60 protein-coding genes (1 of these 60 only partly in view) are annotated in these 54,401 nt (G+C 68.2%); 19 read left to right on the top strand and 41 right to left on the bottom strand.

All coding sequences use genetic code 11. The features are described 5' to 3' along the window. Window positions 1–621 precede the first annotated feature (621 nt). The 4 genes from AC07PF_RS28550 to AC07PF_RS28565 all read right to left on the bottom strand — a co-directional run bounded on the left by AC07PF_RS28550 (window position 622) and on the right by AC07PF_RS28565 (window position 2,342). The gene (locus tag AC07PF_RS28550) at window positions 622–882 is read right to left on the bottom strand and encodes a helix-turn-helix domain-containing protein (RefSeq protein WP_494614211.1); all 261 of its coding nucleotides are present in this window, start codon (window positions 880–882) and stop codon (window positions 622–624) included. 12 nt (window positions 883–894) lie between these two features. After that, complete coding sequence (locus AC07PF_RS28555; protein ID WP_494614148.1) at window positions 895–1,236, bottom strand: hypothetical protein; 342 nt, start codon at window positions 1,234–1,236, stop codon at window positions 895–897. Beyond that, a complete protein-coding gene (locus AC07PF_RS28560; protein WP_007852419.1) occupies window positions 1,214–1,618 on the bottom strand; it encodes a VOC family protein in 405 nt (134 codons plus the stop codon). Before AC07PF_RS28560 ends, AC07PF_RS28555 begins: the two co-directional genes overlap by 23 nt. A 73-nt stretch (window positions 1,619–1,691) precedes the next feature. Further along, complete coding sequence (locus AC07PF_RS28565) at window positions 1,692–2,342, bottom strand: glutathione S-transferase family protein (protein WP_494614149.1); 651 nt, start codon at window positions 2,340–2,342, stop codon at window positions 1,692–1,694. 498 nt (window positions 2,343–2,840) lie between these two features. On the opposite strand from AC07PF_RS28565, the gene AC07PF_RS28570 reads away from it, so the two are divergent. From AC07PF_RS28570 to AC07PF_RS28585, 4 genes are all read left to right on the top strand, one after another. Further along, complete coding sequence (locus tag AC07PF_RS28570; RefSeq protein WP_494606418.1) at window positions 2,841–3,434, top strand: NMCC_0638 family (lipo)protein; 594 nt, start codon at window positions 2,841–2,843, stop codon at window positions 3,432–3,434. After that, on the top strand, window positions 3,434–3,589 hold the full coding sequence (locus tag AC07PF_RS28575; RefSeq protein ID WP_494614150.1) for a hypothetical protein: 156 nt from the start codon (window positions 3,434–3,436) through the stop codon (window positions 3,587–3,589). Before AC07PF_RS28570 ends, AC07PF_RS28575 begins: the two co-directional genes overlap by 1 nt. Next, complete coding sequence (locus AC07PF_RS28580; protein ID WP_494606420.1) at window positions 3,586–4,263, top strand: hypothetical protein; 678 nt, start codon at window positions 3,586–3,588, stop codon at window positions 4,261–4,263. The genes AC07PF_RS28575 and AC07PF_RS28580 overlap by 4 nt, the downstream gene beginning before the upstream one ends. A 94-nt stretch (window positions 4,264–4,357) precedes the next feature. Then, window positions 4,358–4,984: a hypothetical protein gene (locus AC07PF_RS28585; protein WP_494614151.1), complete on the top strand. Its 627-nt coding sequence runs from the start codon at window positions 4,358–4,360 to the stop codon at window positions 4,982–4,984. A 51-nt stretch (window positions 4,985–5,035) separates the two neighbouring features. Here AC07PF_RS28585 and AC07PF_RS28590 read toward each other — a convergent pair whose 3' ends face one another. Next, window positions 5,036–5,953, bottom strand: coding sequence for a LysR family transcriptional regulator (locus AC07PF_RS28590; protein ID WP_494614152.1), 918 nt, complete (start codon window positions 5,951–5,953; stop codon window positions 5,036–5,038). 101 nt (window positions 5,954–6,054) lie between these two features. Between AC07PF_RS28590 and AC07PF_RS28595 the strand changes: the two genes are divergently transcribed. The 3 genes from AC07PF_RS28595 to AC07PF_RS28605 are packed head-to-tail and all read left to right on the top strand — an operon-like array spanning window position 6,055 to window position 8,045. Next, window positions 6,055–6,387: a nuclear transport factor 2 family protein gene (locus AC07PF_RS28595; protein WP_494614153.1), complete on the top strand. Its 333-nt coding sequence runs from the start codon at window positions 6,055–6,057 to the stop codon at window positions 6,385–6,387. Then, complete coding sequence (locus AC07PF_RS28600) at window positions 6,384–7,169, top strand: SDR family oxidoreductase (RefSeq protein WP_494614154.1); 786 nt, start codon at window positions 6,384–6,386, stop codon at window positions 7,167–7,169. The genes AC07PF_RS28595 and AC07PF_RS28600 overlap by 4 nt, the downstream gene beginning before the upstream one ends. A gap of 12 nt (window positions 7,170–7,181) precedes the next feature. Continuing rightward, window positions 7,182–8,045, top strand: coding sequence for a DUF3626 domain-containing protein (locus tag AC07PF_RS28605; RefSeq protein WP_494614155.1), 864 nt, complete (start codon window positions 7,182–7,184; stop codon window positions 8,043–8,045). A 17-nt stretch (window positions 8,046–8,062) separates the two neighbouring features. On the opposite strand, the gene AC07PF_RS28610 is transcribed toward AC07PF_RS28605, so the two are convergent. The 5 genes from AC07PF_RS28610 to AC07PF_RS28630 all read right to left on the bottom strand — a co-directional run bounded on the left by AC07PF_RS28610 (window position 8,063) and on the right by AC07PF_RS28630 (window position 12,948). Next, window positions 8,063–8,473 (bottom strand): DUF2845 domain-containing protein, encoded by a 411-nt coding sequence (locus AC07PF_RS28610; RefSeq protein WP_494614156.1) that lies wholly within the window; start codon window positions 8,471–8,473, stop codon window positions 8,063–8,065. Window positions 8,474–8,618: 145 nt separating this feature from the next. Continuing rightward, window positions 8,619–9,602, bottom strand: a complete 984-nt coding sequence (locus AC07PF_RS28615; RefSeq protein ID WP_494614157.1) for a Bug family tripartite tricarboxylate transporter substrate binding protein — start codon at window positions 9,600–9,602, stop codon at window positions 8,619–8,621. A gap of 67 nt (window positions 9,603–9,669) precedes the next feature. Further along, window positions 9,670–10,665, bottom strand: coding sequence for a Bug family tripartite tricarboxylate transporter substrate binding protein (locus tag AC07PF_RS28620; RefSeq protein ID WP_494614158.1), 996 nt, complete (start codon window positions 10,663–10,665; stop codon window positions 9,670–9,672). Between the two features lie 58 nt (window positions 10,666–10,723). Further along, window positions 10,724–11,746, bottom strand: coding sequence for a hydroxymethylglutaryl-CoA lyase (locus AC07PF_RS28625; protein WP_494614159.1), 1,023 nt, complete (start codon window positions 11,744–11,746; stop codon window positions 10,724–10,726). Next, entirely contained in the window at window positions 11,743–12,948 is a 1,206-nt protein-coding gene (locus AC07PF_RS28630; protein WP_494614160.1) for a CaiB/BaiF CoA transferase family protein, read from the bottom strand. The genes AC07PF_RS28625 and AC07PF_RS28630 overlap by 4 nt, the downstream gene beginning before the upstream one ends. A 142-nt stretch (window positions 12,949–13,090) precedes the next feature. Here AC07PF_RS28630 and AC07PF_RS28635 point away from each other — a divergent pair, with 142 nt between their 5' ends. The 5 genes from AC07PF_RS28635 (at window position 13,091) to AC07PF_RS28655 (ending at window position 22,362) form a co-directional block, all read left to right on the top strand. Beyond that, entirely contained in the window at window positions 13,091–13,996 is a 906-nt protein-coding gene (locus tag AC07PF_RS28635) for a LysR family transcriptional regulator (RefSeq protein WP_494614212.1), read from the top strand. After that, a complete protein-coding gene (gene earP, locus AC07PF_RS28640) occupies window positions 13,993–15,096 on the top strand; it encodes an elongation factor P maturation arginine rhamnosyltransferase EarP (protein ID WP_494614161.1) in 1,104 nt (367 codons plus the stop codon). The genes AC07PF_RS28635 and earP overlap by 4 nt, the downstream gene beginning before the upstream one ends. A 139-nt stretch (window positions 15,097–15,235) precedes the next feature. Beyond that, window positions 15,236–15,790, top strand: coding sequence for an elongation factor P (gene efp, locus AC07PF_RS28645; protein WP_007852467.1), 555 nt, complete (start codon window positions 15,236–15,238; stop codon window positions 15,788–15,790). A gap of 150 nt (window positions 15,791–15,940) precedes the next feature. Continuing rightward, window positions 15,941–16,375 carry a hypothetical protein gene (locus AC07PF_RS28650; protein ID WP_494614162.1) on the top strand — a complete coding sequence of 145 codons (435 nt, stop codon included), beginning with the start codon at window positions 15,941–15,943 and terminating at the stop codon, window positions 16,373–16,375. Between the two features lie 335 nt (window positions 16,376–16,710). Beyond that, window positions 16,711–22,362 carry a DUF4347 domain-containing protein gene (locus AC07PF_RS28655; protein ID WP_494614163.1) on the top strand — a complete coding sequence of 1,884 codons (5,652 nt, stop codon included), beginning with the start codon at window positions 16,711–16,713 and terminating at the stop codon, window positions 22,360–22,362. Window positions 22,363–22,397: 35 nt separating this feature from the next. Here AC07PF_RS28655 and AC07PF_RS28660 read toward each other — a convergent pair whose 3' ends face one another. The 9 genes from AC07PF_RS28660 to AC07PF_RS28700 form a co-directional block, all read right to left on the bottom strand. Then, a complete protein-coding gene (locus AC07PF_RS28660) occupies window positions 22,398–22,889 on the bottom strand; it encodes a hypothetical protein (protein ID WP_494614164.1) in 492 nt (163 codons plus the stop codon). Window positions 22,890–22,999: 110 nt separating this feature from the next. After that, window positions 23,000–24,931 (bottom strand): YhgE/Pip family protein, encoded by a 1,932-nt coding sequence (locus tag AC07PF_RS28665; RefSeq protein ID WP_494614165.1) that lies wholly within the window; start codon window positions 24,929–24,931, stop codon window positions 23,000–23,002. A gap of 177 nt (window positions 24,932–25,108) precedes the next feature. Next, window positions 25,109–26,056: a MerR family transcriptional regulator gene (locus AC07PF_RS28670; protein ID WP_494614213.1), complete on the bottom strand. Its 948-nt coding sequence runs from the start codon at window positions 26,054–26,056 to the stop codon at window positions 25,109–25,111. 446 nt (window positions 26,057–26,502) lie between these two features. Then, window positions 26,503–26,904: a DUF5329 family protein gene (locus AC07PF_RS28675; RefSeq protein ID WP_494614166.1), complete on the bottom strand. Its 402-nt coding sequence runs from the start codon at window positions 26,902–26,904 to the stop codon at window positions 26,503–26,505. Between the two features lie 32 nt (window positions 26,905–26,936). Continuing rightward, a complete protein-coding gene (locus tag AC07PF_RS28680) occupies window positions 26,937–27,230 on the bottom strand; it encodes a hypothetical protein (protein ID WP_494614167.1) in 294 nt (97 codons plus the stop codon). Window positions 27,231–27,391: 161 nt separating this feature from the next. Then, window positions 27,392–28,783: a 30S ribosomal protein S12 methylthiotransferase RimO gene (gene rimO, locus AC07PF_RS28685; RefSeq protein WP_007858220.1), complete on the bottom strand. Its 1,392-nt coding sequence runs from the start codon at window positions 28,781–28,783 to the stop codon at window positions 27,392–27,394. Window positions 28,784–28,912: 129 nt separating this feature from the next. After that, on the bottom strand, window positions 28,913–29,371 hold the full coding sequence (locus AC07PF_RS28690; RefSeq protein ID WP_494614168.1) for a hypothetical protein: 459 nt from the start codon (window positions 29,369–29,371) through the stop codon (window positions 28,913–28,915). 22 nt (window positions 29,372–29,393) lie between these two features. Beyond that, entirely contained in the window at window positions 29,394–29,969 is a 576-nt protein-coding gene (phaR, locus tag AC07PF_RS28695) for a polyhydroxyalkanoate synthesis repressor PhaR (RefSeq protein WP_007858222.1), read from the bottom strand. A gap of 247 nt (window positions 29,970–30,216) precedes the next feature. Further along, window positions 30,217–30,864, bottom strand: a complete 648-nt coding sequence (locus AC07PF_RS28700) for a hypothetical protein (protein ID WP_007858224.1) — start codon at window positions 30,862–30,864, stop codon at window positions 30,217–30,219. 393 nt (window positions 30,865–31,257) lie between these two features. On the opposite strand from AC07PF_RS28700, the gene AC07PF_RS28705 reads away from it, so the two are divergent. Then, on the top strand, window positions 31,258–31,410 hold the full coding sequence (locus AC07PF_RS28705; RefSeq protein WP_007858225.1) for a hypothetical protein: 153 nt from the start codon (window positions 31,258–31,260) through the stop codon (window positions 31,408–31,410). Window positions 31,411–31,537: 127 nt separating this feature from the next. Here AC07PF_RS28705 and AC07PF_RS28710 read toward each other — a convergent pair whose 3' ends face one another. Next, a complete protein-coding gene (locus tag AC07PF_RS28710) occupies window positions 31,538–31,741 on the bottom strand; it encodes a hypothetical protein (protein WP_494614169.1) in 204 nt (67 codons plus the stop codon). 265 nt (window positions 31,742–32,006) lie between these two features. Here AC07PF_RS28710 and AC07PF_RS28715 point away from each other — a divergent pair, with 265 nt between their 5' ends. Beyond that, window positions 32,007–34,268 carry a sensor domain-containing diguanylate cyclase gene (locus tag AC07PF_RS28715; RefSeq protein ID WP_494614214.1) on the top strand — a complete coding sequence of 754 codons (2,262 nt, stop codon included), beginning with the start codon at window positions 32,007–32,009 and terminating at the stop codon, window positions 34,266–34,268. 99 nt (window positions 34,269–34,367) lie between these two features. Here AC07PF_RS28715 and AC07PF_RS28720 read toward each other — a convergent pair whose 3' ends face one another. From AC07PF_RS28720 to AC07PF_RS28730, 3 genes are all read right to left on the bottom strand, one after another. After that, complete coding sequence (locus tag AC07PF_RS28720) at window positions 34,368–35,279, bottom strand: glutaminase (RefSeq protein WP_494614170.1); 912 nt, start codon at window positions 35,277–35,279, stop codon at window positions 34,368–34,370. A 42-nt stretch (window positions 35,280–35,321) separates the two neighbouring features. Next, complete coding sequence (locus AC07PF_RS28725; protein WP_494614171.1) at window positions 35,322–37,526, bottom strand: response regulator; 2,205 nt, start codon at window positions 37,524–37,526, stop codon at window positions 35,322–35,324. 151 nt (window positions 37,527–37,677) lie between these two features. Then, window positions 37,678–38,061 carry a response regulator gene (locus AC07PF_RS28730; RefSeq protein WP_494614172.1) on the bottom strand — a complete coding sequence of 128 codons (384 nt, stop codon included), beginning with the start codon at window positions 38,059–38,061 and terminating at the stop codon, window positions 37,678–37,680. Between the two features lie 141 nt (window positions 38,062–38,202). On the opposite strand from AC07PF_RS28730, the gene AC07PF_RS28735 reads away from it, so the two are divergent. Beyond that, on the top strand, window positions 38,203–38,496 hold the full coding sequence (locus AC07PF_RS28735; protein WP_007858235.1) for a hypothetical protein: 294 nt from the start codon (window positions 38,203–38,205) through the stop codon (window positions 38,494–38,496). Window positions 38,497–38,866: 370 nt separating this feature from the next. Here AC07PF_RS28735 and AC07PF_RS28740 read toward each other — a convergent pair whose 3' ends face one another. From AC07PF_RS28740 to AC07PF_RS28815, 16 genes are all read right to left on the bottom strand, one after another. Continuing rightward, window positions 38,867–39,013, bottom strand: coding sequence for a hypothetical protein (locus AC07PF_RS28740; protein WP_186457873.1), 147 nt, complete (start codon window positions 39,011–39,013; stop codon window positions 38,867–38,869). A gap of 191 nt (window positions 39,014–39,204) precedes the next feature. Then, the gene (locus tag AC07PF_RS28745; protein ID WP_494614173.1) at window positions 39,205–39,465 is read right to left on the bottom strand and encodes a hypothetical protein; all 261 of its coding nucleotides are present in this window, start codon (window positions 39,463–39,465) and stop codon (window positions 39,205–39,207) included. Window positions 39,466–39,653: 188 nt separating this feature from the next. After that, on the bottom strand, window positions 39,654–40,238 hold the full coding sequence (locus AC07PF_RS28750) for a hypothetical protein (protein ID WP_007858245.1): 585 nt from the start codon (window positions 40,236–40,238) through the stop codon (window positions 39,654–39,656). Window positions 40,239–40,382: 144 nt separating this feature from the next. Then, the gene (locus tag AC07PF_RS28755) at window positions 40,383–40,544 is read right to left on the bottom strand and encodes a hypothetical protein (RefSeq protein WP_007858247.1); all 162 of its coding nucleotides are present in this window, start codon (window positions 40,542–40,544) and stop codon (window positions 40,383–40,385) included. Window positions 40,545–40,742: 198 nt separating this feature from the next. Then, window positions 40,743–40,961 carry a hypothetical protein gene (locus tag AC07PF_RS28760; protein ID WP_007858249.1) on the bottom strand — a complete coding sequence of 73 codons (219 nt, stop codon included), beginning with the start codon at window positions 40,959–40,961 and terminating at the stop codon, window positions 40,743–40,745. A gap of 143 nt (window positions 40,962–41,104) precedes the next feature. Continuing rightward, window positions 41,105–41,575, bottom strand: a complete 471-nt coding sequence (locus AC07PF_RS28765) for a hypothetical protein (RefSeq protein ID WP_494614174.1) — start codon at window positions 41,573–41,575, stop codon at window positions 41,105–41,107. Window positions 41,576–41,700: 125 nt separating this feature from the next. Beyond that, window positions 41,701–41,916, bottom strand: a complete 216-nt coding sequence (locus AC07PF_RS28770) for a hypothetical protein (protein ID WP_494614175.1) — start codon at window positions 41,914–41,916, stop codon at window positions 41,701–41,703. An 82-nt stretch (window positions 41,917–41,998) separates the two neighbouring features. Beyond that, complete coding sequence (locus AC07PF_RS28775) at window positions 41,999–42,235, bottom strand: hypothetical protein (protein ID WP_494614176.1); 237 nt, start codon at window positions 42,233–42,235, stop codon at window positions 41,999–42,001. A 148-nt stretch (window positions 42,236–42,383) separates the two neighbouring features. Then, window positions 42,384–42,923, bottom strand: coding sequence for a hypothetical protein (locus tag AC07PF_RS28780; RefSeq protein ID WP_494614177.1), 540 nt, complete (start codon window positions 42,921–42,923; stop codon window positions 42,384–42,386). Window positions 42,924–43,013: 90 nt separating this feature from the next. Further along, on the bottom strand, window positions 43,014–44,213 hold the full coding sequence (locus AC07PF_RS28785) for a TCR/Tet family MFS transporter (RefSeq protein WP_494614178.1): 1,200 nt from the start codon (window positions 44,211–44,213) through the stop codon (window positions 43,014–43,016). Between the two features lie 288 nt (window positions 44,214–44,501). After that, window positions 44,502–45,617, bottom strand: coding sequence for a porin (locus AC07PF_RS28790; RefSeq protein WP_494614179.1), 1,116 nt, complete (start codon window positions 45,615–45,617; stop codon window positions 44,502–44,504). A 233-nt stretch (window positions 45,618–45,850) separates the two neighbouring features. After that, window positions 45,851–46,312, bottom strand: coding sequence for a nuclear transport factor 2 family protein (locus tag AC07PF_RS28795; protein ID WP_494614180.1), 462 nt, complete (start codon window positions 46,310–46,312; stop codon window positions 45,851–45,853). 25 nt (window positions 46,313–46,337) lie between these two features. Next, window positions 46,338–47,360 (bottom strand): fumarylacetoacetate hydrolase family protein, encoded by a 1,023-nt coding sequence (locus tag AC07PF_RS28800; protein WP_494614181.1) that lies wholly within the window; start codon window positions 47,358–47,360, stop codon window positions 46,338–46,340. Beyond that, a complete protein-coding gene (locus AC07PF_RS28805; RefSeq protein WP_494614182.1) occupies window positions 47,357–47,716 on the bottom strand; it encodes a NifU family protein in 360 nt (119 codons plus the stop codon). Before AC07PF_RS28805 ends, AC07PF_RS28800 begins: the two co-directional genes overlap by 4 nt. Window position 47,717: 1 nt before the next feature. After that, complete coding sequence (locus AC07PF_RS28810) at window positions 47,718–48,740, bottom strand: amidohydrolase family protein (protein WP_494614183.1); 1,023 nt, start codon at window positions 48,738–48,740, stop codon at window positions 47,718–47,720. Window positions 48,741–48,767: 27 nt separating this feature from the next. Next, a complete protein-coding gene (locus tag AC07PF_RS28815; protein ID WP_494614184.1) occupies window positions 48,768–49,754 on the bottom strand; it encodes a Bug family tripartite tricarboxylate transporter substrate binding protein in 987 nt (328 codons plus the stop codon). Window positions 49,755–49,912: 158 nt separating this feature from the next. On the opposite strand from AC07PF_RS28815, the gene AC07PF_RS28820 reads away from it, so the two are divergent. Both AC07PF_RS28820 and AC07PF_RS28825 read left to right on the top strand, forming a co-directional pair. Beyond that, a complete protein-coding gene (locus AC07PF_RS28820; RefSeq protein WP_494614185.1) occupies window positions 49,913–50,401 on the top strand; it encodes a MarR family winged helix-turn-helix transcriptional regulator in 489 nt (162 codons plus the stop codon). Between the two features lie 86 nt (window positions 50,402–50,487). Next, window positions 50,488–50,829, top strand: coding sequence for a hypothetical protein (locus tag AC07PF_RS28825; RefSeq protein ID WP_494614186.1), 342 nt, complete (start codon window positions 50,488–50,490; stop codon window positions 50,827–50,829). 24 nt (window positions 50,830–50,853) lie between these two features. Here the strand turns inward: AC07PF_RS28825 and AC07PF_RS28830 are convergent, their stop codons facing one another. After that, window positions 50,854–51,873, bottom strand: a complete 1,020-nt coding sequence (locus tag AC07PF_RS28830) for an NADP-dependent oxidoreductase (protein WP_494614187.1) — start codon at window positions 51,871–51,873, stop codon at window positions 50,854–50,856. An 88-nt stretch (window positions 51,874–51,961) separates the two neighbouring features. On the opposite strand from AC07PF_RS28830, the gene AC07PF_RS28835 reads away from it, so the two are divergent. Then, window positions 51,962–52,921, top strand: coding sequence for a LysR family transcriptional regulator (locus tag AC07PF_RS28835; protein ID WP_494614188.1), 960 nt, complete (start codon window positions 51,962–51,964; stop codon window positions 52,919–52,921). An 18-nt stretch (window positions 52,922–52,939) separates the two neighbouring features. Here AC07PF_RS28835 and AC07PF_RS28840 read toward each other — a convergent pair whose 3' ends face one another. Continuing rightward, window positions 52,940–53,809 carry a LysR family transcriptional regulator gene (locus AC07PF_RS28840; RefSeq protein ID WP_494614189.1) on the bottom strand — a complete coding sequence of 290 codons (870 nt, stop codon included), beginning with the start codon at window positions 53,807–53,809 and terminating at the stop codon, window positions 52,940–52,942. Between the two features lie 106 nt (window positions 53,810–53,915). Between AC07PF_RS28840 and AC07PF_RS28845 the strand changes: the two genes are divergently transcribed. Then, window positions 53,916–54,401 carry the start of an NAD(P)H-quinone oxidoreductase gene (locus AC07PF_RS28845; RefSeq protein WP_494614190.1) on the top strand. 516 nt of this gene lie beyond the right edge of the window, so 486 of the gene's 1,002 nt are visible here — the first part of the coding sequence; its start codon is at window positions 53,916–53,918; its stop codon lies beyond the right edge, outside the window.

The raw sequence follows: 54,401 nt of genomic DNA on the forward strand, positions 1-54,401 counted from the left end.
GACTGCGGTGGGTCGATGGCCGCCGTTGGCCGAGCCCGACGCGATTGGCAGCTCACAGCCTGGTGCGGTCGTCGACTATCGTGCTCACAGGGGACTCCAAAATCTACGTCAGTTCACTCCGCTCGCCGCAGATTGGGCAAATGACCAGCTTGGCATATCCGGTCAACGTGTGTCCGCAGTGTCCGCCTTCTTAAGAAGGCTCCGGATCGTCTTACATCCGCGCTTTGGGATCGACGGATGGTGCGATCAGCAGGACTTTCCCACTGACTGGGCGCCGGAAGGTTTGCGCCTCTATGAAAGCGATGAAGTCGAGCCAAGCGATATCGGGCTTCCTGCCACTCAGGCCGGCTGACACTTGCAACTCGCAATTCCAGCGCACGCGCGAGGATCTGCACGAACTCATCCTCCGGAACCTGGACAAGGGCGTCAACGAGTGAATTGGTTCGCATTGAATGTCCGCTTCTGGCCGGCAGCAAAAGTCTAGCCCACCGCCTCAATCAGCATCAATGCAGCCGGCCGTTTACTGCCGCCTGCTTGCAGTGCCGAACCCTGTGTCTACGGTGTCGACCCCCATGTCCGGCAGAGCCGAAATAATGCGCAGGCTCCCGGCCATGGGTCGCGTCAATGCCGCCCCAGGGAGGCAGAAGGCGGCTCCCCGAACCGCGCGCGGTATCTGGCCGCAAACATGCCCAGGTGGGCGTCGCCCCAGGCCTCGGCCACATCGCGCACCCTCGCGCCCTCGGGGGCGGCCAGCAGTTCTGCACGGACACCATGGAGCCGGGCTTCCCGCACCGCCTGCATGGGCGTGCACTGGCGGTACTCGCGAAAGGCGGCGTTCAAGGTGCGCACGCTGACGCCGGCGCAGCGCGCCAGCTCGCTCAGGGTCGGCGCCCGTCAGGCGTGGCGAAAGTGAAAGCACAGCGGGCGGCCGGCCATGAGCGGGGCCACCCGCTCCGCCGGGTCGGCATGGAACTGCGGCCCCCGGCCCCAGCCCGCGAACACCTCCACCACGCACACCCCATCGACCTCGCCCGACAGCCGGTTGTGGGTGGATGAGAACTGCAGGAATTTCGACGCCTGGATGCGCTCCACCAGGTCTGCCAGGGTGGCCTCTTCGTGCAGGGCGTACACGGCCTCCAGCGGGCCTGCCTGGTCATCGGCGGAACAGCACGCCTGCCGGGCCACCGTGACCTGCAGGGCCGCGCCAGCGAGCTCAGGCCTGAACAGCCGCTTCATTGCAGAAAAGCGCAATCTTGTTCCCCACCGGGTCGCGGACATAGGCGACAAAGAAGTTCTTGCTGTACGCGGCGCGAAAGCCGGGCGGGCCCTCGTCGCTGCCGCCGGCAGCGATCGCCGCCGCATGGACCTGGCGCACGCTGTCGTGCGAGCCGGTGCGAAACGCCGCCATCGACCCGTTGCCCACGGTCGCAGGCTGGCCATCGAACGGCGGCTTGACATAGACCACGCAAGGGCCGCTGCCACCGGCCTGGGGCGGCAGCGTGAACTCCAGGCCTTCGGGATCGACCCGCTTGCGGTAGCCCAAGGGCAACAACAGAGCGGTGTAGAAGCGCTCGGATGCCTGCATGTCATTGGCGCCCAGGGTGATGTAGCTCAGCATGGCGGTGGGAGTCTCCGGTAAGGTCGAGAGGATACGGATGGGTGCACAACAGGCCTGCGCACGCGCGCAGGGTTCACTCCAGCGGAAAGCGCTCGCGCCAGAACGCCTGCAGCCGCGGCTCATTGTCCACGCGCCGCACCACAGGCGCCATGCGCGGCGCCGCAGCATAAAAGCGCTCGCGCCAGGGGCCAAAACGTGACACGACGGTGACATACAGGTCCAGCACTGTCAATTCTTCGCCCAGCAGGTAGGTGCCACCAGGGCTCAGTTGGCCGTCCATGTGGGCCCAGCAGAAGGCGATGCGCTCGTGCACGGCGTGGACCACGTCGTCACGCGCCGATTCGGGCGCACCGATGCGGCCCACGTCCGGCTTGATCCAGTGCAGTGAATAAATGGCAGATGAGACGTACACCATCCACCGCAGGTACTGGCTGCGCCGCGGGTCTGCCACGGCGGGGGCCAGACGCGCATGGGGATGCAAATCGGCCAGGTGGATCAGGATGGCCGCGCTTTCGGTCATGACCTCGCCGCCGGGCAGCACCACGGTGGGAATCTGCCGCAGCGCGTTCACCGGCGCCACGCGCTCGCGCGCGGCACTATCGGCCCAGGTCGCGCCATCGACCAGGTCGTACGAAATGCCCAGCAGGGTCAGCGCGGCCTCCACCGCGATCGAGCCGGAGGCGGGCGCGCCATACAGGGTCCAGGGGGTTTCGGTGGATGCCATGGCGGATTCATAGCACAAAGCCCACATCACCCATTTGGGGGCTCTTCAGCAGCACCCTGCACTCCTAGAATCGTAAGCAAAAGAAAGAGCGGGAAACCTGGGAGAAGAAGCGCAGGCGTCCGCGGGCTGGCAGGCAACTGCCGGCCCGCCGGCCGCAGTAACGTGGCAGCGATGGCACGGCACCGGGCGCAGCAATAAAAAAATACATCAAATCCACTGGCAGCCATGCCGGTGGATTTTTTTCTTTGGGGCGCGGCAAACCCATCGGCCTCTTCATCCACCGGCGGCCCCGGCTGGCAGGGCCGGCCTGCGTGCTTTGGCACAATGGCGGGTTCTGAGCCGGCCCTGCGGCAGCCCGCCGCCCCGCTCCTGCCGTCCCTTCCCCTGCACGCAAGATCCTGGATCCAGCCACCCATGATGAAAAAGCACGCCCTCTTCCCAGCACTTCCAGCACTCTCAGCCTTCCCAGCCCGCCCCCTGCTTGCGGCAACTGCCGCTGTGCTTGCGCTGTCTGCCCAGGCCTACGCGCAGAGCCCGGCCAAGCCCGCGGCGCCCAATGCCAGCACCGCAGCAGCCAGCGGATCCAGCACAGGTGCCGCCGCAGGCGCCAGCACGCCCGCCCAGCAGGCCGAGGCGTTTGCCAACATCTTCGCCACCACCTGCGCCAAGTACGCGTCCAGCCTGGGCGCGCTGCGCACCAAGCTGGCGCCGCTGCCCACCATGCCGGCCGACAAGGCCGCGTACTTCCTGCAGGGCCAGCCCGGCAAGGTCTGGCCGGTGCCGGACCCGCATGGCAGCTTCGTGGTCGCCATTCCTGACGACAAGAACCTGTGCGCCGTGTATGCGCACCGCACGGGCGTGCCGCAGACACTGGCCTGGTTCAAGAAAATGGCGGGCGAGGCGCCCGTGCCCATGGTGTCGCGCCAGGTGCAGGACTCCAAATCTGCCAGCCCCCAGAACGGCACGGCCCACACCATCGCTTTCGAATGGGCGGCGCCCGACAGCACCAAGCGCGTGCTGTACAGCCTGACCACGTCGGCCTCGCCCACGGCCGACCTGCAGGGGCTGGCCAGCGTGACCTTCGCACCCTGATGCCTGCCGCCATGCAAGGGCGGCCACCCGCAGGGACCGGCGGCCTGGAACACCACCGGGCCGCCGCAAAGCACCATGCCGCCCTGCACCACTGGCTGACCCCCTGCGTGGACACGCTGAGCACCCACTACCGGGCCGCGACGGCCAGCGCATGACGGCGCCCTGCCCGCACTGCGGCACCACCACCATCGCCTTCACCCCGGTCGAGGCGCAGTTCGAAGCCGTGGTGCGCGCGCTCGCCAATGGCTCCAAAACCCTGGCCGCCGGCGAGTTCAGGTACTTCGCCCAGTGCACCGACGCCGAGGCCACGGCCTGGGTGGCGCACCTGCTGCACTGCGCCCACGCCTGGCCCCAGGCCGGGGCGGACGAAGCCGTTCTTGCGCAGGTGGAAGCCGCCTTTGCCGGCGTGGACAAGCCCGATCACTTCACCGACCGCACGCACTGCGACGAGTGCCGCGAGCACGACGACACGCTGCGCGCCCGCACGCGCGGCACCTTGCGCCGCCAAGACCTGGGCAACGCGGGCTGGGACCCGATCACGTTCTCCAGCGCCGACGGCATCGGCTACTTCTTCCCCGCCCTGGCGCGTTTTGCGTTGCTGCCCGACGTGTGGCCCCAGCACAGCTGGTATGCAGACCAGTTGGTATTGCACCTGGCCTGGGACGGCAGCGACAACCGCTTGCTGGCCTGGTGCAACCCGGCGCAGCGCAGTGCCGTGCATGCGCTGCTGGCGCACCTGGCGGCCACGCGCGGGCAGGCGGCGGTACATCACCAATTCGACGAGGAACTGCAGGCCGCGTTGACGGCGTGGCAGCCGCCCTCGGCATGACGCCCGGCAAGGCTGCTGCACCGGCGCTAGGGTTGCGGTGGAGAACGCGGAAGGGCGGACACAATATGCGTTCCATTGTTGACAAGGATTTCCGATGACAGGTGTGGTGCTGGGCAAACCCAACTTCGAGGCCCTGAGTGCGGCCGAATTCACGAAGCTGCTGAACGCGCTGATCAGCGCCGGCTACGTGTCCCTCGACACCCTGCGCCCACAGATCGATGCCTTCTTCAAGAGCGACCTGACCAACAGCCCGCGCACGCCCGAAGAAGACGCCCAGGTGGACCCCGACATCGTCGGCGACCACTTCTACGACCTGTTCCAGACCATCACCTTCCGCACGGTGGACGAGGTCGTCACGCACTACCAGACCTACCAGAACCGCTCATTGCCTTTTGCGACGGATCTGTACGACTGGTCCACCATCGAAGGCGACTACGGCTACAAGCTGGCCCGGCCCGCCGGGCACCCGGTGCGCAACCTGATGGAGTTGGTCATCGACGCAGCCCGCGAAGGCAATGCCCTGCTGAAATGGGAGAACGCGCCCATGCCCGAGGTGTCGTTCATGTGCCTGTGCCAGTTCGGCATCTTCATCAACCTGCGGCCCTGCCCGCCGCGCATGGCGGAACTCATTCCCCGGCAGCCCCGCTATGCGCAGGTGCGCGAGCTGCTGGCGGGGGTGTTCGGCGTGGCTCCGCAGATCTACGCCCAGGACGAAGCCTGAGCTGCCGTTCGCTGCGATGGCAGACGAGGCAGGGGCCAGCCAAGGCGTTCTTCAACCCCTGGCTGCGTCCGCCATGTCCCGGTCCAGCAGGCAGTCGATGAAGGCGCGCAGCGGCGCAGGGCTGTGGCGCCGGCTCGGGTGGTACAAAAATAGCCCCGGCCGGGTGATGGACCAATCGGCCAGCACCTGCACCAGCTCCCCGCGCGCCAGGTGCGCATCCACGCGCTCGCGGTCGAACGCGTAGGCAATGCCCAGGCCCTGCACGGCAGCGGCCACGCCAATGTCCGAATGGTTGGTGGTCACCGGGCCCGCGACGGCAATGTCGTGCCGCTTGCCCTTCTTGGCAAACTCCCAGCGGTAGGCCGTGCCATCGGCCTGCAGCCTCCAGTTGATGCAGGCGTGCCGGTGCAGGTCTTCCGGGCTGTGCGGCGCGCCATGCTGCGCCAGGTACTGCGGCGATGCCACGGCCACCATGGGCACATCGGGCGTCAGGCGCACGGCGACCATGTCCTTCTCCAGCCGGCCGCCCACGCGGATGCCGGCATCGAAACGGCCCGCGACGATGTCGCTCAACTGGTCGTCGACCACGATGTCCAGCACCACGCCGGGGTGCAGGCGGTGAAAGCGCGCAAGCCGCGGCGCAATGACCTGGCGCGCCGCCATGCCCAGGGTGTTGATGCGCAGGGTGCCGCCCGTGCGGCCTGCGGCCGCGCTGGCCTCGGCCACCGCCTCGGCCATTTCGCGCAGCAGCGGCGCCATGCGCCGGTACAGCTGCTCCCCGGTGGCCGTGGGCGCCACGCTGCGCGTGGTGCGGTTGAGCAGCCGGCTGCCCAGCCGGGTTTCGAGCTGGCGGATGGTCTGGCTCAGCGCCGAGGGCGATAAGCCCAGGTGCTCTGCGGCGCGCGCAAAGCTGGCCCGCTCGATGACCGCGGCAAACGCCTTCAGTTCGGCAAATTCGGCTCCACGCATTATGGTTTGCTTTCTACACAGCCCATGAAGATTCTAGGCGATTCACTAATGGATGCAGGGCGCGCATCCTCGGGGCTCAACCACCACCAAGGCACCGCACCATGAGCTCCCTGAACCTCCCCGAACCCATCGCCGCCTACTTCGCTGCAGACGCCCAGGGCCCTCACGCCGTTGCCCGCTGCTTCACCCCACAGGCCATCGTCCAGGACGAAGGCCACACCCACCAGGGCCGCGAGGCCATTGCCGCGTGGAAGGCCGGTGCATCGGCCCAGTACAGCTACACCACCGAGCCCTTTGCGCTGGAATTGCAGGGCGACGGATCGCAGCTCGTCACCAGCCGGGTGGCCGGCAACTTCCCCGGCAGCCCCGTGGACCTGCGCTACCACTTTCGGCTGGAACGTGGCCTGATCGCATCGCTGGAGATCACGGCATGAGCGGCTTCGACCTGCAACTCCAGGGCCTGCGCGCCCTCGTCACGGGCGGCACCAAGGGCACCGGTGCCGCCGTCGTCCAGGGCCTGCACAACGCTGGCGCACGGGTGATGGCCACGGCTCGATCCGCGCCCGCCCAGGGTATCGAAGGCGTGGCGTATGTCGCGGCCGACCTGTCCACCGCCGAGGGCGCGGCCCAGGTCGCGCAGGCCGTGCTCCAGCAATGGGGCGGCATCGACATCGTCGTCCACGTACTCGGCGGTTCCAGCGCACCGGGCGGCGGTTTCGCGGCATTGAGCGACGATGTCTGGCAGCAGGAACTGAACCAGAACCTCCTGCCCGCCGTGCGCCTGGACCGTGCGCTGCTGCCATCCATGCTGGAGCAAGGCTCGGGCGTGGTCGTGCACATCAGTTCCATCCAGCGCCTGCTTCCGCTGCCCGAATCGACCACCGCCTATGCGGCGGCCAAGGCGGCCCTGTCCACCTACAGCAAGGCCTTGTCCAAGGAAGTCACGCCCCAGGGCGTGCGGGTGGTGCGCGTCTCGCCCGGCTGGATCGAGACCGAGGCCTCCGTCGCATTCGCCGAGCGCCTGGCCGAGCAGGCCGGCACGGACTACGAAGGAGGCAAGCGCATCATCATGCAGTCGCTGGGCGGCATCCCCCTGGGCCGGCCCGCCAGGCCGCAGGAAGTGGCGGACCTGGTGTGCTTTCTCGCCTCACCGCGCGCGGCGTCGATTTCCGGGTCGGAGCACCTGATCGACGGGGGGACGGTTCCCACGGTTTAGTACCATGGCGATATGGTCCACCCTGGCTCACCGCAGGCCCTCGCGCTGCAGCACGTGCATGCGCACAGCGGTGAGGCCACCGGCGCGCTGCTCGACCCCGCATCGCGCATCACCCTGCAATTCCACCCGGACCGCTGGCACCAGGGCCGGCCATTGCTCCAGGCCCTGCGGGAAGACGGGCGCTACCGATCCCAGTTCGAGACGCTCACCAGCAACGGCGGCCTGACCGCGCACGAGGGTGGCGACCGGTGGCACTGGGAGAGCCGCATCTTTGGTGGCGCCTACGACGGCGCCGCCCCTGGCGACCGGCCCAAATACGGCGCGCTGAACTTTCGCGCCCTGCCCACGGGCGCGGCACCACGCTTTGGCTCCTCGTACCTGCGCCTCCAACCCGAGGTGCTGCAGCGCGCCACGTTCTGCTACCCCGACAGCGTATTCGAACCGCAGCACTTCGGCACGGCAGCCCAGGCCGCGCAGCTCCTGGCGCTGGCCGAAGCAGGCAGCCAACCCGATCCGCTGGACCGCTACATCGAAGCCCATGTCCACAGCCCCGTGCTGCTGGCGCGGGATGTGGAGGCACTGGTGCTGGACCCGTGCTTTCGCGGCAGTCCTCTGGATGAGTGGGCGCACCAACTGCCCTGCCCTGTGGAATGGCATGCGGGCTTTCGGCTGGAAGTGAAGACCTTGCTGCGGCACCCGGACTACCGGGGCGCCGCCATTGCCGCGCTGGGCGCGCAGATCGCGCGGCACGGTGTGCTGACGCCGGCCGCTATCGGCGATGCGGTGGCGTCAGGGCAGCACGATCCGCAGGCGCTCAAGAAGGTGTGGCATTGCCTGGCGCGCTTTGGCGACCTGTCGCAGGCACCAGGGGCTTGACGGACGGGGCACGCCCCTCACGGCACCCGGTCCCCATCCCGTATCTGCGCCACCACGCCGTTCTGCAGCCGCACCACCGACATGAAGTTGCCCGGGCCGCGGTGGTAGGTCCACTCGTCCACGTACTCGCACTGCTCGGTGACTATCTGGCGGGGCGCCTCGCGCGGGTGCAGGGGCACGGTCCACAGCACGCGGGGGATTCGGATGCACACCGTGTCGGTGGCAAAAGGCTGGCCGCACTTCAGCACCAGGCTGGCGCGCGACTCGCCCACGCCCACCAGGCGGCCGCCGCAACCCAGGCCCTGGGCATGGGCCTGCTTCACGGGCGCCAGCATGCCCGCGGTGGCAATGGCCGCCAGGACCAGGCACGCGGCACCGCGTGCAAGCCGTTGCGACGACACGGGGAAACAGGTAGTGGGTGGCAGCATGGTCGTTTGGATGCGCATCACGCGCAAAAGTTTGGCACACAGAGCACACGCCGCAACGAAAAAGGCCCGCACATGGCGGGCCCTTGCGGCGTCAGCGCCTTGCAGGTTCAACGGCTGAACACGCAGGCGGGTTGACGGCCGGTACTTACTCGGCTTCGATCTTGGAGGTTTTCACCACCGTCGCCCAGTTCGCCAGCTCCACCTTGGTCTTCTCGCCCAGCTGCTGCGGCGTCTGGAAGTCGGCCGTGGCGCCCTGCTCCTGCGCCTTTTGCTTGAAGGCGGCGCTCTGCACCACGCTGCGGATGTCGGCCGTGAGCTTGTCGATCACGGGCTTGGGCACGGCGGCAGGCGCGAACACGGCGAACCAGGAGGTGGCGTCCACCTTGGGGTAGCCAGCCTCGGCCGTGGTGGGCACCTCGGGCAGGCTGGGCAGGCGCTCCTTGCCGGTCACGGCCAGCACGCGCAGCTTGCCGGCGGCGATGTGGGGCATGAAGGGTGGCGCGGTGCCAAAGGTCAGGTCCACCTGGCCGCCCAGCAGGTCCTGCAGCGCGGGGCCTGTGCCCTTGTAGGGCACGTGCACCATCTTCACGCCGCCCTGCTGTTCCAGCATGGCGCCGGTCACGTGCTGCAGCGAGCCGTTGCCCGACGAGGCGTAATTGAGCTTGCCGGGGTTGGCCTTGGCATAGGCAACGAGTTCGGCCAGGGTCTTCACCGGCAGGTCGTTGCGCACCACGATGATCTGCGGGGCCGAGATCACGTTGGCCACGGGCTGGAAGTCGGTCTGCTCCCACTGCTTTTGCTTGGTGAGGTGGGGCGAGATGACGTGGTAGCCCGAGTATTGCATGAGCAAGGTGTAGCCATCGGGCTCGGCGCGCTTGACGGCGCTGGCCGCAATGGCGCCGTTGCCGCCGCCTTTGTTGTCGGCAATGACCGATTGGCCCAGCACCGGGCCCAGCGCCTGCGCCAGCATGCGCGCCGAGAGGTCGGTGGTACCGCCCGCGGCCGTGGGCACGACCAGGGTGACGGGCTTGGCGGGGTAGCTGCCGCCCTGCGCGAAGGTGCTGCCGCCGAGGCTTGCGGCCAGCGCGGCCAGGGCCAGGAGGGTGAATTGCTTGCGGGTGGTTGTCATGAGGGATTTGTCTCCGTTATCTCAGTTGTTTCAGTTGCCAATGAATCTCGAAGGGGGTGCACGGGCGTCAGTCCACTTTCGCGCCGGTCTCCTGAACGACCTTGTGCCAGCGCGCCAGGTCGTCCTTGACCAGCGTGCCCAATTGCGCCGATGTGCCCTTGAAGGGTTCGCAGCCCACATTGGCCAGCTTGTCGATCACGTCCTTGTGGTCCAGTGCCTTGGCCACCTCGGCCTGCAGCTGGGCCACCACGGCAGGCGGCGTGCCGGCAGGGGCGAACATGCCGTACCACGGGGTCTGCCCAAAGCCCTTCAGGGTCTCGCCCATGGTCGGTGCATCGGGCAGCGCGGCCACGCGCTTTTCGTTGACGACGCCCAGTACCTTGAGCTTGCCGGCCTTGATGAAGGCAATCGACGAAGGCAGGCTCTGCACCGACAGCGGCACCTGCCCGCCCACCACGTCGGTGGCGGCCGCGGCCGAGCCCTTGTAGGGGATGTGCTGCAGTTCGATGCCGGCGGCCTTTTGCAGCATCTCGCCGATCAAATGGTTGAGCGTGCCATTGCCGGCCGAGGCGATGGAATACTTGCCCGGGTTGGCCTTGGCCACGGCGATCAGCTCGGCCATGTTCTTGGCCGGGAAGGACGGGTGCGCCACCAGCACATAGCCGGCCGTGGCCAGGGGCGCCACGGGCTCGAAGTCCTTGACCGGGTCGAACCCCGTGCTCTTGTACAGCCAGGGGTTGATGACCTGGGCGCTGTCGGCCGTCACCAGCAGGGTGTAGCCATCGGCTTTGGTCTTGGCGGTGTAGGCCGTGCCCACATTGCCGCCCGCGCCGGGGCGGTTGTCCACCACCACGGGCTGGCCCAGCTGCTCGCTGAGCTTTTGCGCCAGCACGCGCGCAATGGCATCGTTGGCACCGCCCGCGGCCTGGGGCACGACCACGGTGATGGCCTTGCCCGGGAACTTGCCTGCGTCCTGCGCCGTGGCGCCCAAGGCCGTGGCGCACAACAAGGCGGCACACACCAGCCTGCGCGGCAGGCGGAAATGGGATCTCGATTCGCTCATGGTCTTGTCTCCTGTCGTTTCTTTGAATGAACCAGAACAGCGCTGAAAAGCGGCGGGGCTATGCGACGCGCCCGCCTCCCGACAGCTCTTTCTCGCGCGCCAGCGCCCTTTCCTTGATGGCCTCGAAATCCCCCGGCACCGGGTGCAGCGCCAGGCGCGGCCCGGCCTTGGCGATCTGGCTGGGGATGTCGTGGCCAATCAGCGCGGGCAGGCGCTGCGCGGCGGCCAGCAGGGCGGCCAGATCCACGCCCGTGGCATAGCCCATGCAATCGAGCGCGTGCACGATCTCCTCGCTGCACACATTGCCGCTGGCGCCGGGCGCATACGGGCAGCCGCCCAGGCCGCCCAGCGATGCGTCGAAGCGGTCGGCCCCGGCATCGATGGCGGCCAGCACATTGGCCAGGCCCATGCCGCGCGTGTTGTGGAAGTGCAGGGTGATTTCCACCCCCGGCCAGCGCGCACGCGCCGCCGCGGTGAGGGCCGCCACCTGCGTGGGGTAGGCCATGCCCGTGGTATCGCACAGGGTGACGCCGCCCACGCCCAGGTCCACAAAGCGCTGCACCCAGCCGAACACGGCGCCTGGCGCCACCTCGCCCTCCATGGGGCAGCCGAACACGCACGACAGCGACACGTTGACCGCCACGCGCGCCGCCTGCGCCGTGGCCACCACCTGGGCCAGCGCGGCGAACGAATGCTCTTGCGTCATGCGCAGGTTGGCGATGTTGTGCGTGGCGCTGGCCGACATCACCAGGTTGAGCTCGTCGGCACGCGATTCGATGGCGCGCTCGGCCCCGCGCACATTGGGCACCAGGGCAGTGTAGACGGTGCCGGGGCGGCGCGTGATCTCGCGCATCACCACCTCGGCATCGCGCAGCGCCGGGATGGCCGTGGGCGAGGTGAACGAGGTCACCTCGATCTTGGCCAGGCCGGCGTCCGACAGCGCATTGGCCAGCGCGATCTTGTCCTCGGTGGGCACGAAGGCGGCCTCCATCTGCAGGCCGTCGCGCAGGCCCACCTCCTGCATGTGGATGCGCTTGCCCGCGCCAGCCCATACGCCAGATTGTTCGGTTACGGCACTCATTGGATTACCCCCTTGCTGCGCAGCAGCGCGATCTGTTCGGCCGTCAGGCCCGCCTCGGCCAGCACGGCATCGGTGTCGTCGCCCAGGTGCGGCGCACTGCTGCGGATGGAGCCGGGCGTGGCAGAAAGCTTGGGCACGATGCCCGGCACCTGCACGCTGTAGCCGTCGCGCGTCTGCTGCGTGAGCAGCATGTCGCGGGCGCGGTAGTGCGGGTCTTCGGCAATGTCGCGCGCGGTGTAGACCTTGCCGGCCGGCACCCGGGCCGTGCCCAGGGCATCGAGCACCTGCTGCACGGTGAGCGGCGCGCTCCAGGCGCCGATGGCGGCGTCGATCTCGTCCACGCGCGCCACGCGGCCGGCGTTGTCGGCCAGGTCGGGCGCGGCGCCCAGGTCAGGCCGGCCGATGGCCTGCATCAGCCGCTTGAAGATGCTGTCGCCATTGCCGGCCACCAGCACCCAGCCATCGGTGCACGGGTAGGCGTTGGACGGCGCAATGCCCGGCAGCGCGCTGCCCGCCGCCTCGCGCACCGCGCCAAAGGCGCTGTACTCGGGGATCAGGCTTTCCATCACGTTGAACACGGCCTCGTGCAGCGCCACGTCGATCACCTGGCCCTGGCCGCCGTTGACCTTGCGGTGGTACAGCGCCGTGAGCACGCCGATGGCGCCATGCAGCGCGGCCAGCGTGTCGCCGATGGACACGCCCACCCGCACCGGCACGCGGCCCGGCTCGCCCGTCAGGTGGCGCAGGCCGCCCATGGCCTCGCCGATGGCGCCAAAGCCCGGCAGGTCGCGGTAGGGCCCGGTCTGCCCGTAGCCCGAGATGCGCAGCATGACGAGGCCGGGGTTGATGCGGTGCAGCTCCTCGGGCGACATGCCCCAGCCCTCCAGCGTGCCGGGGCGGAAGTTCTCGATCAGCACGTCGGCCTCGGCGATCAGTTGGCGGGTGATGTCCTGGCCCTCCTTCTGGCGCAGGTCCAGCGCCACGGAGCGCTTGTTGCGCGACTGCACCTGCCACCAGACGGAGGTGCCCTCCTTGATCAGGCGCCAGTTGCGCAGCGGGTCGCCCGATTCAGGCGCTTCGATCTTGATGACCTCGGCACCGAAGTCGCCCAGCGTCTTGCCGCAGAAGGGGCCGGCGATCAGCTGACCCATCTCGATCACGCGCACGCCCTGCAGGGCAGCAGCGGTAGGTGTTGCACCCATCGTTTTCTTGTCTCCAATATCGCAGCCTGCGGGATCAGGCTTGCCTGTGTTGCCCCGCATGATGCGCAAAGAACCCCTGTGGGCAAAACGCTCTTATGACAGCCCGCCATCGCGTTTCAGCATGGCAGTTAACATCCTATGGATGAAGCTCGACCCCGTCTCCCTGCGCCTGTTCGTTGCCGTGATGGAAGAAAGCACCATCGCCGCCGCCGCCGCGCGCGAGCACCTGGCCGCATCGGCCGTGAGCCGGCGCCTGGCCGACCTGGAGGATGCCCTGCACGTGGCGCTGTTCACCCGCAGCAACAAGGGCACCGAGCCCACGGCCGCGGCCTATGCCCTGTTGAACCTGGCGCGCGGGGTGCTCAACGACCTGGACGGCATCGCCACGCAGATGCGCGACTATGGCGCCGGCCTGCGCGGCCACGTGCGTGTGGTGGCCAACATCTCGGCCATCAGCCAGTTCCTGCCGGCGCAGCTGCAGAGCTTCATGGCGCTGCACCCGCAGGTGGACGTGCGGCTGCAGGAGCAGATCAGCACGGCCATCGCCCAGTCGGTGGCCGAGAACGCGGCCGACGTGGGCATCCTCAACCACGGCCACTATGGCGACCGCGTGGTGCAACTGCCCTACCGCACCGACGAGCTGGCCCTGGTGGTGCCGCGCGACCACCCGCTGGCGCGGCGCAAGTCCGTGCGCCTGGCCGACGCCCTGCCCTACGACTTCGTGGGCGCGCACCCGGGCAGCGCCATCAACAACCAGCTGACCAAGGCCGCATCCGAAACCGGGCTGCCGCTGCGCCTGCGCATGCAGGTCACCAGCTACGACGCGCTGTGCCTGCTGATCGCCGCCGGCCTGGGCGTGGGCGTCATGCCGCGCGGCAGCGCCGCGCTGTACAAGGGCAGCCAGCCCATCCGCGTGGTCACGCTGAACGAGCCCTGGGCGCACCGCCAGCTGGTGCTGTGCGTGCGCTCGGAAGAGTCGCTGTCCAGCGTGGCGCGCCTGCTGGTGGACCACCTGCGCGCCCCCGCCGAGGACGGGCCTGCCGCATGACGCCCCCTGCCCTGCCCCCGTTGCAGTGGGACGTGTTCTGCCAGGTCATCGACAACTACGGCGACATCGGCGTGTGCTGGCGCCTGGCCAGCCAGCTGGCCGCGCGCGGCCAGCGCGTGCGCCTGTGGGTGGACGATGCCTCGGCCCTGGCCTGGATGGCGCCGGCCGGCCACGCGGGCGTGGAACTGCGCCCCTGGGGCGGCGCGCCGCCCGCCGCGCACGAGGCCGCACCTGATGTGGTGGTCGAGGCCTTCGGCTGCGAAATCCCCGAGTCCTTCCTGGCCTGGGCCGTGGGCCGTGCGCCAGACCAGCGGCAACCGGTGTGGATCAACCTCGAATACCTCTCGGCCGAGTCGTACGTGGAGCGCAACCACCGCCTGCCCTCGCTCATCATGTCGGGCCCCGCCCGGGGCTGGACGCGCTGGTTCTTCTACCCCGGCTTCACCCCCGCCACGGGCGGCCTGCTGCGCGAGCCAGGGCTGCTGCAGCAGCGCCCGCCCGGCTTTGCCACCGCCTGGCGCGCCCAGCAGCCAGAACGGGGGCCAATGCCCCAGCGCTGGATGTCGCTCTTTTGCTACGAGCCACCGGCCCTGCCCGAGTTGCTGGCCCAGGCCATGCGGCCCGGCGCCGAGCCCACACGCCTGCTGGTCACACCCGGGCGCGCCACGGCGGCCGTGCAGGCCGCACTGGCCACCTTGCCGGCGGACCATGGCGCGCTGCAGCTGCAGTACCTGCACGCCACCGACCAGCAGGGCTTTGACGACCTGCTCTGCGCCTGCGACTTCAACGCCGTGCGCGGCGAGGACTCGCTGGTGCGCGCTCTCTGGGCCGGCCAGGCCCTGGTCTGGCACATCTACCCGCAGGACGACGGCGCCCACCATGCCAAGCTGGCGGCTTTTCTGGACTGGCTAGGGGCCCCGGCCTCGCTGCGCGACTTCCACGCCGCGTGGAACGGCATCCCCGGCCACGGCCCGCTGGTGCTTCCGGATGGTGAAACCCTGGCCGAATGGGCTGCCTGCATCCAGGCGGCACGGGCGCGCCTGGCAGGTCAAAGCAGCCTTCTGGACCAGTTGGTAGGTTTTATCCAGGAAAAAAGGTAAAATCCAAGGCTTTGCGCAAATAACAGCGCGGCACCCCGGTGCCCGCACCCCGCGCAATCCCGCCGCGGAACATGCGCCGGCCCTGCAGACCTTGCAGCCAGTGCGTTGAGCGGCCCCCAACCCAAGCAACCAAACTGCTATGAAAATCGCTCAAGAAATCCGCGCCGGCAACGTCATCATGCACGGCAAGGACCCCATGGTCGTCCTGAAGACCGAATACGCCCGTGGCGGCCGCGGTGCAGCCACCGTGCGCATGAAGCTCAAGAGCCTGATCGGCAACTTCGGCACCGAAAACGTGTTCAAGGCCGACGACAAGATCGACAACGTGATCCTGGACAAGAAGGACTGCACGTACTCCTACTTCGCCGACCCCATGTACGTCTGCATGGACACCGACTACAACCAGTACGAAGTCGAAGCCGAGAACATGGGCGACGCACTGAACTACCTGGAAGACGGCATGGCCCTCGAAGTGGTGTTCTACGACGGCAAGGCCATCTCGGTCGAACTGCCCACCAGCGTCGAGCGCGAAATCACCTGGACGGAACCCGCCGTCAAGGGCGACACCTCCGGCAAGGTTCTGAAGCCCGCCAAGATCGCCACCGGCTTCGAAGTGCCCGTGCCCCTGTTCGTCTCGCAAGGCGACAAGATCGAAATCGACACCCGCACCGGCGAATACCGCAAGCGCGTGTAAGGTCGGCGGCCCAGACGGGCCGCAGTTGCACCAAAGAAAAGGGCTTCCCATCGGGAAGCCTTTTTTGCGTTCTGAGGCCCTTGCAGCGCCTGCCTGCAACCATGGCAGGGAATTCTTGCAGGCGTCACAATACCGGCGGACAATTCCGCCATGGACCTGTCTGCCGATCTCCGCGCACTCCTTCCCCGCTGGCGCATCGACGGGGCCGATCTGCTGCCACCCGAGGAGACCGCGCAGATCGAGGCCCTGTTTACCCAGCTGGGCCAGCCCGCCACCCCCGAGGTGCTCACCCTGTACACCACCCTGGGCGGCATGGTCACCATGGACGGCGAGTTCTGGCGCATGTGGTCGCTGGACGAAGTCAGCCACGCCAACCAGGGGCAGCATTCTGAATGGGGCGTGCAGTTCGCAGACTTCCTGACCCACAGCCAGGTGTTTCGCCTGCGCACGGCGGCGGATGGCCGCTCGGAAGTGTTCGCTGGCCCACTGAGCGCCGACAGCCCACCCGTGCGGGTAGCGGCCTCGCTCAACGAATTCTTTGCGCTGTACCGCAGCAATCCGGATCAGGTGCTGCAGCCGCGCTGACGCAGGTTGCCGCCAGGGCGTGCCTCCATGTCTTGGCGCCCACCTCTCCCCCTGCCCGGCCGACGAAACATCGCAGCGCGGCAAACCCAAAGAAAAATAGTAAGCCTACATATTTTCTGTTAGAACCGGCACTTCGGCTGCTGGCGCAGCCACCGCGTGTCATCAGTTCTGGGGACAGACACGGCAGGCGCAACCGCCTACCCTCCGTCCCTTGCATTTGCTGAACGCATCAGTCCCTCGGCACCCTAGCCACACGCGAGACTGCTGCATTCCTTGCAACTTGCCCGCTGTACCGCATTACGGCGCCAGCGGCCCCATCATCGATAACGCCATCCATGATCAGCAGCATTCCTACCGCCAATCCATCCAGCACGTCCGCAACCCGCGAAGTGGTCTTTCTGGATAGCCGTGTCGAAGACGTCGGCAGCCTGCTCGACGACCTAAGCCCCGGCGTAGAGGTCGTACGCATTGATCCCACGCAGGACGGCCTCGCGCAAATGGCCGCAGCACTGGGCGAAAGCGGCGACGTGGCCGCCGTCCACGTTCTGGCCCACGGCAGCGCGGGGTCGATGCTGCTGGGCAGCACCGTGCTGGGCAGCAACCTGGCTGCCCACAGCGAGCAATTGGCCGCCATCGGCCGTGGCATGGCGCCTCAAGGCGACCTGCTGGTATATGCCTGCGAACTCGGTGCGGGCGAGGCGGGAGCGCAATTTGTATCGACGCTGTCGCAGTTGACAGGCGCCGACGTGGCCGCCTCCACCGACCTGACAGGGGCCTCGGCTCTGGGCGGCAACTGGACTCTGGAGATGAGCACCGGCGGCATCGAGACCTACCCGCTGGCGCTGACCACCTACCAAGGCGTCCTGACGCTGGTGCCCTTTGTCTACGGCAGTGACGGTACTGATTTCCCGGCATTCACCTCCATCAGCAAAACCGTTTCGGGCCAGCCGATTCTGTTCACCGGTCCGGAGATGTACCTATACAACAACAGCGCTCCGGACGATGGCCTGTACCCCTATGCGGCCGATGGCAGCAGCGGCGTGAACCTGACGGTCAAGAACGTCACGGGCTACAGTTTCGACATCAGCTCGTTCGGCGTGCAAAGCGATGCGGGCTCCATCAGCTTCAGCGTCACCTGGGCCGATGGCACCACGTCCAGCTTCACCCAGGGGGGCATCAATAACACCGGCACCGTCACTACGGTGTCGAGCCTCATGCTCAACGACGTCAAGAGCGTCACCATCACCTCGACCGGCTACACCACGTTCCAGAACTTCAACATCACCGACGTCAAGCTGCTGCCAGCCTATGTCATCACCGCTTCGCTGTCTGCCGACACGGGCTCCAGCGGCAGCGATTTCATCACCAATACCGCCGCCCAGACCATCAGCGGCACACTGTCCGCCAATCTGGCAGTGGGCGACCGGGTGGAGGTGTCCTACGACAATGGCGCCAACTGGGCCGACGCCACCAACTTCACAGCCGGGAGCAATGCCTGGAGCACCAGCACGGTCTTGGCGGGCAGCGATACCTTCCAGGTGCGCGTGACGAACAGCGTGGGCACCAGTAGCACCCCCTATACGCATACCTACACGCTGGACACTACGGCGCCCACCACCAGTTTCACCGGCATCGCACTGTCGGCCGACACCGGCGCGAGCAGCACCGACCTCATCACCAAGACCGCCGCCCAGACCATCTCCGCCACATTGAGCGGTGCACTGACCGGCGGCGACGTCGTCCACGGCTCGGTCGATGGCGGCGGCAACTGGACCAACATCACCAGCAAGGTATCCGGCACCACGCTGAGCTGGAACGGTGCGACGCTGGCCGGCAGCAGCTCCATCATGCTCAAGGTCGCGGATGCGGCAGGCAATGAAAGCACCCTCAGCTTCCAGAACTACACGCTCGACACCACCGCGCCCGCCACCACCATTGCAACCTTCAGCTTCTCCAACGACAGCGGCACATCCAGCAGCGACTTCATCACCAACATGGCGTCGCAGACCGTCAGCGGCACTCTGTCGGGCAACCTGGCTTCTGGCGAAACCGTCTACGTATCGCTCGACAACGGCGCCAGCTGGTCAGCCGCCACCGCCACCGTCGGACAGAACACCTGGTCGCTGAGTGGCCGCACGCTCATCGCCAGCAACACGCTCAAGGTCAAGGTCAGCGACACGGCCGGCAACGATGGCACCGTGCTGTCCAAGGCCTACGTCTACGACACGACTGCGCCAACCACCACCTTCAGCGGGCTGACGCTGTCGGCGGATACGGGCGCCAGCGCCACCGACTTCGTCACCAAAACCGCAGCCCAGACCATCGGCGCGACACTGAGCGGTGCCCTGGCCGGGGGCGATATCCTCTACGGATCGCTGGACAACGGCGGCAGCTGGACCGACATCACCAGCAAGGTATCAGGCACCACGCTGAGCTGGAATGGTGACACGCTGACCGGTACTGACACGTTGCAGTTGAAGGTGGTCGATGCCGCCGGCAACCAGGGCGGCGTTCACACCAAAGCCTATGTGCTCGACACCATTGCACCATCCACGCCCGCAACACCGGTGCTGGCGCCAGCCAGCGACATCGGCGCATCCAACTCGGACGGCATTACGGCAGACAGCACGCCAACGCTGAGTGGCACTGCGGAAAACGGCAGCACCGTCACGCTCTACGACGGCGTTACGCTGCTGGGCACTGTTGTCGCCGGTGCCGGTGGCTGGAGCTACACCACTGGCGCGCTGGGTGACAGCAGCCATACCTTCACGGTAGTGTCCGCCGACACCGCCGGCAATGTCTCGGCCGCCTCCACTGCGCTGACCGTTACCGTGGACACCACCACGCCTACTGTCAATTCGGTGGCGGTGCCGGCCAACGGCACCTACTACACCGGCGACGCGCTGGATTTCACGGTCAATTTCGACGAAGCGGTCACGGTCGACACGACCGGCGGCGTGCCGCGCATCGCCCTGACGGTAGGCGCCACCGCCCGCTACGCGGACTACATTTCCGGCTCGGGTACCAGCGCGCTGTTGTTCCGCTACACCGTGCCAAATGGCGACGCCGACGCCAATGGCATCGCCGTTGGTGTGATGTCCTTGAATGGCGGCAGCGTCAAGGACACGGCCGGCAACAATGCGTCGCTGACCCTCAACAGCGTGGGCAGCACTGCCGCCATCAATGTAGATGGTAGCCAGCCCAGCATTACCGGCGTTGGTGCCAGCACCGCCAACGGCGCCTACGGCGCCGGCCAGACCGTCACCATCACCGTTGATTTCTCGGGCGCTGTAGATGTCGATACCACGGGTGGCACTCCCACGTTGGCGCTTGCCGGCGGCGGCAGCGCCACCTACACCGGTGGCTCGGGCAGCAGCACACTGACCTTCAGCTACCTCATCGCCGCCGGCCAGAACAGCACCGACCTGGACTACAGCTCCACCTCTGCGCTGGCCCTGAACGGCGCCACCATCATCGAGGCCGGTGGAGCGCACCAGAACGCATCGCTCACGCTGGCCACGCCGGGCACGGCCGGCTCGCTGGGCGCCAACAAGGACATCGTCATCGACACCGCCGCACCGACGAACACGGTGGCCGGCGCCGCCTTCTCGGCCGACACCGGAGCGTCCGGCAGCGACTTCATCACCAAAACCGCAGCGCAGACTGTCAGCGGCACGCTGACATCCAACCTGGCGGCGGGAGAGAATGTTTACGTCTCGCTCGACAATGGCGGCAGCTGGGCCCTGCCCGCAAGTGCAGCCGGCACCAACACCTGGTCGCTGGTGGGCCAGACACTGACCAGCAGCAGCACGCTGATGGTGCGCGTCACGGACGATGCAGGCAACAATGGCACGACCTACTCGCAGACCTATGTGCTGGACGCCACCGCCCCAGCTCCCAACGGGCCAGCGGCCAGCCCGGCGGACAATTCCACCACGGCACCGACCAGCGGCGCCATTGTGCTGCCCTTCCTGGAGGCACTCGATGCAAGCAGCGACCTCAGCAAGGTCTACCTCAGGAAGGTGGGCACGCCCGGCAACATCGCAGCCACCGTCACCCTCAACGGCAGCGGCCATCTGGTCATCACGCCTGCGACGGCCCTGGCCGAGGGCACAGCCTACTGCGTGAACTGGGATGCCGGTGCGCTCAAGGATGCCGCAGGCAACCTGGCATCGGCCGTCACCGACGGCACCACCTACAACTTCACCACGGCATCTGCCGCCGATCCCGTGACACCAACGCCCACCAACGTGGACGGCGTGCCTGTCACCACCCAACCCGGCCCAGGTGGATCCACCGTCATCACCATCCCAGTGGTGCTGCCCACCCGGCCCGACACCCCCGGCACACCCTCTACCCTGGCCGACATCCCCCTGGTCACCTCGCCTAGCGGTACCCCCATCGTCTCGGTCGGTGTGCCCGCCGGGGTCGGGTTGCAGGCCGAGGGCCTGACCACCACGACCATGGGCTCTGCCGCCCTGGCCGAACTCGGGTTCCGCATCGAGCGCGTCACCGGCAACAACCCCGAGCTGACCAATGCCGGCCAGGTGTTCTATGCCACGCTGGCACCCAACGAGCCCCTGTCGGTGCAGATCTTGAAGCCCTCTATCGGCGCTGGCTACGATGGCTCACAGCCGCTGGTGATTACCGGCAGCAACAACCCGGCCGATGGCAAGCAGGCCGTCATCCTGGATGCCCGCGCCCTGCCCTCGGGCACGGTGATACAGGTGGACAACATCGAGTTCATCGCCGTGGTGGGCAATGTGCGCCTGATCGGTGGGGCCGGCCAGAACGCGGCCAGCGGCGACAACGGCAACCAATGGATCGTGCTGGGCCCCGATGACGACACCATCCACGGCGGTGGCGGCAACGACACCATGGGCAGCGAGGCCGGGGATGACCAGGTCTATGGCGATGCGGGTGACGATATCGTGTTTGGCGGTGCCGGCAATGACCTGCTCTCGGGTGGCACGGGCAGCGACAAGCTCAATGGCGGTACCGGCTTCGATGTGGCGATCCAGGAGGGGACGCGCAGCGACTACACCGTGACCCTCGAAGGCGCAGGCATCAAGCTCACGCACACCGCCTCCGGTGTCTCGGACTGGCTCGTCGATGTGGAGCAGGTGCGCTTTACGACCGGCCCGAGCCTCACGGTGGCGCACAGTGCTGCAGAAGAAGCTGGCGCCTACCTGTTCCAGAAGTGGATTGGCCGGGACCTGACCCAGGGCGAAGGGGCCATCATCCAGAGCCTGACGGGCAAGACGGCGCTGGAGGTGGCCACCTTGTTCGCCCAGTTCTTCCCCGCGCAAAGTGCCGGCAAGACGCCTTCGCAGTTGCTGGAGGGCATGGCAAGTTCCGGCGCTGTCCGGGTGGATGCTGTCCGCGACGTTACCGTGACCGGGGACGCCGGCCACAACACCATCAGCCCAACCCTGGGCCTGGCCCGCTTCGTGGATGGGGGCGCGGGCATCGATACCGTGGTCATCCCAGCGACGCTGGGCCAGACCTTCGTGCAGCACAACCCGAACGGCAGCTACACCCTGCAGCGCCTGACCGATGGGGCCATGCTGGATGTGACGAACGTGGAGCGGGTGACCCTCACGGACACCAAGCTGGCGCTGGACCTGAACGGCCATGCCGGCCAGGCGGCCAAGCTGCTCGGAGCCCTGGCCGGCCCCGGCATGCTGGCCAACAAGGGCGTGGTGGGCGAGGTGATCCGCCTGCTCGATGCCGGGGCCAGCAGCCAGACCATCGCCGGCCTGGGGCTGCAGCTGGTGGGGGCAAGCACCAGCACGCAGATCGCGCAGACTCTGTGGACCAACATCGCGGGCCGCGCGGGGACCGAGTCGGAGCTGAAGATCCTCACCGACATCATGGCCGGCGGCGTGTCTGCGGCGGATCTGGTGGTGATGGCTGCCAACCTGGATGCCAATGCTGCCCGCATCGACCTGGTGGGGCTCAGCGCCAAGGGGATCGAGTTCGCGTGAGCGACAGGGGGCGCCGCGCTACGGGCCGCCCCGCCTCACACCGTGCCGGCCGTGGTCAGCAGCTGGCGCACCTGGCCCGGTTTCAAGCTGCACTCCCCCCGCCCGAACCAGGGGCCCCAGCCCCGCAGGATCTTGCGCGAGAACCAGCCTCCTTCGGTGCTGTAGGCCTTGATGGATGCGGCCACCGCACCCGTTTTGCGGTCCATATAGTCCGTCTGCTCCACGCTGATGGGGATCAGCCGACCGGCGACCGTGCCGTGCCCCTTGTGGACCTGGCGCAGGTCGCGTGGATGGGCCACCTTGAAGTGGACCTGGACGGCGCTCTCCGGCCGGCACAGCGCCTCGAACTGCCGCGCCCCCGCGATCTCGTCGGCCATGGGCGCCACGAAGAGCAGCGGCGCAACCACCAGCCCCAACACCACCCTGGCGCCCAGGGCGACGGGAACCCGCTGGACCAGCTTGAACGCCAGTGCCGACGCAACGACCACCCAGAACAGGAGGACCAGCAGGAACAGAATGGCGGACATGGGTGCTTGCAGCAAGGGAATCAGGGGCTGGACGAATCTACCACCGGCTTCCCTCGCCTGGCGGCCCTCCCGTCGCCCCACCGGAGCCGGCCAGCGCACACTGGCGCGGCTCAAATGTCCATCGCCGGCCGGTGCTCCTCGGGCGGCACGAACTTCCACTGCCCCACCAGCAGCGAGAACACGAAGGCCCCGGCCGCGAACAGCCCCAGCACGGCCAGCGCCATGCCCCACTCGCCGCCCAAGGCGCCGAAGGCGCTGGCGCGCACGGCCTTGATGGACCAGGTGAAGGGCAGCCAGGGGCTGATGTCGCGGTAGAAGGCGCTGGTCAGCTCCACCGGCAGCACGCCGCCTGCCGAGGACAGCTGCAGCACCATGAGGATCAGCGCGATGGCTTTGCCCACGTCGCCAAAGGCACGCACCAGCGCCAGGATGACGAGCATGAAGGTCAGCGAGGTGACCGCCATGGACAGCGCCAGGCCCAGGGTGTTGACGGCCTGTATGCCCAGCATGAACCAGACCATGAGCAGCACGCAGGCGGCCTGCACCAGGTTGACGCTCCACAGCACCGCGAGCTTGCCCAGCAGCAGCGACACGCGCGAGTAGCCAGCCGCCTCGTCGGGCAGGCGGCGCAGGTGGAAGATGAAGGCCGTCATCACCGCGCCCAGCCACAGCGCGATGGGAATGAAGTTGGGCGCCAGGCCCATGCCGTTGTTCTTGACCGGCGCATCGATCTCGATCTGCGGCTTGACCGAGATCGCCAGGCCGCTGGCCGTGCCCTCCATCCCGGGGCCGCCCGAGGGCAGCGAGGCTTCGAGCGTGTCGAGCCCCAGCACCAGCTGCGAGGAACCGTCCCTCACCTTCAACAGGCCGGTGCGCAGCTCGCTGGCGGCGCCTGCCAGCGCCTTACTGCCTTCCACCAGCTGGTCCACTTTTGCATCGGCCGGTACCTTGGCTGCCAGGGTGGATGCGCCGGCCGCGTAGGCGCCAAACCCGTCCGCCATCTGGGCCACGCCCTGGGACAGGGTCCCGGCCCCTTCGGCCAGCTTCGCCTGGCCCTGGCTGGCCTGCTGCAGGCCGCCCTGCAACTGGCTGGCGCCATCGGCCAGTTGCCCGGCAGCGCCGGAGACCTTGTCGCCGCCAAAGAGCAGCGACTTGGATTCATCGCGCAGCTGCCCGGCCCCATCGGCCAGGCGCTGCGCACCGTCTTCGAGCTGTGGCAGGGTGCGGCGCAGCTCCTCATGGCCGCCGGCCAGTTGCGTGGCGCCGCTCTTCAGGGCCTGCAGGTCCGTCGCCTCGGGCTTCTTCGCATCGAGCGTGCGCGCGCCTGCGCCCAGCTGCTTCATGCCATCGCCCAGCTGAGCCACTCCGCCGGAAAGCTCAGTGGCGCCCTTGGCCAACTGCGCCGACCCGCCTTCGGCCTTGCCCATGCCGCTGTGCAGCGCCGCCGCGCCCTCGCGCAGGCGGGCCACACCCTCGTGCAGGCGCTGCAGGCTGTCAGCCGCCGAGGAACTGGCGCCCAGCACCACCTCCCAACGCTTTTCGTTGAGCGATTCGTTGACCTGGTGCCCCAGCTCTTCGGCAAAGCGCCGTGCAAAGCCGGCACCCGCGTAGTTGTTGCCCTCAGAGGCAAACACCACCAGCTTGCCAGCCCCGGGCGAGCCTGCGGCCATGGCCCCGGCGCTGAAATCGGCAGGGATGACCAGCGCGAACAGGCTCTTGCCCTGGCGCACGGCACGCCGGGCCGCATCGGGGTCGCCCTCTTCGTAGAAGCCGAACTGCTGCTTGTCCTTGAGCGTCTGCGCCAGCTCCATGCCCAGGTTCACCGCCTGGCCGTTGGCCATGGCGCCGCGGTCCAGGTTGACGATGGCGGCCGGCAGGTTGCCGGTGTGGCTGACGGGGTCCCACACCGATTCGAGGTAGATGAAGGCGTAGAACGCCGGGATCACCACCACGCCCAGCAGCGACCAGCGCAGCTTGGGAAAGCTGCGCAACAGCCGCGCCTCGAGCAGCGAGACGCGCAGTGCGTTGCGGAACAGGCGCATGGGCAGCGGGTCGGCTTTGGTGGTGTTGTGTTTTACGAGGCAAGGCCGGACAGGTCCTTGCAGCGGTGCGCTGCAAGCCTCGTGGCAGCTTGCCTTTTTATGACCCGGAGTGTGCCTTGAACCGCGCGGATTCGCAGGCACTGCGCGCTCGGCGGCACCGCGTAAATGTGTAAAGATTTATGTAGCCAGCGGCCCTGCGGCCTGGCGCGCCCGCGCAGCCGGCGTGGCCAGGCAACTGGCCAGGGCTTCGTACCCGGCTGCACCACCATAGGGCGCGACCACCTGGGGCACGGTGTGGTTGGCCGGGCACAGCACGATGGTCTCGTGCGGGCCCACCAGATCCAGATCCAGGATGGCCGAGGATCTCGTCATGATGAACACCGGCGCGCCCTCCCCCTGCGCACCCTGCCGCGCGCGGCGGCGCAGCCAGTGCACCAGCGCCTCCTGCGTGGCGTGGTCGAGGCAGCTTTCGATCATCTCAACCACCAGGGGCACGTGCATCTTCTCGCCCGCCACGGCCTGCACCAGCACCCTCAGGGCCGGCGAGTCGATGGGTCCCTCCTCGCACAGCCAGGCCAGTTCGGCGCCGATGGTGCCATCGGGTGCGCCGCCTGGCGCCGCGCACCCCTGCCGGTCTTCATCCAGGTAGACGCAGCCGGGCAGCGCCGCTGCAATGCAGTGCATCAGCCGCGTCTTGCCGCTGCCCAGCGGCCCGACGATGTAGTTCAGGCGCCGCACCTCGGCCAGTTCGAACCACTCGCCATTCCAGGGCCAGGGCAGCGCAAACGACAACGGCGGCATCACAGGCATTTGCAGAGCACCGGCCCAGTTGCCGGTGGGCAGCGGCCGGCCGGCGGCCATGCCAGCGCGCAAGGCCTTCACCTGGTCGATACAGCGGCGGGTGTGCTGGAACACATCCTCCAGCTCGGCCAGCCGCGCCGCCAGGGCCAGTTGCATGGCCTGGGCATCGCCCTGCAGCGCCGCAGCCACCTGCGCCAGCGAAAGGCCCAGCGTGCGCAGCTGCACCACCGTGCGCGCCCGCTCCAGGTCGGTCTCGGCGTAAAGGCGGTAACCGGCCTCGGACCGCTCTGGCCGCAGCAGGCCATGGTCTTCGTAGATGCGCAGCGCCTTGGCCTAGGGCATGCCATCCATCATTTCGCCCCCGCGAAAGTCTGCAGCGCGGGGCAGTGCACGGCGCCCTGAGTGCCGTGTAGCTCGGCTACACAAGCGAAGGGCAACGCCGCAATGTGCCGCGCTGCAGGCTTTCCCTTCGGGCTGGCCCCGGCATGCGGCGTCTGCTTTGTCGCTCGGCTTGCCCATAGTCCACTATGGGCTGCGCCGCGCTTCGCGCATCCATCCGCATGCCGGGGCCAGCGCGGGGGTGAAATGATGGATGACACGCCCTAGACGCCCAGCGCCCGGCTGGCCTGCGCGGCGCTCCAGCGCCTGTGGGAAATCGACATGCCCGTCATCCTTTGTTCCATTGTCAAGGATGCCCATGCTCGGGCCGGGTCAAGGCCTGGGGGCTGCAAGGCCCTGGCGGCCCCTGCGTGCCCGCGGGCCCGGTGCACTCACCTGGTGGCGGATGGGGCGTCCGCGCCACCGGGGGCACGGATCTTTTGCAGCTGCTTGCCAAACCACTGAGCGCTTGGCTGAACGGCGCCGTTGCAACGGACCTCGTAGGCCCGGCCCGAGGCGCTGCTCGACGAGGCGGCCAGCTCGATGAACTTTTCTGCACTGGGCAGTGTGCTGCGCTTTTCGATGTATTCGAGCTTGCGCAGCAGGTGGGTCTTGGCCTCCGCGGCGTTGTGCCAGGACCCATTGCGCTGGAACTCGCAGCCCGAGGACTGCAGCGCAGCCAGCAGCGCATCGATCTCGCCGCGCACCGGCGCGGCCGCAGGGGCTGCGCCTGAGAGGCCGGCAGCCAGGCAGAACCAAAGAACGATGAAAGTGCGCAGCATAGGTTTCGCCATGGTCAAAGAGGATACCTCGGCGGTACAGCGCCTCAGCACTCGTAGGGGCTGATCCTGAACACCCCTGGCGCGCCCGGCTGGCTACAGCCCCTCACGCACCGGTACACAGGCCAGTGGCGGTCACTGCAGACCTTTTGGTTGCCGGGCACGCGGCGGTAGGCGGTGCCCGCCAGCACCGTGATGCCATCGGCGCGGCAGGCAAAGCCAGATACGCCGTCCGGCGCCAGCTGGCACTGGCTATCGAAGGCAACCATGCCCGGCTCTGCGGGCTGGGCCGCACCGGGCAGCAGCTTTCCATCGGGCCGAAGGAGGTTCACCCCGATCATCAGCCTGTCGTACCCACAGCCCCCGTCGGTGACGGTGACTTCATGGGTGGCAGAGCGCCCGGTCCAGTCTTCGGAGCAGCCGGCATGCCCTGCCCCGCTCAGCAGTAAAGCAGCCGCCAGGACTAGGCATGCGCGCAAGGTCCTGTACACGGGCCGACCGATCAGATCGGCTGCGCGATCAGGTCGTGACCGCGCACGCCCACGATGCGGGCGCGCGTGAACTCGCCCACCTTCATGGTCTTGCTGATCTTCTCGGGCGGCAGCAGTTGCACCGTGCCGTCGATCTCGGGCGCATCGGCATACGTGCGGCCCACGCCGCCCTTGCGGCCCAGGCCCGGGGCGGAGTCGACCAGCACCTGCATGGTGGCGCCCACGCGGCGCTGCAGGCGAGCGATGGAGACTTCTTCGGCAACGGCCATGAAACGGGCGCGGCGTTCCTCGCGCACTTCCATGGGCAGCATGCCGGGCAGCTCGTTGGCGGCGGCGCCGTTCACGTCGCTGTAGGCAAAGCAGCCCGCGCGGTCGATCTGCGCCTCGCGCACGAAGTCCAGCAGGTGTGCGAATTCTTCCTCGGTCTCACCGGGGAAGCCGGCGATGAAGGTGCTGCGGATGACCAGCTCGGGGCAGATCTCGCGCCAGCGCTGGATGCGCTCCAGGTTGCGCTCGCCGCTGGCGGGGCGCTTCATGCGCTTCAGGACATCCGGGTGGCTGTGCTGCAGAGGCACGTCCAGGTAAGGCAGCACGCGGCCCGTGGCCATCAGGGGCAGCACGTCGTCCACGCTCGGGTACGGGTACACGTAGTGCAGGCGCACCCAGGCGCCGTAGGGCTCGGCGATCTCGCCCAGGGTCTGCACCAGTTCGAGCATGCGCGTCTTCACAGGCTTGCCGTCCCAGAAGCCGGTGCGGTACTTCACGTCCACGCCGTAGGCCGAGGTGTCCTGGCTGATCACCAGGAGCTCCTTCACGCCGCCTTCGAACAGGGCCTTGGCCTCGCTCAGCACGTCGCCGATGGGCCGCGACACCAGGTCGCCGCGCATCGAGGGGATGATGCAGAAGGTGCAGCGGTGGTTGCAGCCCTCGCTGATCTTGAGGTAGGCGTAGTGCTTGGGCGTGAGCTTCAGGCCCGCAATGCCGAAGTTGCCGGGCACCAGGTCGATGAAGGGGTCGTGCGGCTTGGGCAGGTTCAGGTGGACGGCGTCCATCACCTCCTGCGTGGCATGCGGGCCGGTCACGGCCAGCACGCTGGGGTGCATCTGGCGCACCATGTTGCCGCCATCCTCGCCGGCGCGCGCGCCCAGGCAACCGGTGACGATCACCCGGCCGTTCTCGGCCAGCGCCTCACCAATGGTGTCCAGGCTTTCCTTGACGGCATCGTCGATGAAGCCGCAGGTGTTGACGATGACGAGATCCGCCCCCTGGAAGGTCTTGGAGGTTTCGTAACCCTCGGCGCTCAGCTGCGTCAGGATCAGTTCGGAATCGGTCAAAGCCTTGGGGCAGCCCAGGCTGACAAATCCGACTTTGGGTGTTTTCGTGGGGGACAGTACTTCGCTCATATCCCCGTATTGTCCCAGTTCTGGGGGCAAAGGGGTATGGAGGGGGCTCTCCAGGGGCTGGCAGATGCCTTTTGGCGGGGCCCAGTGGCTGCCAGGGCGACCGTGCGCCTGGCCGCAAGGTGGGCCTGGCTACCCGCTCACCTCCACCCGCACCACATGCCCGCGCTCGATGCAGCAGGTGAAATGGCGCCGGGCCGGGCCGTCCTGCAGGCATTCGAACGACAGGTCCCAGGGCTTGAACTCGTCGCCATCGGCCGGAATCGACAGGGCCACCCACTCGAAGGCCTCCCGCCAGTCGGCGGGAAACTGCCGGCGCACCCACTGCTCGTACTCGCCGACCAGCAGGTCCTCCCCTTTGTGGAAGGCCAGGTCGGGGTCCTGGGTGTAGCGCTCGAAAAACGCCACCTGCCCCGGCACGGGCTCGGACTCGCCCGGGGCCTCGATCGCCAGGGTGAGGGGGCGGCCAGCCAGCTGGGTCTCGCCTTCCCAGTAGGCACCGTGTTTGGCACGGATGAGCAGCAGGTCGCCGAAGACGGGGTGTGCGAGCCTGCGGCCCCCGCCCCCGAAAAGGCGTTGCAGAAAGCCCATGGCGACCTCCGCTTCGTTCGGGTCAGCGCTTGAGGCCGAAGGCCCCCAGCATCTGCTCTGTCTGTTTTTGCATCTGTTCCTGCATCTGCGTGAGCATGGACTGGGACTGCTCGACGTAGTTGCCCATCATGCCCTTGAGCATGGGCGACTGCAGGTTCATGAACTGGGCCCACATCTCGGGCGTGACGCTCTGGCTCTGCTCGGCCAGCTGGGCCTGCACGTCCGTGAAGGCCTGCACGTTCTTTTCGAGGTAGGCGCCCATGAAGCCCTGCATGGCATGGCCGTAGAAGCGGATGATGTTGGCCAGCACCGCCTCGGTGAACATGGGTGCGCCGCCGGCCTCTTCTTCCAGGATGATCTGCAGGAGGATGCTGCGCGTGAGGTCTTCACCCGTCTTGGCGTCGCGCACCACCACGTTGTGGTGGGCCATCACCAGCTCGCGCACTTCGGCCAGCGTGATGTAGGTGGAGGTGTCGGTATCGTACAGGCGGCGATTCGGGTACTTCTTGATCACGCGCTGTGCAGACTTGCCGCCGGCGGCGGGTGCTGCAGTTGCGGTTGCGGCTCCAGCGGGGGCGCTGCTCTTCTTGTCGGGCACTACGGACTCCTCGGGCGCTCGGGCCCATGTGTGACTGGTCTATGGCTATTGCAGTGCAACAGATTCTAGGCAGTCCCGGCCATGCCACCGGCAAAGGAATACCCTGATTGGGAAGAGTCGCGCATTTGACAGCGCTGCCTGCCTGCGGGACGAAGGGTAGCGCGCCACAAAAGTCCCAGAAACGCCAAAGGGGCGCGCACTGCCGTGTGCCGCCCCTTTGGGTGTTGCTGCGCGCGCAATGCGCCGGTCAGTGGTAGACGTAAGTGGCGCTGTAAGGCAGGGCCAGGCCCGACACGCTCAGCGTCATGGCGATGGCGCCGGTGCCTTCAATGACGTTGAAGGTGCAGGCCTTGACCGTCCAGTTGCCGGCCAGCGCGCTTTGCTGCTGGCTTTGGGTGATGGGCAGGCGCAGTGACGCATCGCTGCAGAACTCCTGCTGGCTCATCGGCCGCGTGACATTGACCAGGGTGATGGGGTTTTGCGCCGTGGAAACGGCCGTCACGCGCACGTCCAGCAGGTGGCCGGTGCTTCCGACGCCGGTGAAGGGCGGGTTCGTCACCACGCCGCCATAGCTCACCAGCGAAAAGGAGGGGTTGCCCAGGCTGACCTGGGTGAAGATATCCTTGCCCAGGGCCAGCCTGGGCACGAGCAGCAGGTTGCCGTTGCTGAGGAACTGGTTGTCCTCGCCCACCACGGCGGGATCACCGGCCTTGAGCACGCCCGCGTCCAGCAGCTTGATCACCACATTGAAGTACCTGGCGTTGTCGATCTGCAGCACGGGCAGGCTCAGCGTGCCGGTCGTGCCATCGAACACTGCCGGATCCGCTGCCTGGGCCCCGGCCATGGCGCTCACGAGAAACGCCGCAACCGCGAGGTTTTTGGGGTTCGGTTTCACGTCTGATCTCTCCTGAAAGCCCTTGCGGGCCTGTAACCGTTAACGTACATCGTAACCAACTGAGTCGGGCAACAATCTGCGAAACCCGACGTGGCGGCGTAGCACATGCACCACACCTTAATGGGTGTATTGTCCGCCAGGGTGGGGCCGCATGCTGGTGATCAAGAACACATCCAGATGCAGATAGCGCCTCATTTTTCAGCACCCACCGCCGCCATTCGTCTCACAGAGCATGGCAACACACACCAAGTAGACACATAAGAGCATTCAACAGCACCAATGGCAGGCCAACGGGCGGCTTCATCTGCCCCAGGTATAGGCATTGGCTGGCATACGCAACCCGGGGACGGAGGTACGGTGGTTTACAGACCACCACCCTTACAGGAGTTCACCATGCCAGCACCCGCACCGCAGCCGATGCCCCCCATCGATACCCCGCCACTCGAGCAGCCGCCCCAGCCGGCCTGGGCACCCGAGCCGCCCCAGGGCGACCCGCCACCCGGCCCGGCAGAGTCGCCCGTGCAGGACCCGCCGCCCCATTTTTGAGCAGCCGTACGGGGGGCGCAGTTCCCCCGGCTGCGCGCAAGGCTATGCGCGCGCACCTGCCGTGCGCGGGAACAATCTGGCCACGAGGGCTGTGTTGCCCCAGGGTTGCCGGGGGTTTTTTGCCCGCCTACCGGTTGGGCTGCGGCACCGCAGCGTAGTTGGAGGCAATGGCCTGTAGCACGGCACCGATCAGTGCGGTATCCCCCGCTTGGGTGGGTAGCACATCCTTGACAATCTGCACCGCATACTGGAGTTGTTCCTTGGCCAATGCCGCAGACATGGCGTTGCCCCGCTTTTCATTGGGGGCAGCGTCGCGGATGGTGAGGGACATGGGGTGCTTTCGCGGGAGGGAAAGCACAGAGTATGGACCTCCCCCAATGGCCCTATCGGTCGTATATTCCACGGGTGATGTGACCCCACCGTGACCCGCGCGCGCCCGGTGCTGCCCAGACAGCCGGTGCGCGGGCCCCTTGTGCACACAGGGATGGATGAAAGGCAAGGCCCGGCAGGTGTTTTCTTCGCGAACCGACTCCCCAGGGTCTTCTGCCAAAGACCGCTCTTCGCTGCGGCTCGAACCGTGGCGGGTGTTCTTGTTCGTGTTTGCCCTGGCCGGGGTGGCCCTCGCCGTGCAGCTGTACACCGCGCGCCACGCCATCCGCGAGGTCGAGGTGGCCCGCCTGCAGGACGTGAGCCGCTATGTCTCGGAAAACCTCACGCGCCAGCTCAAGGGCCTGAACGAGGCGCTCACGCGCATCAGCCGGGACTACCGTGCCTCGGCGCTGGCGGTCTCGAGCGCCGACTCCTCGCGCCAGCTGCACCTGCTCACCGACGTGATCCAGGCCGTGCGCGGGCTAGCGGTATACGACGCCAATGGCACGGCCGTGGCGTCCGACCGGGCCGTCGACGTGGGTCGCGACTTCTTTGCCAAGGAGTTCTTTCGCACCGTGCAGGGCCGGCCGGACCCGCATGCGCTCTACCTCTCGCGCCCCTCGGCCTCGGACGACGAGGGCGTGGCGCTGCACCTGTCGCGCGCCGTGTTCGATGCCGCCGGGCAGTTCACGGGCGCGGTCACCGCCACCCTGGACGACGAGTTCTTTGCCTTCACCCTGCGCGCGGCGCTGTTCGCACCCGACATGCGGGCCACCATGGCGCACGCCGATGGCGAGGTCTTCGTGACCGTGCCCAGCACGGGCTCCGAGCGCATGGCCAACCTGGCCAGGCCGGGCTCCGCGTTCGAGGCCCATGTCCAGAGCCAGCGCCAGAACACGGTGTACGAGGGCCTGGTGCCGGCCACCGGCCGCGAGCGGCTGGTGGTGCTGGCCAGCGTGAAGCCGCAGGGCCTGGGGCTGGACAACACCGTGGTGCTGGCCGTGAGCCGCGAGCGCTCGGAGGTCTACGCCCCCTGGTACGCCCAGGTGCGCCTGTATGCCACCCTGTATGCCGCCGTGCTGGTGCTGGCCACCGGCCTGCGCCTGTTCGAGCGCCGCCGCCTGCGCCGGCTGCTGGCGCAGGAAGAGGCCTCGCAGGCCGCGCTGCGGCTGACGGCGGCCCGCCTGGAGCGTGCGCTCGACGGCGCGCAACTGGGCCTGTGGGAGCTGCAGGTGGACGCGCGCCAGCTGCGCATCGACGCCCGGGGCGCGCGCATGCTGGGCTACGGCGATGCCGAGGTGGTCCGCTCCGTCGATGAATGGACCGCCACGCTGCACCCGGCCGACCGGGCCGGCAACACCGCCGCCTTCTCCAGCCACCTCAGGGCGGCCAGCCCGGCCTACGAAAACGAGTTCCGCGTCAGCGTGGGCGATGGCGGGCAGTTCGTGTGGCTGTTCAGCCGCGGCAAGGTGACCGAGCGTGCCGAGGGCGGCGCACCCCTGCGCATGATCGGCACCTTCATGGACATCACCGAGCGCAAGGCCAACGAGGCGGCACTGGCGGATGCCGCCCTGCTGCAAAGGCGCTCCGGCGAGATCGCCCGGATCGGCGGCTGGACGCGGGACCTGGCCACGGGACAGTCCCAATGGACCGACGAGGTCTACCGCATCCACGACCTGGAGCCCGGCAGCGCTCCCGACCTGCCGCGCACGCTCGACTACTACACCCCGGCATCGCGGCCCCTGATCGACGCCGCTGTGGAAAGGTGCGTGCAGCACGGCACGCCCTGGGACCTGGAGCTGCAGATCGTCTCCGCCAAGGGGCGCCTGCTGTGGGTGCGCACGCAGGGCGAGGCCATCCGCCGCGACGGCGCCATCGTGCGCCTGGCGGGGGCCTTCCAGGACATCACGGCACGCAAGCAGGCCGCGCTGGAGCTCGAGCGGCTCAACGCCACCCTGTCCGAGCTGTCCTACCAGGACGCGCTCACCGGCCTGGGCAACCGCCGCCTGTTCGACGACACGCTGCTGGCCGAGTGGGCGCGCAACGCGCGCCAGGGCTCGGCGCTGTCGCTGCTGATGGTGGACGTGGACTACTTCAAGCGCTTCAACGACCGGCACGGCCACCAGGCGGGCGACGAATGCCTCAGGCGCGTGGCCAGCGTGCTGCGCGATGCGCTGTGGCGCTCGCACGAGCGTGCCATGCGCTACGGCGGCGAGGAGTTCGCCATCCTGCTGCCCGAGACCACCATGGAGGGCGCCCGCCTGGTCGCGCAGCGGCTGCTGGACGCGATGGCGGCCGCGCGCATCGCCCACGGGGCCTCGCCGCTGGGGCCCTGGGTCACGCTGAGCATCGGCGTGGCCTGCGTCGCGCCATCGGCGGACGGCAGGCCCACCACCCTCACCCGGCGCGCCGACATGGCCCTCTACCAGGCCAAGGGCCAGGGCCGCGCGGGCTTTGCCACCGACGAGACGCCCGCGAGCGTGCTGTGACCCGCAGGCCCACCCCGGCCGGCCGGCCAGGCGCCCCGCTCGGCGAACGCCAGGGCCGTGGCGAGGCCGGGGGCACAAGCACCCTGGGGCGCCTGGGGCTCAGAACACCGACAGCCCCGTCCTGGCCGTGAACATTTCCAGGGCGCGCATGCCCAACAGCGAATTGCCGGTCCCGTCCAGCGCGGGCGACCAGACGCACAGGCTCAGGCGGTCGGGCACCACGGCCACGATGCCGCCGCCCACACCGCTCTTGCACGGCAGGCCGATGCGGAAGGCGAATTCACCGGCGGCATCGTAGGTGCCGCAGGTCAGCATCAGTGAGTTGATGCGGCGAGTCTGCCGCTCGGTGAGCAGTGGCTCACCGCTGAACGGGTGGCGGCCGTCGCGGCACAGGTAGCCGGTGGCGCGCGCCAGCTGCAGGCAGCTCATGCCCACCGCGCAGTGGTGGAAGTAGGCATCCAGCACGGCGGCGACATCGTTGTCGATCTTGTCGAAGCTCTTCATGAAGTTGCCCAGCGCAATGTTGCGAAAGCCGGTGGCCGCCTCGGAGGCAGCCACCTCTTCGTCGAAGTGCACCGGCTCGTTGCACAGGCTGGACAGCAGCTCCAGCATGGCGACCTTGGCATCGCCCCGGCTGACCAGGCGGTCGGTGACGGCGATGGCGCCCGCGTTGATGAAGGGGTTGCGCGGCATGCCCTGCTCGGCTTCGAGCTGCACCAGCGAGTTGAACGGGTTGCCCGAGGGCTCGCGGCCGATGCGCTCCCACAGGCTGTCCCCCAGGGCCTGCATGCCCAGGGTCAGCGCGAAGAGCTTGGAGATGCTCTGGATCGAGAACGGCGTGGCGCTGTCGCCGGCCTGCGCCTCCTGGCCGTCGCAGGTGCGCAGCGCGATGCCGAACTGCGCTGCCGGCACCCGCGCCAGCGCCGGGATGTAGTTGGCCACCTGGCCCTCGGCCCCGAGCTCTGGGCGCAAGGCCTGGACGATTTCTTCAAGAACGGGCTGGAACTGCATGCGCCGATTATCGGCCTGCAGACAGACAGGGGTTACCTGCGCTCATCGGCGCTCCACGCTGCCATCCAGCAGGGCGCGCACCCGGCGCGCCATGTCGTCCACCTCGAAGGGCTTGGTGAGGATCTCCATGCCGGGGGAGACAAACGGCTGCGAGGCCGAGACCTTCTCGGCATAGCCGGTCATGAACAAGATCTTCAGGTCCGGCCGCTCGGCGCTGGCCGCCTCGGCCACCTGGCGGCCGTTGAGCCCCGGCAGGCCGACGTCGGTGATGAGCAGGTCGATGCGCCGCTCGCGCACCCGCAGCTGGTCCAGCCCCGAGAGGCCGTCGTGCGCCTCCAGCACCTGGTAGCCCAGGTCGCGCAACACCTCGGCCACCATCTCGCGCACCAGGGTTTCGTCCTCCACCACCAGGATCACCTCGCCCTTGGCCGCTGCCGCCGTGGCGGCGGGCGCGGGCAATGGGTGAGCGGGACGGTCCTCGGCATGGAAGTGGGCCGGCAGGTAGATACGGACCGTGGTGCCCTGCCCGTACTCGCTGAAGATGCGTGCATGGCCTTCGGACTGGCGGGTGAAGCCATAGATCATCGACAGCCCCAGGCCCGAGCCCTCGCCCACCGCCTTGGTCGTGAAGAAAGGCTCGAAGGCATGGGCCAGGGTCTCGGCCGTCATGCCCGTGCCCGTGTCGGTTACGCTGATGCACACGTAGGGGCCGGGCTTGACGCCGTGCAGGGCGGCGGCATAGGCCGCATCGAGTTCGGCGTTCTGGGTTTCGATGGTCAGGTGGCCGCCGGCCGGCATGGCGTCGCGGGCGTTGATGGCCAGGTTGAGGATGGCGCTTTCGAGCTGGTTCTCATCGCACAGCGTGGTCCACAGCGTGGGCGACAGCTGCAGCGCAAGCTCCACTTTCTCGCCGATGGTCTGGCGCAGCAGATCCTGCATGGACATCACCAACGGATTGGCCCGCACGGCCTTGGGATCGAGCGGCTGGCGGCGCGAGAACGCCAGCAGCCGATGCGTGAGCCCCGCCGCGCGCGAGGTGGAGGACAGGGCCCGCCCCACGTAGGTGTCCAGGTCGGCCGCAGCGCCCTGCACGCCCTGCCCCAGCCGTTTGCGCAGCAGCTGCAGGTTGCCCATGATCCCCTGCAGCAGGTTGTTGAAGTCGTGCGCGATGCCGCCGGTGAGCTGGCCCACGGCCTCCATCTTCTGTGCCTGGCGCAGCGCCTCCTCGTGCAGGCGCAGCTGCTCGCTGCGCTCGGCGACCTGCGACTCCAGCGTGGCGTTGAGCGTCTGCAGCGCGGCCTCGGCTTTGCGGCGCTCTTCGATCTCGCGCTGCGCTGCCTCGAACAGACGTGCATTGTCGATGGCGATGGCCGCCTCGGCCGCGAGCAGCGCCACCGAGCGTTCGGAGCGCTCGGTGAACACCCCCGCACGGGAGTGACCGAAGAACAGCCCACCGATCACTTCGCTGGCGCGGTTGACCACCGGCACCGCCAGGTAGCTGGTCACGGCCAGATGGCCCTTGGGCATGCCGTGGTAGGGCGCGCTGTGGCCATAGCGCGGGTCCTGGGTGATGTCGTCCGAGCGCACGATGCCCTCGCCCCCGAAGGTGGGGCCGAACACCGCCGTATTGCGCGGCATGGGAAAGTCCTCGAACGCCGCGCGCGGTGCCCCCGACAGGGTGTACAGGGTGTAGCTCTCGCCGGCTTCATTCACCAGGTTGTAGAAGAAGGCCCCAAACTGCGCGCCGGTGACCTCCACGCCAGCATCGGTCACCGCCTGCACCACCTTGGCCAGGTCGTTCTCGCGCGCCAGCGTGGCGCCGGCGCGGTTGAGCACCTCGAGCGTGCGCTTTTCCTCGCGCAGCGCGTCCTCGGACACCTTCCACTGCGTGCGGTCGCGCAGTACCTTCACAAAGGCCACGGGCGCGGCAGCAGGGTCGGTCACTGGCGTGAGTTCGCCCACGGCCCAAAAGCGCGAGCCATCGGAGCGCATGCGCCAGCCCTCGTGGCCGCCCCGGCCCTTGGCCAGGGCATCGGCCATCTCCTCGGTCACGCGCGCCTGGGGGTTCGTCTCCTCGGGGAAGATACACAGCAGCGTCTGGCCGCGCATCTCGTCCTCGGTCCAGCCCAGCAGGCGCACAGCGCCGGGGTTCCAGCTGAGCACCGCGCCACGGCTGTCCAGCGCGATGATGGCCGTGTCGGTGGCACTGTTGATGACGGTGGATAACGCGGCTGCGCTCAGTTGCATGGGGTGTCTCGTTGAACACGTTCTTGTGGGCAGATGGGTCCCCGCTCGGGAATAGCCCACCAATGGCCCAATGATGGCGCACTGTACCTTCTCAAACCCATTTGAACCACCGGGTGTTCATGGGGTGGGCACGCTCTGACCCGCCCCACCTTCAACCGGGTGCGGGATCGGGCAGCGCCATGCACTGCGCGAAGAAGGCATCGAGCTCGGTGGATTTGTCGAACACGCCATCGGCGCCCAGCGCCTGGCAGCGGCGGCGCATGTCGGGCGTGGCGTAGTTGGAGAGCACGTAGACATGCTGGCCGGGATTGCGCTGGCGTACGGCCTGCAGCACTTCCAGGCCGGAGCCGGCGGCCAGGAACAGGTCCACCACCATCAGCTGCCACTGGCCGTGCCAGCGTTCCAGCGCGTGCCGGGCGCCGGTGGCCGTGGCGGCAATGGCAACAACGCGTGCATTGCCCAGCTCCTCCAATGCCGGGACCAGGGTCTCACTGATCATTTTGTTGTCTTCGACAAGGATGGTGATGAAAGGCATCGTGGACCGTGCCGGTTACACCGGATAGAGGGAAGCTGCCTACAATCTAAGCGCGCAACCGAATCCGGCGTGTAGGCATATGCCCCGCGTGTAGGGGCTGCTACACGATTGTGTGATCTTTTCCACCACTGAGCCTGAAATATGTCCCGTGATGCCACCCCACCCCAGGCCGCAGAAATCGCCGATGTGCTGAACCAGAACGCCGAAGCGGCCGAGCAGATCAAGGCCACGGCCAGCGAACTCAACGTGGTTCACGCCGTGCTGTCCACGCAAATCCCGCCCGATTCGCTGGAGGGTGACCTGCAGGCCGCCGTGGAACGCACCGACGAGCTGGAGCAGCAGCTCAACGAGACGGCCGAAGCACTCGAAAAGTCCAACGACCTGCTGCGCGAGATCGACGCCAAGCAAAGCGCCGCCGCCAAGACCCAGAAATAGGCAGACAGAAACGCGGCCCGCCAGTTGTGGCCTGCGTGCGACGGCCGCCCGGGCAGCGGCATCATCCTACAGCCGCGCCCCGCATGCCTGCGCACACTGTACTTTTGCGCAGCCGCGGAGGCCCCATGGCCACTCAGCCCCCATCACCCGACAGCAAGCCCCGCAAAGACCCGGATCGCCCCACCCCGGCCTTCACGGAAACCGATGCCACCGCGGGAAAGCGCAAGCCTGCGGACACGGCGCCCGAGCGCGGTGACACCACACCCACGGCCCCGGCACCCCACCCGCCAGAGTCAGATGTGGATCCCGAGACCCCGGCAAGCATCAATTCCCCCTGATGGAGCCCTGCACCCGCCAAAAGGCATGGTGCTCACAGCGGCGTCAGCGCCTCGGGCAGGCACGACTCCTCATGCCCCACCAGGCGGATCCACATGCCGTTTTTGCGGATGATGATGTAGTCGACGGTGACGACGCGGCCTTTGTAGAGGAATTGGGAGCCGGGTTTGTACAGGACCATGGAGCAGACGAAGAAGGCGGATTGCAGACAGAAAAGGCGTCTGCAAGAAACAGGCCTTTATGGTGCCTGCAGCGGTGCCCTCCGGTTGTGACAGCCGCCAAAAACCTGGTGCCCCGATGGGCTGTTGCTTGACGTATTGCGGCCCGCAGCGGCTTGGCGTCCACCGGCAAAAATGCACCTGCGCTGGCGTGTCAGTGCTCGCCGATGGTCAGGCCGCGTGCAGGCGTGTCCGCACGCGGGGACGGGGCCGACGCCGATTGCGCCGACAGGGGCTGGGACGCCACGGGCAGGCGGCTCAGCACGCTGGCCTTGATCTCCGGCCCGGCCATCTTGAAGGCCACCACGGCCGCGACCAGGAGAACAGCGATGGTGGCGGCCACGCCGAACACCCGCGAATCGCCCGCACCGTCAACGCCCTGCAGCATGCCGTAGTGGCCCGATGTGTTGCTCATGCTTTTCATGTGGTTCCTCCTGGCTTGTGTGGTGCACTGAAGTTAACGGCCGGCGGGCGTCCGGGCTGTCGGACAAATGCCATTCCTGGCTGCGGAAAACCCGCACCCCGGCCAGCCCCGTGGCGCCACGAAAAAAGCCGCCCCGGAGGGCGGCTTTGCAGCATGGATTTGGCAGCAGAAAGCGCTTTTTACATGCGGTTCCAGGGCCATTCGCCACACCTGGACTGTGATACCGTCACATTCGCCAACCGGCGCATGGCGGTGTCGTCGTAGATGTAGCTCAGCCGCACACCCGCCTGCAGGTCGGGAACCACATGCGGATCACGGCACAGCGTGCCCATCAGCTCGCGCTCCACCACGGCCTCGAAGTCCGGCCGCACCCCGGCCGGGCTTACCAGGAACTTCACCGTCACATGCCGGCCCGCGTGCGTGGCCGAGGTGGACAGAATGCGCCCGTCGCGCCGTTCGCGCGCGTCGGAGTTGTACTCCTCGGCCAGGCGCTTGGCCCGCGCCTCGGCGCTCAGGCGCGGCGTGCGCTCCCCCGGCACACGGGCCATGAGGAAGTTCTCGTCGCACACGCGCAGGGCGATCTGGATGCCCGTGGGCGTGGGCTTGTTGGTGGCGTTGTCCACACAGCGGTCGTACTGCGCGCGCGCCCTGGGGCCCAGTTCATCGCGCGAGCGTAAGGGATAGTCCTGCGCCATGGCGGCGCAGGACAACAGCAGCGCAGCGCCCAGAGCGGCTCCGCGTGCCAGTGGATGCATGGTACTCATAGTGGATTTCCCCCGGGTTCTTGTGTGTTGGTGTGTTCATGCCGGGTGCCTTCGTACACGCCGACGAGCCTGCAGTCTGCTCGCGCCCCGCCCCTGCGACAAGCTGTGTTGCCTGCGGTAACCAGCCCAGGCTGCGCCCTGCCTTCAGCCTGCGGCAAACGTCACCACGGCCACCAGCAGCAGCACCGCGGCGGCTGCCAGCCACATCACGCGGGGGCTGTACTGGCCAAACTCCAGCTCACCGTCGTCTGCCAGGCCGGCATCGGCAAAGGACATCTGGCGCTGGAATGGTTTGCTGGTGTTCATGGTGCTCTCCCGGGTTGGATGTATGCAAAGGTAGCTGGCAAGCCCAGCCGTCCGTGTCAGACAAGTTCCCATCCTCGCAGCAGACGGACCCGATCGCACTTTGGAAATGGGTGCGGATGTGACATACCGCACGGAGAGCGCACGAAAAAGAAGGGGAGGAAAAGGAGAGGACGCAAGGATGGATCGCAGGAGCGGCGGCTACTCGAACACCTTGCCGCTGTGCTCGCACACCCAGCTGCGCGCGTGGGCCAGGGCCTCGTCCTCGGTATCGAAAGCGTCCTCGGGGCCTACGTTGAGCACCTCGCCCCCGGTCAGCTCCACCGACACCACCGACCATTTCTCACCGCGCACCAGGGTCACCCAGCAGCTGTCCGAATCGCTGCACCGCAAGCGGTGCTCCGTTGTCACCATGGCCATCGGCAGGTCCTTTTCTGTCCACGCTGGCAACCCCGCAGGGCAGCACGCCAGCACATCGATGGACCACTGTACGGCGGGTGCGCGGCCCCACGCGTCAGCCAATGCCTACAAAAACACCCTCGCCTGCCGTGCGCCGCCCCAGCTCAGGGCAGCAGTGCCTCGGTGTCGAGCCGCAGCTTGTGCGCCATGGCATGCTGCAAGGTGGTGGCCACCCCGCTGCGCTGGTACCGTCCGCCGGAGAACGGGAACGGCTGGCCATCCGGCAGCACCCATTGGTTCGATGCGGCCTTGAAACGCACGAAGGCCAGGACCACATCGCCCTGCAGCGGCACCCGCGACGCGCAGCTGAACACGGCGACCCGGTCCATGTAGTTCTCGCCGCCCAGGACCCAGCGGCGGGACAGGTCGATGTCACCCACCGGCGTGCCGAAGGTCAGCAGCTTCTCGCCATCGCCGCTGTGCTGGCCTACCGTGATGCCCAGGGTTGCCAGGGCACTGCGGTACTCGTCGACCAGCGCCAGGAACTCGCGCAGCGCCGAGCCCGACTCCTGCGCGGAGTACGCGATCCTGTGCGGCGTGACCGCGTCCAGGTAGTCGGTGAACTTCGCTGCCATACCGTCTTCTCCGATGCTGCCAGAGCGCCTTCGGCAACCGCCGCCCGGCAATGCCACCCACAGCGCTGCACGATGGCCCCGGCGCAGGCAGATGTCAATCCGGGTGCCACCTGGCTGTGCCCACCCTACGGACGCATCCGCTTCCATTCGCGGTGCATCTCCTGAAGCAGCAGCCGCGCCAGGAAGTCCGGATTGTGCTTGACCAGCGCGCTCTTGGGCGCCAGGCCCATGGTGAGGCAGGTGACGGTAAGCGTCCCGTCCTTCACCTTCCAGGTGCCGACATGCCCTTCATGTTCCAGCTGCCCGCTGCCAACGCAATCGCCTGAAGAGTTCTCGGTCATGGTGTCGCTCTGGATGGAAGATGGGTCGATGGTGCCCCGCCAGCACAGACGAGCAGCCCGCGCGCCAGCGCCGGCCAGCCTGCTATGCCGATGGCGTGGCCGAATGGCTGCGGATGATGTCTGCCACCTTTGCGAACTCGTCCAGGGCGCTCGGAACGAAGTCGATCACGGGGTTGCTGGCGTTCCAGGCAATCCGGTTGAAGGTCTGCGCGGTCTTGCTGGCCGTGCGCTCTGCGGACAGGGCGGCCTCCTCGCGGATCTCTGCGGCCAGCGCACGTACCTGCGCCGTGGCGAGCAGGCGCTGTTCGAAATCATTCATGTCGGTTCACTTTCGCAGGGAAAAAAGGCCAGCCCCCGCGAAAATCGCACAGGTGCAGGCCATTGTGCGCCACAAGCCGCAGGCAGCAGGCCGCTGGCTGCCCTTGCTGCATGGCGGGTCTTGCCGCCCGGTGCCCTGTCCGACCAGGCTAACGCCGCACCTTGCACAGCGATTCCCACAGCGAGGTCGCCGCGCTCGGCTGTGCACCGCACTCGAAGGCCAGCTTCAGGAATTCCTCCGCCGAAAGCGAGATTTCCTGCGGCAGCGCCTTGACCACCTGCATGGCGCTGGGCTTGAGCCGCTCGATCTCCCAGCTGGAGAGCCGGCCATCGGACAGCGCGGCCTGCCGAAACGCCGCCAGGATGTCGGCCGGAAGGTTCGGCCCATACAGGTAGTACTCGAGCCGGGGCAGAAAGCTGGCGGCGAGGTGCGCCCCGTCGGCAGGGCTGCCGTTGGCCTCGAACCAGTCCTCGCGCGAGCGCCCGCGCCCTGCGGGATAGCGGTCGGGCACGGTGTAGTAGCGAATGCGCTCCACAGGGATGGCGCCCCGCCCCTCCAGCGATTCGAACAGCCGCGCCATGGGCTCCAGCGAGCGCACGGTGGCATCGTCGTGCCGGCGGCTGAAGTCGATCTGGCCCAGCCATGCTTGTTCCTGATCGGTAAGGGCGATGTCCGGGGTGCGTGTCATCACCCCATTCTGCCCGCAGGCACGGCCCAGGCGCCAAGATAAAAGTTTGGCTTGTCGGAATCCCGATACTCGAAAACCATGGCAAATCTGCTACACCCTGTCCGGTATGCGGGAGCGCCGCGTTCCCAGCACCACCAGCGGCACGGCCACCGCGTACACCGCCACCACCAGCAGCCAAATGGCGCCGGGCCAGTCCGACCGCACGGCGTGGTAGAACGCCGAGAAGCCCAGCGGCGCGATGATGGACGCCAGGCTCATGGCCGAAGCCAGCACGCCCTGGAACTGCCCCTGCAGGTCGGCACCCACCTGGCGGCTGGCCAGCGCCTGCAGCGCCGGCGTGCCGATGCTGCCCAGCGCAAACACCGGCATGGCCACGAACACCATCCAGCCCTGGCGCATGAAGGCCATGGCCACCAGGGCCCCGCAGGCGCAGGCAACACCCGCAAGCACCGCGCCGCGCTCGCCCAGCCAGCGGCTGGCCGGCCCGGGCGCGAAGGCCTGCACAAGCATCTGGCACACGCCGAACGCACCCAGCGACAGCCCGATCCAGGTGCCGTTCCAGTGGAAGGCGTCGCCGCCCCACAGGGCCCAGCAGACCCCATAGGCCTCCCCGGTCACGGCGAGCGTGAAAAAGGTGAGCACCAGGGGCAGCAACTGCCGTTGCGAGAACACCCAGGCCAGCGGCCGCAGCGGGTTCAAGGCGGCCAGGTCGATGTGCCCCCCGCGGCCCTGGCGCGACTCGGGCAGGGACACCCATGCCAGCACGAAGTTGGCGCCGTTGAGCACCGCCGCCGCGATGAAGGGCAGCCGCACCCCGTGGTCGCCCAGCAGGCCACCCAGCACCGGCCCGGCGATGAAGCCCGCACCGAACATGGCGTTGAACAGGCCAAAGCGCCGCGCGCGCTGGTCCTCGGGCGTCACATCCGTGAGGTAGGCCGTGGCCACCGACATGCTGGCGCCGGTGAGCCCCGCGATAGCGCGGCCCAGCAGCAGCAGCGGCAGGCTGGGTGCGCAGGCCAGCAGCAGGTAGCTGGCGCAGGCCCCGGCCAGCGACAGCAGCAGCACGGGCCGGCGCCCGAGCCGGTCGCTGAGCGCACCGAGCACCGGCGCGCACACCAACTGCATGGCGGCGTAGAGCGCCGCCATCACACCGACGACCGGCGCCACCTGGGCCGCATGGATGACGTCCTGCACCAGCGCGGGCAGGATGGGAAACACGAGGCCGATGCCCATGGCATCGAGCGCAATGCACAGGTAGATGGCGAAGAGGGAGGGGGTACGGTGGTGCATGGCGGCAGGCGTTCCAGTCTGTGCGGGCACGGTTCAAGGTGCTCGCAACAAGGTCCGACGGATGTCGGGGGAAACGCTGGCCGGATCACCCCTGTGGGGCCGATGGCGTGTGCGCGGCTGCTGGCTGCAGGTGGTGTGCCCACCTGGCGAAGGCCAGCGGCCGTTTTTCGCGGTTGTTGTGGGCCACAGTATGGCACGGCGCGCACCCGCGCGAAAAAAAGCGGGCTGCCAGCCCTGCATGGCCGGCAGCCCCAACACCTCGGAGATCGGAAAGCCCGCGGGCCGTGCTCAGAAGCTGTGGCGCAAGCCCACGTCGAAGCCGCTGGAGCTGCCGTTGGCCGCCGGGCTGCCCGCGCCCTGGGTGACCGTGGCGAACGCACCGCCACGGTTGTTCAGGCGTGCATAGGTGGTGTACAGCGCCGTGCGTTTGGACAGGTTGTGCACATAGCCCAGTGCCAGCTTGCGCGCGCGGTTGTCGGACGCGGCAAACTCCTGCCGGTACTGCGAGTACGACACCCGCACCTCGCCCACGCCCACGGGCACCAGAGCACCGGCGAGCCAGCCATGCCCGTCGGCACGCAGCGCTGGGCCGCCTGCCACGGCACTGGCAGAGCCCGTGTCGCGGGTGACCTGCCCCACCAGCCGCGCCACGCCCAGGTCCCACTGCGCGCCGATGTTGGCCTGCCGTATATCGCCCAGCGCCCCGGCGCGCTGGGTGCGGCCCAGGGCCAGCGCCACGTTCACAGGCCCGCTGGCGTACCCAAAGCGCGCCCCGGTGCCCGTGCCGTCGCTGGCGGTGCCGCCCGCGGCATTGCTGGCGTTCTCGCCGCGGTAGTGCATCACCTGGCCATAGAAGCCACCCAGGTTGCCCGGCAGCAGGTAGCCGATGCTGTTGGAGGCCCGCGCCGCGGTGAAGGGCGCGCCCGTGACGATGCTGCCGAAGGTCAGCGTGGCGCCCACGCCCACGTTGCCATACGGGTCGAAGATGGTCAGGTTCCAGAACTGCGGCGTGTAGTCGCGCCCCAGGCGCACCTCGCCCCAAGGGCCGGCCAGGCTCACGGTGGAGCGGCGGTTGAAGGTCAGCCCCTGCCCGCCTGCAGCCGCCGGGGCCGCGCCCGAGGCCTGGTTGTTGCTGTTGGTGGCCAGCCCGGTGCCATCGTCGTTGTTCAGGCCCGCCTCGAGCCAGAACGATGCGGACAGGCCGCCGCCCAGGTCCTCCACGCCGCGAAAGCCCAGGCGCGAGTTGCTGAAGCCCGAATTGGTCAGCCGGCTGACGCTGGCGCCACCCGTGTTCGAGATGTGCTGCAGCGTGGCGTCGACCACGCCGAACAGGGTCACGGACGATTGCGCCGCTGCCGTGCCAGCCACGGCCCATACGGCCAACAGGGTTGCTGTCTTCTTCATGGGATTGTCTCCATCCATCCAGTTGGTTTGCTTGGTTGCTTGCTTCAGGCATGCGGCGGCCAGGCACCGGGCAAGCCGGGCACCAGGAAGCGCATGCAGGAACTGCTGGGCCCCGCCCCTGCTTCATGGGCGGCGTGGGCGCATGCTCCCGCCGCCGGCGGACGGCCGGCGGTCAGGGGGCTGTGGTGGTCAGGGCGCGGCCGGTGTTCAGCCGGTGTTCGGCCGCGGCGGGCTCAGAACATGCCGTTCTGGTTGGCCGCGGTCTCGGGCACGGGCTGCATCACGTCCCAGTGCTCGACGATCTTTCCCTGGTGCACGCGGAAGATGTCCACCAGGGCCATGCCCCGGTCGTCGGGCCCGCCGCGCTGCGCATGGGAGTGCAGCACCACCAGGTCGCCCTGGGCGACCACGCGCTTGACGGTGGAGCGTGCCTGCGGCGCGCTGCGCTGCAGCTCGCGCACAAAGCCCTGCAGCGGGGCCAGGCCCGTGGGCACGCGCGGGTTGTGCTGGATGTAGTCCACGGCCACGTAGCGGGCCGCGGCATCGGCATTCTTGCCGTTGAGCACCACCTCGTAGAACTCCAGCACCAGCCGGGTGTTGGCTTGCTCCACCGATGGGCCCGGCGCGCCGGGCCCCAGCGACGAGCAGCCCACCACCAACAGGGCCGCAGCCCACAACGCAAACAGTTTTTTCATGGTCGGTTTCCTTTTCTGCATGGCATCAAAAACGGGGGTGCGCATCGGCTTTCACGACCTGGTTGCGCAGCGTGCCCAGGCCCTCGATCTCGGCTTCCACCATATCGCCCACCTGCAGCAGGCGCTCGGGAAACCTGCGGTGAAATCCGGCGCCGCCGCCCGGCGTGCCGGTGGTGATCACGTCCCCGCATTCGAGCCCCAGCCGGGACCAGTACGCAAAGATCTGGCCGCAGCTGAACAGCATGCTGCGGGTGGAATCGCTTTGCCGCACCTGGCCGTTGACGCGCAGGCCGATGCGCAGGTTGCCGGGGTCGGCGATCTCGTCGCGCGTGACCAAGAATGGCCCCATCGGGCAGGCCGACTCGAAGTTCTTGCCCGCAAACACGATGCCCGAGGCCTTCTCCTCCAGGATCACGTCGCGCATGCTCAGGTCGTTGACGATGGTGAAGCCGGCCACGCAGTCGAGCCAGTCCTCGGCGGCCACGTCGCGGCAGTTGCGGCCCACCACCATCGACAGCTCGACCTCGTAGTCGAGCTCATGGCCAAAGCCGGGGTAGACGATGGGCTGGTCCGAGCCCACCACTGCGGTCGACATCTTGAGGAAGGCCGGCGGGTAGCTGGGCAGCTCGGTGATGGCGCCGGTGTCGCGCCCCTCCTCGATGTGCGCACGGTAGTTGGCCCCGATGGCCACCACCTTGCCCGGCCGCGGGATGGGTGCCAGCAGGGTCACGCTGCCACGCCCATGCAGCACGCCGCACTCCAGCAGCTGCTGCACGCCGCCGGCGCCCCTGCCCAGCCAGTGCCGGACCTGGTCGAACGCGCGCTGGCATGCGGCCATGGCCGTGGCACCGCCGGCCAGCAGGGTCTTCATGTCGTGCGTGATGAGCGCCGTGGCCGTGGCGGCCGCGCCGGGCTCGCGGTCGACCTGCGAGAGCACCTGGGTATAGGCGCGCACGGCATCGACCAGGTAGGCGCCACCGGCATGCTCCAGGTAGATGCCGATGCGCGGCTCGCGCCGGCCGGCGGGAAGGTAGGTGGCCAGTTTCATGGGATGGATGTCCTCTTGTCGTGTTCGATCTGCCGCACGATCTGCACGGCGCGCTCGCGCGCCGCGGTCTGGTCCAGGGTGGCGCCAATGCGCGCGCTGGCGGCTTCCGAGATGCGGGGCCCGGCCACCGCCACGGAGGTGACGCCCGCCACGTCCAGCAGCGCGGGCTCCACGGTGCCGGCGGTGGTCACGGGGCGGTAGTCGCAGCCCGCGCACATGCCGGTGTAGCGCACGGTGACCCGGCCATCGCCGGCCACGCCGACGAGCTCGATCTCGCCGGCATGGGAGCGCACCAGCACGTTGACCGATTCGATGCGCGTGGCGAGGGCCTGGGTGTCGATGGCAGCGGCAGCCATGTCAGCGCCCCAGGGCATCGAGCTCGGCCCGCTTGGCTGCGATGTCCACGCCCATCAGCCGCGCGAAGTTCTCGCCCAGGATGGCGCGCTTGTCCTCGTGCGTGATCTCTGGGTAGCCGTAGCCGTCGCGCAGGTCGTCGGGGATCTGCATGCCCATGAAGGCGTCCAGGTAGGGCTTGGGGCCGCCGGCCAGCGCCGCTTCGGAGCCCCACAGCAGCTTGCCCGCACCGCCCACCTGCAGCAGCCGCCCGATGTGGTGCTGCACCCGGCGCGGCGCGATGCGGTACATCGCCATGTAGCCGGCCAGCGACAGGTAGACATTGGGAAAGCGCGCGGTGATGGACACCATCTCGTCGAAGTACGGCAGCGCGAAGTGGTGCACGATGAAGTCCATGTCCGCAAAGTCGCGCATGGGGGCCTGCAGGTCGATGGGGCTCAGGTACTCCATGTTCTGCAGGCCGTGCGGGTTGCCCTTGTGGAACTGGATCACCTTGATGCCCAGCTCGCGCGCACGCTCGTACAGCGGGTAGGCGATCTTCTCGTCGTCGCAGCGCCAGCACTGGCGCGTGTTGACGTGGCCGTTGTAGAACTTGAGCGAACGCGCGCCCAGTTCCTTGACCTGGTACTCCATCTGCTCCAGCGCGGCCGACAGGCCCTGGTAGGCCGGGTCCACGCCGCCGCACAGCAGCACGCGCCCGGGGTGGGCCTGTGCCATCGCGTGCTGCGACTTCACCGGCGCATACCAGTCCTTGAACCAGTCGAACATGGGCACCACCTGGGCCATGGCCATGTCGGTGGGGGCCTTCCTGAACACCAGGTCGTACATGTCGTCCACGCCCCAGCGCCGGCCCCAGTCGAAGGCCTTGTCCTCGTGCAGGGGGTAGCCCGTCCAGCGCAGGCGGGCGACCTCTTCCAGCGTGTGGTCGCGCGCCTCCTGCGCGTCGGCCACGTCCTGGCGCACGTTGACGTTGGACAGGTCGTACAGGTGGATGACGTTGTCGAAAATGAAGCAGTCTTCAATCATGGGTCGGTTCTCGTGGTGGCGCGGGGATCAGTCGGGCTTGACGCCGGTGCGGCGCACCAGCGCCGCCAGGCGCGTGGTGTCTTCCTGCACGCGCAGCTGGAACTGCTCGGGCGTGGTGTGGATGGGCACGAAGCCCAGCTCGGCCGAGCGCGTCCTGAACTGCTCGGTGGAGATGATCTGGTCGATCTCGCGCGCCAGGCGGGCGACGATGGCCTTGCCCACGCCGGCCGGCGCGAACACGCCGAACCAGACCTTGAGGTCGTCGACCAGGTCCACGCCCTGCTCCCTGGCCGTGGGCGTCTTGGGCAGCAGCGCGTAGCGCTGGGTGCCGGACACCGCCAGCGCACGCACGCGGCCCGCCTTGTCCAGCGGCACGGCATCGAAACCCGAGGTGATGATGGTGGTGACCTGGCCGCCCAGCAGGTCCTGGATCGCCGGGGCCGTGCCCTTGTAGGGGATGTGCGTGAACTCCACGCCCGAGCCGCTGGCCAGCAGCGCGCCCATGATGTGCGATGCCGAACCCGAGCCGGGCGTGCCATAGGTCACCGAGCCGGGCTTGTCGGCCGCCATCTTCACCAGGTCCTTGTAGCCCTTGATGGGGGAGTCGGCCTTGACCAGCAGCACCAGCGGCATCTCGGCCACGATGGCGATGGGCAGCAGGTCCTTCTGCGGGTCGTAGCCCAGCCGGGCGTGGTAGTTGGGCGCCAGCGCCACGGCATCGCTGCTGCCCACGCCGAGCGAGTAGCCATCCGCCTCGGCCTTGCTCAGCAGGTTCAGGCCGATGGTGCCACCGGCCCCGGCGCGGTAGTCGAAGTACAGCGGCTGGCCCAGCCGCGCGGCCAGCGGCTCGGTGACCAGGCGGAACACCGCGTCCCCCCCACCCCCTGCTGCATACGGCACCACCAGCCGCACGGGCTTGGTGGGATAGGCCCTGGCATCCGGGGCCTGCGCCCAGCTGCCCGGCAGGGCCGACAGGCCAATGGCCAGGGCGGCCACGTGGATCATCCATTTCATCGCTTGTCTCCTTGAGGGCTTGCTGCCCCTGTTCCCGGACCATGCAAATTGGTTCGATGTAAAACTAGTTTAGGTATGATATGGTTCGACGTCAAACCAATTTGCCCTGGGGTTTACCCGTGGCAGGTTCTGCATACCCCCAGGAGACCCCGCAACCGATGAGCGCCAGCCAAGCCCCCCACGATGCAGACGCCCTCGATAGCGAGGGCAAGGGTGCGATGCGCATGGGCGTCCTGCCCACCCTGGTGGGCAGGCAGCTGCGCATCGCCTACCTGCGGACCTTCAAGGACTTTTCGATGGAGGTGGAGGGCACCAGCCTCAGCCCGGGCAGCTTCGAGATCCTGGAGCTGCTCAGCTGCAACCCGGGCCTGAGCCACTCGCGCCTGGCCAGCGCCATCGGCCTGGAAAAGTCCAGCCTGGTGCCCGCCATCGTGCGGCTGGAGGAGATGGCCCTGGTCAAGCGCAAGCAGTCCGCCACGGACAAGCGCTCCAACGAGCTGCGCATCACCCCCAAGGGCGAGCGCGTGCTGGCCCAGCTGCGCAGCTACGTGGTGCAGCGCGAGTCGGAGATCACCGCCGGCATGACCCGCGCCGAGATCGACACGCTCAACCGGCTGCTGACCCGCATGGCGGGGATCAACGGGTAGGCACAGGCAGCTGCCGCTGCCCATTTGCCGTTGGAAATGCGGGCACCCGGGCCCACAATGCAGGGCCCGCAAAACCCGCTCCCCCTGTGCCCAACTTCTACCTACTTTTCGGCGTGATCGCGGTCGCTGCGGCGATCCTGTGGGCCTCCCGCCAGGGCAAGGAGCCTGCTCCACCCACCCATGCCGCCGACGGCCAGGCGCCGCATCCGCTGGCCTGGATCGGCTTTTCCCTGCTGGGCACCGGTCTCCTCGCTGCAGGGGTGGTGATGTGTTTCCACCCCGGGGAGCCATCCATGAATGCCAAATGGATCTCCATCGCCATGTACGTCGCCTACTGGCTGATGGGCGACTACGGCCCGGCCATCGCCTTCATCGGCCTGGGTGTGGCCTGCCTGGTCAAGGCCTACCCCCTGGTGCGGGACCTCTGAGGGCGCAGCGCCCGCCGGCCCCGCTCAGCGCACCGTGAGCACGATCTTGCCGCGGATGTGCCCGCGCGCCGCCCGCTCGTGCGCGCTGCGCGCATCGGCCAGTGCAAACGTGCTGTCGATGGCCACGCGCACCGTGCCCGCGTCGAGCAGGCGCGCCAGCTGCCCGAGCTGCGCCCCGCTGGAGCGCACCTGCGTGGCCGACACCGTGAAGCCCTGCCGCGCAGCGTCCTCGGCACCGCCATAGCCCAGCGGGAACACTGGGTACAGCGCCCCGCCGGGTTGGAGCGTCTGCAGAAAGCGGCCGGTGGTGGGCCCGCCCAGGGTGTCCAGCACCAGGTCGACCCCGCGCGCCACGTCCTCGGGCGCGTGCCGGGTGTAGTCGATGAAGCCATCGGCGCCGATGCCGCGCAAGAAGGACTCGTGCCCGCCCGACGCCACCGCGATGACCTGCGCCGCCCCCTGCTGCCTGGCCACCTGCACTGCCAGGTGCCCCACGCCACCGGCCGCGCCGTTCACGAGCACGGTCTTGCCGGCCAGCGGCACGGGCTGGTGCCTGTGCGGCTGCAGCGGGTTGGGATGGTCGTGCCCCAGCGCCACCAGGAACTGCCACGCCGTGAGCAGCGCCATGGGCACCGCGGCAGCCTGCACGTGGCCGATGTCGGCAGGCTTGCGCGCCAGGTCGGTGGCGGGTGCCGCCACGTACTCGGCATAGGCCGCGCTCTCGCCATAGCTCGGAAAGCGCAGCATGCCGAAGACTTCGTCGCCCACGGCCAGGCCCTGCACGCCCGGCCCCACGGCCTCGACCGTGCCCGAGATGTCTGTGCCCGGAATGGTGGGCAGCGCGATGGCGGGCTGCCACTCGGGCGGCAGCATGCGGTAGCCCTCGCGCAGGTACCAGTCCGGCGGGTTGATGCCCACCGCATGCACGCGCACCAGCACCTCGCCGGCCTTCGGCGTGGGCCTGGGCGCGTCCTCGCAGCGCAGCACCTCGGGGCCGCCAAATGCGTGCAGCCGGACCGCTTTCATCGTTGCTGTCGTCGCCATTGCCATCTCCTGAATCAAAAAACAGGTGGGCAGTGTCTATCTTCTCCCTCTGCTTGATAATCCCTCGGAAAATCACTTGTTTTATGCCATGACGGAACCAATCAGCCTGGAACGCCTGACCGGCATCGTCGCGTTCGCCCGCGCGGCCTCGCATGGCAGCTTCACCGCGGCGGCGCGCTCGCTGTCGGTGTCGCCATCGGCCGTGAGCAAGACCATCCAGCGGCTGGAGCAGCAACTGGGCCTGCGCCTGTTCACCCGCACCACCCGCTCGCTGGTGCTCACGCCCGAGGGCCGCGAGCTGCACGAGCGCGCGCTGCACCTGCTGCGCGCCGCCGAGGACGTGGTGCAGTCCGCCGCCGCCGTGCGGGCCGAACCCTCCGGCACGCTCAAGGTGGCGGCGCCGCTGCCCATCGGCACACGCCTGCTGGCGCCCGCCCTGCCGGAGTTTCGCCGCCGCTACCCCCAGGTGCAGGTGGACTTGCGGCTTGCGGACCGCTTCGTCGACCTGGTGCAGGAAGGCATCGACGTGGCCATCCGCATCGGCGAGCTGGCCGATTCGAACCTGATCTCGCGCGGCCTCACGCAGGCCCGCGTCAGCGCATTCGCGTCACCCGGCTACCTGGCCGCCCACGGCACACCGCGCCGGCCCGAGGACCTGAAGGACCACGACTGTGTGAACTTCCGCTACCAGGCCTCGGGCCAGTTGATGCGCTGGGTGTTCGAAGTGGGCAGCCGCACGGTGGAGTTCACACCCGACGCGGCCATCGTGGTGGACGTGAGCGATGCGGTGGTGGAGGCCATCGCCGCCGGGGGCGGCGTCGGCATGTCGGCATCGTTCATTGCCGCGCCATATGTGGAGCGTGGCATGCTCGTGCCCGTGCTGCAGGACTTCGCGGCCCACATGCCCCCCATCACCGCCGTCTGGCCCGAGAGCCGGCGCGCCAGCCCCAACGTCAAGGCCTTCATCGGGTTTCTGCAAGAGCTGTTCCCGTCGCCAGCGCCGTGGGATGCGGTGATTGCCGAGGGGGCGGCGCGGCACGCCCGGTGACCGGGCACACCCGGGGCGTCAACCCGCCCCCAGCGCCTCGGACAAAAACTCCGCCGTGGCCCGCACCCGCGCCGTGCGCTGCAGGTCGGGGTGCATCACCAGCCAGACCTCGTGGTCGCTGGCGCGCCGCCGCTCGGGCCAGATGCGCACCAGGCCTTCGCGCTCACCCAGGTGCACCGGCATCTCGCCCAGGCCGATACCGGCCGCCACCGCCTTGCGCACCAGCAGGCCGGAGTTGACCGCCATGGCGATGCGCGCCTGGCGCGCCGGCACCTCGGCGGCCGTGGGGTAGGCCCGCTGCTCCAGATAGGGGCCGTAGGCCACCAGGTGGTGGCCGCGCAGTTCGTCGTCGGGCACGGGTGTGCCAAAGCGCTCCAGGTACGCCGCGCTGGCGAACAGGCCCACGGGCCACGCCACCACCCGGCGCACCACCAGGTCGGGCGACTCGGGCCGCACGTTGCGAAAGGCGATGTCGGCCTGGCGGCGGCTGAGGCTGAGCACCTGGGAAGACACCTCCAGGTCCACGCGGATGCCGGGCCAGCGCTGCTGCAGGCGTTCGATGGCGGGCAGCAGGAAATCGATGGCGATCGAATCCGAACTCGTGACCCGCACCAACCCCGCATGGCCCTCGTCCTGCCCCTCGATGAGGGTGCGCAGGTCGGTTGCCGCAGCCTCCATGCGCCGCGCGGCGCCCAGGGCCGCCTCGCCCGCGGCGGTGAGCAGGTAGCCGCCCTTGGCACGCAGGAACAGCGTGGCGCCCAGCTCGGCCTCCAGCGCCTGCAGGCGCCGGCCCACGGTGGCCTGGTCCACGCCCAGGCTGCGGGCGGCGGCACGCAGTGAGGGGCTGCGGGTCAGTGCCAAAAAGATGCGCGTGTCGTCCCAGTTCATATGATGCAATTTTGCATCACCTCAACGCAAAAACGCTGCATTTCACAGGCGCATTCGTACCCTAAGCTCTGGACCATCCCTGGATCGGACAAAAAGGACCCCCAGCATGCAAGCCATTGTTTTCGAAGAATTCGGCGGCCCCGAGGTGCTCGTGGCGCGCGAGATCGCCCGCCCCGAAGTGCGCCCGCACGACCTGCTGGTGCACAACGCCGCCGTCGGCGTGAACCGCGCCGACCTCTCGCACCGCAAGGGCGCCTATGGCCGCGCCTACTTCGGCGACTCGGACCTGATGGGCCTGGAGATCGCCGGCACCGTGGCCGAGGTGGGCCCCGAGGTACAGGGCTTTGCCGTGGGCGACCGCGTCATGGGCATCGTGGGCGGCGGCGCGTATGCGGAGTATTCGCGCATCGATCACCGCATGGCCATGCACGTGCCGCGCAACCTGTCGCTGCAGCAGGCCGGCGCCGTGGCCGAGGTCTTCGTCACCGCGCACGAGGCCATGTTCCACCTGGCGCGGCTGCAGGCCGGCGAGTCCGTGCTCATCCACGCGGCAGCGGGCGGCGTCGGTTCGGCCGCCGTGCAACTGGCCCAT

This window comes from Acidovorax sp. GW821-FHT10A04 (assembly GCF_059415825.1).

Coding starts and splice junctions, on each gene's coding strand:
- AC07PF_RS28555 (WP_494614148.1), bottom strand. CDS start 1,236: ATGAAGCGGCTGTTCAGGCCTGAGCTCGCTGGCGCGGCCCTGCAGGTC.
- AC07PF_RS28600 (WP_494614154.1), top strand. CDS start 6,384: ATGAGCGGCTTCGACCTGCAACTCCAGGGCCTGCGCGCCCTCGTCACG.
- efp (WP_007852467.1), top strand. CDS start 15,236: ATGAAAATCGCTCAAGAAATCCGCGCCGGCAACGTCATCATGCACGGC.
- AC07PF_RS28595 (WP_494614153.1), top strand. CDS start 6,055: ATGAGCTCCCTGAACCTCCCCGAACCCATCGCCGCCTACTTCGCTGCA.
- AC07PF_RS28630 (WP_494614160.1), bottom strand. CDS start 12,948: ATGGGTGCAACACCTACCGCTGCTGCCCTGCAGGGCGTGCGCGTGATC.
- AC07PF_RS28740 (WP_186457873.1), bottom strand. CDS start 39,013: ATGGTCCTGTACAAACCCGGCTCCCAATTCCTCTACAAAGGCCGCGTC.
- AC07PF_RS28580 (WP_494606420.1), top strand. CDS start 3,586: ATGACGGCGCCCTGCCCGCACTGCGGCACCACCACCATCGCCTTCACC.
- AC07PF_RS28615 (WP_494614157.1), bottom strand. CDS start 9,602: ATGACAACCACCCGCAAGCAATTCACCCTCCTGGCCCTGGCCGCGCTG.
- AC07PF_RS28820 (WP_494614185.1), top strand. CDS start 49,913: ATGAGCGCCAGCCAAGCCCCCCACGATGCAGACGCCCTCGATAGCGAG.
- AC07PF_RS28745 (WP_494614173.1), bottom strand. CDS start 39,465: ATGAGCAACACATCGGGCCACTACGGCATGCTGCAGGGCGTTGACGGT.
- AC07PF_RS28835 (WP_494614188.1), top strand. CDS start 51,962: ATGACGGAACCAATCAGCCTGGAACGCCTGACCGGCATCGTCGCGTTC.
- AC07PF_RS28560 (WP_007852419.1), bottom strand. CDS start 1,618: ATGCTGAGCTACATCACCCTGGGCGCCAATGACATGCAGGCATCCGAG.
- AC07PF_RS28780 (WP_494614177.1), bottom strand. CDS start 42,923: ATGACACGCACCCCGGACATCGCCCTTACCGATCAGGAACAAGCATGG.
- AC07PF_RS28790 (WP_494614179.1), bottom strand. CDS start 45,617: ATGAAGAAGACAGCAACCCTGTTGGCCGTATGGGCCGTGGCTGGCACG.
- AC07PF_RS28590 (WP_494614152.1), bottom strand. CDS start 5,953: ATGCGTGGAGCCGAATTTGCCGAACTGAAGGCGTTTGCCGCGGTCATC.
- AC07PF_RS28690 (WP_494614168.1), bottom strand. CDS start 29,371: ATGGGCTTTCTGCAACGCCTTTTCGGGGGCGGGGGCCGCAGGCTCGCA.
- earP (WP_494614161.1), top strand. CDS start 13,993: ATGACGCCCCCTGCCCTGCCCCCGTTGCAGTGGGACGTGTTCTGCCAG.
- AC07PF_RS28760 (WP_007858249.1), bottom strand. CDS start 40,961: ATGGCCATGGTGACAACGGAGCACCGCTTGCGGTGCAGCGATTCGGAC.
- AC07PF_RS28620 (WP_494614158.1), bottom strand. CDS start 10,665: ATGAGCGAATCGAGATCCCATTTCCGCCTGCCGCGCAGGCTGGTGTGT.
- AC07PF_RS28575 (WP_494614150.1), top strand. CDS start 3,434: ATGCCTGCCGCCATGCAAGGGCGGCCACCCGCAGGGACCGGCGGCCTG.
- AC07PF_RS28585 (WP_494614151.1), top strand. CDS start 4,358: ATGACAGGTGTGGTGCTGGGCAAACCCAACTTCGAGGCCCTGAGTGCG.
- AC07PF_RS28815 (WP_494614184.1), bottom strand. CDS start 49,754: ATGAAATGGATGATCCACGTGGCCGCCCTGGCCATTGGCCTGTCGGCC.
- AC07PF_RS28635 (WP_494614212.1), top strand. CDS start 13,091: ATGAAGCTCGACCCCGTCTCCCTGCGCCTGTTCGTTGCCGTGATGGAA.
- AC07PF_RS28810 (WP_494614183.1), bottom strand. CDS start 48,740: ATGATTGAAGACTGCTTCATTTTCGACAACGTCATCCACCTGTACGAC.
- AC07PF_RS28625 (WP_494614159.1), bottom strand. CDS start 11,746: ATGAGTGCCGTAACCGAACAATCTGGCGTATGGGCTGGCGCGGGCAAG.
- AC07PF_RS28775 (WP_494614176.1), bottom strand. CDS start 42,235: ATGAATGATTTCGAACAGCGCCTGCTCGCCACGGCGCAGGTACGTGCG.
- rimO (WP_007858220.1), bottom strand. CDS start 28,783: ATGAGCGAAGTACTGTCCCCCACGAAAACACCCAAAGTCGGATTTGTC.
- AC07PF_RS28675 (WP_494614166.1), bottom strand. CDS start 26,904: ATGGCGAAACCTATGCTGCGCACTTTCATCGTTCTTTGGTTCTGCCTG.
- AC07PF_RS28650 (WP_494614162.1), top strand. CDS start 15,941: ATGGACCTGTCTGCCGATCTCCGCGCACTCCTTCCCCGCTGGCGCATC.
- AC07PF_RS28755 (WP_007858247.1), bottom strand. CDS start 40,544: ATGAACACCAGCAAACCATTCCAGCGCCAGATGTCCTTTGCCGATGCC.
- AC07PF_RS28750 (WP_007858245.1), bottom strand. CDS start 40,238: ATGAGTACCATGCATCCACTGGCACGCGGAGCCGCTCTGGGCGCTGCG.
- AC07PF_RS28800 (WP_494614181.1), bottom strand. CDS start 47,360: ATGAAACTGGCCACCTACCTTCCCGCCGGCCGGCGCGAGCCGCGCATC.
- AC07PF_RS28660 (WP_494614164.1), bottom strand. CDS start 22,889: ATGTCCGCCATTCTGTTCCTGCTGGTCCTCCTGTTCTGGGTGGTCGTT.
- AC07PF_RS28710 (WP_494614169.1), bottom strand. CDS start 31,741: ATGTCCCTCACCATCCGCGACGCTGCCCCCAATGAAAAGCGGGGCAAC.
- AC07PF_RS28720 (WP_494614170.1), bottom strand. CDS start 35,279: ATGCAGTTCCAGCCCGTTCTTGAAGAAATCGTCCAGGCCTTGCGCCCA.
- AC07PF_RS28785 (WP_494614178.1), bottom strand. CDS start 44,213: ATGCACCACCGTACCCCCTCCCTCTTCGCCATCTACCTGTGCATTGCG.
- AC07PF_RS28665 (WP_494614165.1), bottom strand. CDS start 24,931: ATGCGCCTGTTCCGCAACGCACTGCGCGTCTCGCTGCTCGAGGCGCGG.
- AC07PF_RS28565 (WP_494614149.1), bottom strand. CDS start 2,342: ATGGCATCCACCGAAACCCCCTGGACCCTGTATGGCGCGCCCGCCTCC.
- AC07PF_RS28805 (WP_494614182.1), bottom strand. CDS start 47,716: ATGGCTGCCGCTGCCATCGACACCCAGGCCCTCGCCACGCGCATCGAA.
- AC07PF_RS28730 (WP_494614172.1), bottom strand. CDS start 38,061: ATGCCTTTCATCACCATCCTTGTCGAAGACAACAAAATGATCAGTGAG.
- AC07PF_RS28725 (WP_494614171.1), bottom strand. CDS start 37,526: ATGCAACTGAGCGCAGCCGCGTTATCCACCGTCATCAACAGTGCCACC.
- AC07PF_RS28765 (WP_494614174.1), bottom strand. CDS start 41,575: ATGGCAGCGAAGTTCACCGACTACCTGGACGCGGTCACGCCGCACAGG.
- AC07PF_RS28680 (WP_494614167.1), bottom strand. CDS start 27,230: ATGATCGGGGTGAACCTCCTTCGGCCCGATGGAAAGCTGCTGCCCGGT.
- AC07PF_RS28795 (WP_494614180.1), bottom strand. CDS start 46,312: ATGAAAAAACTGTTTGCGTTGTGGGCTGCGGCCCTGTTGGTGGTGGGC.
- AC07PF_RS28830 (WP_494614187.1), bottom strand. CDS start 51,873: ATGGCGACGACAGCAACGATGAAAGCGGTCCGGCTGCACGCATTTGGC.
- AC07PF_RS28605 (WP_494614155.1), top strand. CDS start 7,182: ATGGTCCACCCTGGCTCACCGCAGGCCCTCGCGCTGCAGCACGTGCAT.
- AC07PF_RS28840 (WP_494614189.1), bottom strand. CDS start 53,809: ATGAACTGGGACGACACGCGCATCTTTTTGGCACTGACCCGCAGCCCC.
- AC07PF_RS28705 (WP_007858225.1), top strand. CDS start 31,258: ATGCCAGCACCCGCACCGCAGCCGATGCCCCCCATCGATACCCCGCCA.
- AC07PF_RS28735 (WP_007858235.1), top strand. CDS start 38,203: ATGTCCCGTGATGCCACCCCACCCCAGGCCGCAGAAATCGCCGATGTG.
- AC07PF_RS28770 (WP_494614175.1), bottom strand. CDS start 41,916: ATGACCGAGAACTCTTCAGGCGATTGCGTTGGCAGCGGGCAGCTGGAA.
- AC07PF_RS28610 (WP_494614156.1), bottom strand. CDS start 8,473: ATGCTGCCACCCACTACCTGTTTCCCCGTGTCGTCGCAACGGCTTGCA.
- AC07PF_RS28655 (WP_494614163.1), top strand. CDS start 16,711: ATGATCAGCAGCATTCCTACCGCCAATCCATCCAGCACGTCCGCAACC.